General features: G+C 71.7%; 52 protein-coding genes and 1 tRNA gene (1 of these 53 running past the window's edge). 30 read left to right on the top strand and 23 right to left on the bottom strand.

Annotation, left to right across the window (positions count from 1 at the left end):
• Positions 1 to 172: 172 nt before the first annotated feature.
• The 3 genes from AC1DZA_RS09450 to AC1DZA_RS09440 form a co-directional block, all read right to left on the bottom strand.
• Positions 173 to 1,570: an MFS transporter gene (locus AC1DZA_RS09450; protein WP_476772539.1), complete on the bottom strand. Its 1,398-nt coding sequence runs from the start codon at positions 1,568 to 1,570 to the stop codon at positions 173 to 175.
• A 205-nt stretch (positions 1,571 to 1,775) separates the two neighbouring features.
• Positions 1,776 to 2,699: an EamA family transporter gene (locus AC1DZA_RS09445; RefSeq protein ID WP_476772538.1), complete on the bottom strand. Its 924-nt coding sequence runs from the start codon at positions 2,697 to 2,699 to the stop codon at positions 1,776 to 1,778.
• 19 nt (positions 2,700 to 2,718) lie between these two features.
• Positions 2,719 to 4,275 carry an FAD-dependent monooxygenase gene (locus AC1DZA_RS09440; RefSeq protein WP_476772537.1) on the bottom strand — a complete coding sequence of 519 codons (1,557 nt, stop codon included), beginning with the start codon at positions 4,273 to 4,275 and terminating at the stop codon, positions 2,719 to 2,721.
• 46 nt (positions 4,276 to 4,321) lie between these two features.
• On the opposite strand from AC1DZA_RS09440, the gene AC1DZA_RS09435 reads away from it, so the two are divergent.
• Both AC1DZA_RS09435 and AC1DZA_RS09430 read left to right on the top strand, forming a co-directional pair.
• Complete coding sequence (locus AC1DZA_RS09435) at positions 4,322 to 5,293, top strand: cation diffusion facilitator family transporter (RefSeq protein ID WP_476772536.1); 972 nt, start codon at positions 4,322 to 4,324, stop codon at positions 5,291 to 5,293.
• Positions 5,294 to 5,335: 42 nt separating this feature from the next.
• Positions 5,336 to 6,628, top strand: coding sequence for an AI-2E family transporter (locus AC1DZA_RS09430; protein ID WP_476772535.1), 1,293 nt, complete (start codon positions 5,336 to 5,338; stop codon positions 6,626 to 6,628).
• 40 nt (positions 6,629 to 6,668) lie between these two features.
• Here the strand turns inward: AC1DZA_RS09430 and AC1DZA_RS09425 are convergent, their stop codons facing one another.
• Positions 6,669 to 7,496: a DNA/RNA non-specific endonuclease gene (locus AC1DZA_RS09425; RefSeq protein ID WP_476772534.1), complete on the bottom strand. Its 828-nt coding sequence runs from the start codon at positions 7,494 to 7,496 to the stop codon at positions 6,669 to 6,671.
• 127 nt (positions 7,497 to 7,623) lie between these two features.
• On the opposite strand from AC1DZA_RS09425, the gene AC1DZA_RS09420 reads away from it, so the two are divergent.
• Positions 7,624 to 9,495: an alkyl/aryl-sulfatase gene (locus AC1DZA_RS09420; RefSeq protein ID WP_476772533.1), complete on the top strand. Its 1,872-nt coding sequence runs from the start codon at positions 7,624 to 7,626 to the stop codon at positions 9,493 to 9,495.
• Between the two features lie 86 nt (positions 9,496 to 9,581).
• On the opposite strand, the gene AC1DZA_RS09415 is transcribed toward AC1DZA_RS09420, so the two are convergent.
• Entirely contained in the window at positions 9,582 to 10,424 is an 843-nt protein-coding gene (locus tag AC1DZA_RS09415) for a DNA/RNA non-specific endonuclease (RefSeq protein WP_476772532.1), read from the bottom strand.
• A gap of 265 nt (positions 10,425 to 10,689) precedes the next feature.
• On the opposite strand from AC1DZA_RS09415, the gene AC1DZA_RS09410 reads away from it, so the two are divergent.
• The 5 genes from AC1DZA_RS09410 (at position 10,690) to AC1DZA_RS09390 (ending at position 15,600) form a co-directional block, all read left to right on the top strand.
• Positions 10,690 to 12,075, top strand: coding sequence for a pyridoxal phosphate-dependent decarboxylase family protein (locus AC1DZA_RS09410; protein ID WP_476772531.1), 1,386 nt, complete (start codon positions 10,690 to 10,692; stop codon positions 12,073 to 12,075).
• Between the two features lie 133 nt (positions 12,076 to 12,208).
• Positions 12,209 to 13,072, top strand: a complete 864-nt coding sequence (locus tag AC1DZA_RS09405) for an SDR family oxidoreductase (RefSeq protein ID WP_476772530.1) — start codon at positions 12,209 to 12,211, stop codon at positions 13,070 to 13,072.
• A gap of 177 nt (positions 13,073 to 13,249) precedes the next feature.
• On the top strand, positions 13,250 to 14,656 hold the full coding sequence (locus AC1DZA_RS09400) for a ricin-type beta-trefoil lectin domain protein (protein WP_476772529.1): 1,407 nt from the start codon (positions 13,250 to 13,252) through the stop codon (positions 14,654 to 14,656).
• 126 nt (positions 14,657 to 14,782) lie between these two features.
• Positions 14,783 to 15,139 carry an ArsR/SmtB family transcription factor gene (locus tag AC1DZA_RS09395; RefSeq protein ID WP_476772528.1) on the top strand — a complete coding sequence of 119 codons (357 nt, stop codon included), beginning with the start codon at positions 14,783 to 14,785 and terminating at the stop codon, positions 15,137 to 15,139.
• The gene (locus AC1DZA_RS09390; protein WP_476772527.1) at positions 15,136 to 15,600 is read left to right on the top strand and encodes an SRPBCC family protein; all 465 of its coding nucleotides are present in this window, start codon (positions 15,136 to 15,138) and stop codon (positions 15,598 to 15,600) included. The genes AC1DZA_RS09395 and AC1DZA_RS09390 overlap by 4 nt, the downstream gene beginning before the upstream one ends.
• Before the next feature lie 136 nt (positions 15,601 to 15,736).
• On the opposite strand, the gene AC1DZA_RS09385 is transcribed toward AC1DZA_RS09390, so the two are convergent.
• The 3 genes from AC1DZA_RS09385 to AC1DZA_RS09375 form a co-directional block, all read right to left on the bottom strand.
• The gene (locus AC1DZA_RS09385; RefSeq protein WP_476772526.1) at positions 15,737 to 16,660 is read right to left on the bottom strand and encodes an N-acetylglucosamine kinase; all 924 of its coding nucleotides are present in this window, start codon (positions 16,658 to 16,660) and stop codon (positions 15,737 to 15,739) included.
• Positions 16,661 to 16,665: 5 nt separating this feature from the next.
• Positions 16,666 to 17,646: an acetylxylan esterase gene (locus AC1DZA_RS09380; RefSeq protein WP_476772525.1), complete on the bottom strand. Its 981-nt coding sequence runs from the start codon at positions 17,644 to 17,646 to the stop codon at positions 16,666 to 16,668.
• A gap of 222 nt (positions 17,647 to 17,868) precedes the next feature.
• Complete coding sequence (locus tag AC1DZA_RS09375; protein WP_476772524.1) at positions 17,869 to 18,951, bottom strand: ThuA domain-containing protein; 1,083 nt, start codon at positions 18,949 to 18,951, stop codon at positions 17,869 to 17,871.
• Between the two features lie 261 nt (positions 18,952 to 19,212).
• Between AC1DZA_RS09375 and AC1DZA_RS09370 the strand changes: the two genes are divergently transcribed.
• The 3 genes from AC1DZA_RS09370 to AC1DZA_RS09360 are packed head-to-tail and all read left to right on the top strand — an operon-like array spanning position 19,213 to position 21,273.
• Positions 19,213 to 19,557: a cupin domain-containing protein gene (locus tag AC1DZA_RS09370; RefSeq protein ID WP_476772523.1), complete on the top strand. Its 345-nt coding sequence runs from the start codon at positions 19,213 to 19,215 to the stop codon at positions 19,555 to 19,557.
• 55 nt (positions 19,558 to 19,612) lie between these two features.
• On the top strand, positions 19,613 to 20,476 hold the full coding sequence (locus AC1DZA_RS09365; protein ID WP_476772522.1) for a carbohydrate kinase family protein: 864 nt from the start codon (positions 19,613 to 19,615) through the stop codon (positions 20,474 to 20,476).
• Complete coding sequence (locus tag AC1DZA_RS09360) at positions 20,473 to 21,273, top strand: hypothetical protein (protein WP_476772521.1); 801 nt, start codon at positions 20,473 to 20,475, stop codon at positions 21,271 to 21,273. The genes AC1DZA_RS09365 and AC1DZA_RS09360 overlap by 4 nt, the downstream gene beginning before the upstream one ends.
• Before the next feature lie 30 nt (positions 21,274 to 21,303).
• On the opposite strand, the gene AC1DZA_RS09355 is transcribed toward AC1DZA_RS09360, so the two are convergent.
• On the bottom strand, positions 21,304 to 23,601 hold the full coding sequence (locus AC1DZA_RS09355) for an LLM class flavin-dependent oxidoreductase (protein WP_476772520.1): 2,298 nt from the start codon (positions 23,599 to 23,601) through the stop codon (positions 21,304 to 21,306).
• Between the two features lie 107 nt (positions 23,602 to 23,708).
• Here AC1DZA_RS09355 and AC1DZA_RS09350 point away from each other — a divergent pair, with 107 nt between their 5' ends.
• Positions 23,709 to 24,107: a winged helix-turn-helix transcriptional regulator gene (locus tag AC1DZA_RS09350; RefSeq protein WP_476772519.1), complete on the top strand. Its 399-nt coding sequence runs from the start codon at positions 23,709 to 23,711 to the stop codon at positions 24,105 to 24,107.
• An 80-nt stretch (positions 24,108 to 24,187) separates the two neighbouring features.
• Here AC1DZA_RS09350 and AC1DZA_RS09345 read toward each other — a convergent pair whose 3' ends face one another.
• Positions 24,188 to 25,105, bottom strand: coding sequence for a DNA-3-methyladenine glycosylase family protein (locus AC1DZA_RS09345; protein WP_476772518.1), 918 nt, complete (start codon positions 25,103 to 25,105; stop codon positions 24,188 to 24,190).
• Between the two features lie 58 nt (positions 25,106 to 25,163).
• Complete coding sequence (locus AC1DZA_RS09340) at positions 25,164 to 25,694, bottom strand: flavodoxin family protein (protein WP_476772517.1); 531 nt, start codon at positions 25,692 to 25,694, stop codon at positions 25,164 to 25,166.
• A 193-nt stretch (positions 25,695 to 25,887) separates the two neighbouring features.
• On the opposite strand from AC1DZA_RS09340, the gene AC1DZA_RS09335 reads away from it, so the two are divergent.
• The 7 genes from AC1DZA_RS09335 to AC1DZA_RS09305 all read left to right on the top strand — a co-directional run bounded on the left by AC1DZA_RS09335 (position 25,888) and on the right by AC1DZA_RS09305 (position 31,580).
• On the top strand, positions 25,888 to 26,619 hold the full coding sequence (locus AC1DZA_RS09335) for a histidine phosphatase family protein (RefSeq protein ID WP_476772516.1): 732 nt from the start codon (positions 25,888 to 25,890) through the stop codon (positions 26,617 to 26,619).
• Positions 26,603 to 27,514: an ADP-dependent NAD(P)H-hydrate dehydratase gene (locus tag AC1DZA_RS09330; RefSeq protein ID WP_476772515.1), complete on the top strand. Its 912-nt coding sequence runs from the start codon at positions 26,603 to 26,605 to the stop codon at positions 27,512 to 27,514. Before AC1DZA_RS09335 ends, AC1DZA_RS09330 begins: the two co-directional genes overlap by 17 nt.
• Before the next feature lie 102 nt (positions 27,515 to 27,616).
• Positions 27,617 to 28,819, top strand: a complete 1,203-nt coding sequence (locus AC1DZA_RS09325) for a low temperature requirement protein A (protein WP_476772514.1) — start codon at positions 27,617 to 27,619, stop codon at positions 28,817 to 28,819.
• Between the two features lie 149 nt (positions 28,820 to 28,968).
• Entirely contained in the window at positions 28,969 to 29,922 is a 954-nt protein-coding gene (locus tag AC1DZA_RS09320; protein ID WP_476772513.1) for a manganese catalase family protein, read from the top strand.
• Positions 29,923 to 30,026: 104 nt separating this feature from the next.
• Complete coding sequence (locus AC1DZA_RS09315) at positions 30,027 to 31,097, top strand: diacylglycerol/lipid kinase family protein (RefSeq protein ID WP_476772512.1); 1,071 nt, start codon at positions 30,027 to 30,029, stop codon at positions 31,095 to 31,097.
• A 113-nt stretch (positions 31,098 to 31,210) separates the two neighbouring features.
• Positions 31,211 to 31,399 (top strand): hypothetical protein, encoded by a 189-nt coding sequence (locus AC1DZA_RS09310; RefSeq protein WP_476772511.1) that lies wholly within the window; start codon positions 31,211 to 31,213, stop codon positions 31,397 to 31,399.
• Positions 31,392 to 31,580 carry a hypothetical protein gene (locus tag AC1DZA_RS09305; RefSeq protein ID WP_476772510.1) on the top strand — a complete coding sequence of 63 codons (189 nt, stop codon included), beginning with the start codon at positions 31,392 to 31,394 and terminating at the stop codon, positions 31,578 to 31,580. The genes AC1DZA_RS09310 and AC1DZA_RS09305 overlap by 8 nt, the downstream gene beginning before the upstream one ends.
• 24 nt (positions 31,581 to 31,604) lie before the next feature.
• Here the strand turns inward: AC1DZA_RS09305 and AC1DZA_RS09300 are convergent, their stop codons facing one another.
• Together AC1DZA_RS09300 and AC1DZA_RS09295 are read right to left on the bottom strand one after the other, a co-directional pair.
• Complete coding sequence (locus AC1DZA_RS09300; protein ID WP_476761224.1) at positions 31,605 to 32,009, bottom strand: pyridoxamine 5'-phosphate oxidase family protein; 405 nt, start codon at positions 32,007 to 32,009, stop codon at positions 31,605 to 31,607.
• A 92-nt stretch (positions 32,010 to 32,101) separates the two neighbouring features.
• The gene (locus AC1DZA_RS09295) at positions 32,102 to 32,680 is read right to left on the bottom strand and encodes a TetR/AcrR family transcriptional regulator (protein ID WP_476772509.1); all 579 of its coding nucleotides are present in this window, start codon (positions 32,678 to 32,680) and stop codon (positions 32,102 to 32,104) included.
• 63 nt (positions 32,681 to 32,743) lie between these two features.
• Between AC1DZA_RS09295 and AC1DZA_RS09290 the strand changes: the two genes are divergently transcribed.
• Together AC1DZA_RS09290 and AC1DZA_RS09285 are read left to right on the top strand one after the other, a co-directional pair.
• Positions 32,744 to 33,820, top strand: coding sequence for an SDR family NAD(P)-dependent oxidoreductase (locus AC1DZA_RS09290; protein WP_476772508.1), 1,077 nt, complete (start codon positions 32,744 to 32,746; stop codon positions 33,818 to 33,820).
• Between the two features lie 524 nt (positions 33,821 to 34,344).
• Positions 34,345 to 34,917, top strand: coding sequence for a YbaK/EbsC family protein (locus AC1DZA_RS09285; protein ID WP_476772507.1), 573 nt, complete (start codon positions 34,345 to 34,347; stop codon positions 34,915 to 34,917).
• 125 nt (positions 34,918 to 35,042) lie between these two features.
• Here the strand turns inward: AC1DZA_RS09285 and AC1DZA_RS09280 are convergent, their stop codons facing one another.
• Complete coding sequence (locus AC1DZA_RS09280; RefSeq protein WP_476772506.1) at positions 35,043 to 36,788, bottom strand: flotillin family protein; 1,746 nt, start codon at positions 36,786 to 36,788, stop codon at positions 35,043 to 35,045.
• On the opposite strand from AC1DZA_RS09280, the gene AC1DZA_RS09275 reads away from it, so the two are divergent.
• A complete protein-coding gene (locus AC1DZA_RS09275) occupies positions 36,688 to 37,401 on the top strand; it encodes an SOS response-associated peptidase (protein ID WP_476772505.1) in 714 nt (237 codons plus the stop codon). The two genes, AC1DZA_RS09280 and AC1DZA_RS09275, sit on opposite strands and share 101 nt — an antisense overlap.
• A gap of 22 nt (positions 37,402 to 37,423) precedes the next feature.
• On the opposite strand, the gene AC1DZA_RS09270 is transcribed toward AC1DZA_RS09275, so the two are convergent.
• Positions 37,424 to 38,224: an alpha/beta hydrolase fold domain-containing protein gene (locus tag AC1DZA_RS09270; protein ID WP_476772504.1), complete on the bottom strand. Its 801-nt coding sequence runs from the start codon at positions 38,222 to 38,224 to the stop codon at positions 37,424 to 37,426.
• Between the two features lie 2 nt (positions 38,225 to 38,226).
• Positions 38,227 to 38,628 (bottom strand): (R)-mandelonitrile lyase, encoded by a 402-nt coding sequence (locus AC1DZA_RS09265; RefSeq protein WP_476772503.1) that lies wholly within the window; start codon positions 38,626 to 38,628, stop codon positions 38,227 to 38,229.
• A gap of 139 nt (positions 38,629 to 38,767) precedes the next feature.
• Here AC1DZA_RS09265 and AC1DZA_RS09260 point away from each other — a divergent pair, with 139 nt between their 5' ends.
• Positions 38,768 to 39,145 carry a DUF2255 family protein gene (locus tag AC1DZA_RS09260; protein WP_476772502.1) on the top strand — a complete coding sequence of 126 codons (378 nt, stop codon included), beginning with the start codon at positions 38,768 to 38,770 and terminating at the stop codon, positions 39,143 to 39,145.
• A 19-nt stretch (positions 39,146 to 39,164) separates the two neighbouring features.
• Here the strand turns inward: AC1DZA_RS09260 and AC1DZA_RS09255 are convergent, their stop codons facing one another.
• The gene (locus tag AC1DZA_RS09255) at positions 39,165 to 39,515 is read right to left on the bottom strand and encodes a three-helix bundle dimerization domain-containing protein (protein WP_476772501.1); all 351 of its coding nucleotides are present in this window, start codon (positions 39,513 to 39,515) and stop codon (positions 39,165 to 39,167) included.
• Positions 39,516 to 39,572: 57 nt separating this feature from the next.
• Positions 39,573 to 42,143: an MMPL family transporter gene (locus AC1DZA_RS09250; protein ID WP_476772500.1), complete on the bottom strand. Its 2,571-nt coding sequence runs from the start codon at positions 42,141 to 42,143 to the stop codon at positions 39,573 to 39,575.
• Between the two features lie 134 nt (positions 42,144 to 42,277).
• Between AC1DZA_RS09250 and AC1DZA_RS09245 the strand changes: the two genes are divergently transcribed.
• Positions 42,278 to 42,835, top strand: a complete 558-nt coding sequence (locus AC1DZA_RS09245) for a TetR/AcrR family transcriptional regulator (RefSeq protein ID WP_476762351.1) — start codon at positions 42,278 to 42,280, stop codon at positions 42,833 to 42,835.
• Between the two features lie 56 nt (positions 42,836 to 42,891).
• On the top strand, positions 42,892 to 43,104 hold the full coding sequence (locus AC1DZA_RS09240; RefSeq protein ID WP_476762352.1) for an SCO4848 family membrane protein: 213 nt from the start codon (positions 42,892 to 42,894) through the stop codon (positions 43,102 to 43,104).
• Positions 43,105 to 43,122: 18 nt separating this feature from the next.
• Here the strand turns inward: AC1DZA_RS09240 and AC1DZA_RS09235 are convergent, their stop codons facing one another.
• Positions 43,123 to 43,365, bottom strand: a complete 243-nt coding sequence (locus AC1DZA_RS09235; RefSeq protein ID WP_476762353.1) for a DUF1653 domain-containing protein — start codon at positions 43,363 to 43,365, stop codon at positions 43,123 to 43,125.
• A gap of 174 nt (positions 43,366 to 43,539) precedes the next feature.
• Between AC1DZA_RS09235 and AC1DZA_RS09230 the strand changes: the two genes are divergently transcribed.
• The gene (locus AC1DZA_RS09230) at positions 43,540 to 45,891 is read left to right on the top strand and encodes a cellulase family glycosylhydrolase (RefSeq protein ID WP_476772499.1); all 2,352 of its coding nucleotides are present in this window, start codon (positions 43,540 to 43,542) and stop codon (positions 45,889 to 45,891) included.
• A gap of 38 nt (positions 45,892 to 45,929) precedes the next feature.
• Here AC1DZA_RS09230 and AC1DZA_RS09225 read toward each other — a convergent pair whose 3' ends face one another.
• Together AC1DZA_RS09225 and AC1DZA_RS09220 are read right to left on the bottom strand one after the other, a co-directional pair.
• Entirely contained in the window at positions 45,930 to 47,072 is a 1,143-nt protein-coding gene (locus AC1DZA_RS09225) for an MFS transporter (protein ID WP_476772498.1), read from the bottom strand.
• 35 nt (positions 47,073 to 47,107) lie between these two features.
• The gene (locus tag AC1DZA_RS09220; protein ID WP_476772497.1) at positions 47,108 to 47,479 is read right to left on the bottom strand and encodes a metalloregulator ArsR/SmtB family transcription factor; all 372 of its coding nucleotides are present in this window, start codon (positions 47,477 to 47,479) and stop codon (positions 47,108 to 47,110) included.
• Between the two features lie 88 nt (positions 47,480 to 47,567).
• Here AC1DZA_RS09220 and AC1DZA_RS09215 point away from each other — a divergent pair, with 88 nt between their 5' ends.
• Positions 47,568 to 48,914: an NAD(P)-binding domain-containing protein gene (locus AC1DZA_RS09215; protein ID WP_476772496.1), complete on the top strand. Its 1,347-nt coding sequence runs from the start codon at positions 47,568 to 47,570 to the stop codon at positions 48,912 to 48,914.
• A 60-nt stretch (positions 48,915 to 48,974) separates the two neighbouring features.
• Positions 48,975 to 49,397: an arsenate reductase ArsC gene (locus tag AC1DZA_RS09210; protein WP_476772495.1), complete on the top strand. Its 423-nt coding sequence runs from the start codon at positions 48,975 to 48,977 to the stop codon at positions 49,395 to 49,397.
• Between the two features lie 5 nt (positions 49,398 to 49,402).
• On the opposite strand, the gene AC1DZA_RS09205 is transcribed toward AC1DZA_RS09210, so the two are convergent.
• A complete protein-coding gene (locus AC1DZA_RS09205) occupies positions 49,403 to 51,916 on the bottom strand; it encodes a glycoside hydrolase family 2 protein (RefSeq protein WP_476772494.1) in 2,514 nt (837 codons plus the stop codon).
• 169 nt (positions 51,917 to 52,085) lie between these two features.
• Positions 52,086 to 52,172: transfer RNA gene (locus tag AC1DZA_RS09200), tRNA-Leu, on the bottom strand.
• Positions 52,173 to 52,457: 285 nt separating this feature from the next.
• Here AC1DZA_RS09200 and AC1DZA_RS09195 point away from each other — a divergent pair.
• Together AC1DZA_RS09195 and AC1DZA_RS09190 are read left to right on the top strand one after the other, a co-directional pair.
• Complete coding sequence (locus tag AC1DZA_RS09195) at positions 52,458 to 53,267, top strand: HAD family hydrolase (protein ID WP_476760917.1); 810 nt, start codon at positions 52,458 to 52,460, stop codon at positions 53,265 to 53,267.
• On the top strand, positions 53,264 to 55,317 hold the 5' portion of the coding sequence (locus AC1DZA_RS09190) for a glycoside hydrolase family 65 protein (RefSeq protein WP_476772493.1). Its footprint extends 460 nt past the window's final position; only the first 2,054 of its 2,514 coding nucleotides appear in the window; its start codon is at positions 53,264 to 53,266; its stop codon lies beyond the right edge, outside the window. Before AC1DZA_RS09195 ends, AC1DZA_RS09190 begins: the two co-directional genes overlap by 4 nt.

Genomic DNA, 55,317 nt, shown 5'->3' with positions numbered 1-55,317 from the left:
GGTGCGGGTGCGTGTCGCGCTGCCCGCGCTGCCCGCGGTGGTGCCGCTCACGGTGCCTTCGGTCACGATTCCTCCCGATCTCGTGCCTCGAGTGGGCGATGTTGGCGGCTCGGCCGCGAGCCGGCCGCCAAGATCGCCCACTCGCGTGGATCGATGGTGCGGATGCCGCGATCTACCCGACCCGCGCGGCCTCTTCGGCCAGGCGCTCCCGGTCGGCGTCGTCGATCGAACGCAGCGAGATGCCGACCGTCTCCCGAAGGGCGATCACGGCGACGAGCGTCACCGCGGCCGAGATCGCGAGGTAGATCGCCACCGGCACCCAGCTCTCGTAGGTCGACAGCAGCATGGTCGCGATGATCGGCGCGAGCGACCCGGCGATGATCGACGTGACCTGGTAGCCGAGCGAGACGCCCGAGTAGCGCATGCGGGTCGGGAACATCTCGGCCATGATCGCCGGCTGGCTTGCGTACATGAGGGCGTGGATGATCAGGCCGACGATGAGCACGCCGACGATCAGCCAGTCGTTCTTCGTATCGAACAGCGGGAACGCCACGAAGCCCCAGACTGCGGCGAGCACGGCACCGGTCGCGTAGACGGGCTTGCGGCCGAGCCGGTCGCTCATGCGCCCGATCACCGGGATCACGGCGAAGTGCACGACGTGCGCGAACAGGATGAGCGTGAGGATCGTCGACGTGATCATGCCGAGGTGCGCCGACATGTAGGTGATCGAGAAGGTCACCACGAGGTAGTACATGATGTTCTCGCCGAAGCGCAGGCCCATCGCGGTGAAGACGCCACGGGGGTAGCGCTTCAGCACCTCGATCACGCCGTAGTTCGTCTTCTTCGCGGCCTCCGCCTCCTTCTGCGCCTCGAGGAAGATGGGCGCATCGGTGACCTTCGTGCGGATGTAGTAACCGACGGCGACGATCACGACCGAGAGCCAGAAGCCCACGCGCCAGCCCCATGCGAGGAACTGCTCCTCGGTGAGCGTGCGCGAGAGGGTGAGCAGCACGACGGTGGCGAGCAGGTTGCCGGCGGGCACGGCGGCCTGCGGCCAGCTCGCCCAGAAGCCGCGCTCGCGGTCGGGCGAGTGCTCGGCCACGAGGAGCACCGCGCCGCCCCACTCGCCGCCGACCGCGAAGCCCTGGAAGAAGCGCAGGACGATGAGCAGGATCGGCGCGAGGTAGCCGATCTGGTCGAAGGTCGGCAGGCAGCCCATGAGGAAGGTGGTCACGCCGACGAGGATGATCGCCAGCTGCAGGAGCCGCTTGCGGCCGTACTTGTCGCCGAAGTGCCCGAACACGATGCCGCCGAGCGGACGGGCGATGAAGCCGACCGCATAGGTGAGGAACGCCTTGATGATGTTGTCGAGCGGGTTGTCGCTCGGCGGGAAGAAGATGACGTTGAACACCAGCGTCGCGGCGGTGGCGTAGAGGAAGAACTCGTACCACTCGACGATCGTGCCGGCCATCGAGGCGGCGACGACCTTGCGCAGGCCGGTGCGGACGGGCGACCCCTGCGGGTCGGCGGATGTTGGGGATGGGCCCTGCGTCGTACGGTCGACGGCCATTGGCGACTACCTCCTTGTAGTGGCGACGCGAGGAAGGGGTGTCACGTCGCAGGCGATTCTGGCCCGGCACCTCCGCGTGCGGCAATCGCGTATCCCGCACAGCGGGTGTGCATTCCTGCAGATCGGCGGTGGCGAGCGGATGCCGCGAGCGCCAGTGAGCGGATGCCGCGAGCCGACGCCGAGCGGATGCCGCGAGCCGACGCCGCTACGCCATGCCCTCCGCGGTCTGCTCGAGGTCGGACTTCGGCCGGTCGCGCTGGGTGGCGATCGCCGTGCCCGCCGCCCCGCAGACGATCGCGATGGCGAGCACCTCGAGCGGCGTGAACGTCTCCGACAGCACGAGCCATCCGAAGATCGCGGCGATCACGGGCCCGAAGCTCGTGATGATCGCGTAGAGGCGGGGCGTGATGCGGCGCAGGATGAACGTGTCGAGGCTGTAGGGCAGCGCCGACGACAGCACCCCGACGCCGACGAGCAGCGCGGCCACGCGCCAGTCGATCACCGACGCGTCGAACGTCGCGATCGCGAACGGCAGCAACAGCGCCAGGCTCACGATGCTCGCGACGGTGAGTCCCTCCAAGCCGGGCAGTCCGACGGCGACCCGCCGGGTCAGCACGATGTAGCCGGCCCACGCGGCCGCGGCGGTGAGGGCGAGGGCGACGCCCCACGGGTCGATGGCCGCGGCATCCGCTGACCCCGGACCGATGAGCAGCACCACGCCGGCGCCCGCGGCGAGCGCACAGGCCACGTCGAGGATGCGGCGCGAGGAGAGGAGCGCGATCGCGAGGGGGCCGAGGAACTCGATCGTCGCCGCGATGCCCAACCCGAGCAGGTGCACCGACTCGTAGAACGCGAGGTTCATGACCGCCAGCACCACGCCGAGCGCGAGCGCGGGCCAGAGGCGGCGCCACGTGAGCTCGGCGCGCTTGGGCCGGTAGAACGGAACGACGGCGACGACCATCACGATCTGGCGCGCCGCCACGACCACGAACGATCCGACGATGGGGATGAGCAGGCCGGCGAGCGACGAGCCGAAGTTGATCGAGACCTCGGTGCCGAGCTGCGTCGCAGCTCCGGCGAATCGGCGGCGGCGCAGCGCGGCATCCTGCTCGTCGAGTTCTGCGGTCACCCGTCGACGATACGCCGACTCAGCCCGCGAGCTGTTCACGGAAGGCGGCCGGGCCGCCGGGAACGGCGCGAGCGGATGCCGCGGCCGCGACGAACCCGTCGGGCCGCACGAGGTAGACGAGCGACGGGTCGAGGCGCCCGTGCGGATCGGGCGGGAACGCGTGCCACTCGAGTCCGAGCGTCTCCGCGATCGCGCGAACCTCGGGCTCGTAGACGCCGTACCCGTGCACCTGCCAGGTGAACGCCCGCAGCGGGGCGAAGTTGCCGACGTCGCCGCCCAACCATGGCAGCCGCCGCCCGACGACGCGGTCACGGCCCGACGACGCGCGCGGCGACATCCGGTAGTGGATGCGGGTCTGCGACAGGTAGCCGAAGACGCGGCGGCCGCCGATCAGGCGCGGCAGCAGCCGCACGGCGACGGGCCCGATCACGGGCACGACCCGGCCTCGCACGAACCGCGCGAGCCGGCCGCCCGCCGTCACGACCCCGAACATGCGGTCCGTCGTGTCGACGAGGACGCGTCCGACCGGGCGGCGCTCGGCCTCGTAGCGGTCGAGGCGCGCATCGGGCATGCCGCGCAGGAGCACGTCGGCGAACGCGCATGCCAGATTGTGGGCCTCCTGCAGTCCGGTGTTCATGCCCTGCGCTCCGACCGGCGAGTGGATGTGCGCCGCATCGCCGACGAGGAAGCACGGTCCGACCCGGAACCGCTTCGCGAGCCGGTGATGCAGCCGGTACTGCGAGAACCAGGCCGAGTCCGTGTAGGCGACGCCGAACTCCCGGCGCACCAGCCCCTTCACGGTGTCCTCGGCGAGTTCGCCGGCCGCGTCAAGGTCGCGGTCGCGCACGACGCCGAGCAGGCGCATCCGGCCCACACCCATCGGGAACCCGAGCAGGAAGTGCTCGGCCGTGATGCGGATGTTGATGGCCCCCTCGACGAGACCCGTCACGCCCGCGGCATCCGTCACGTAGAAGCTGTGCTCATTGGTCACGCCCTCGAACGGCACGCCGAGCGTCTCGCGCACCGGCGAGTGCGCGCCGTCGGCCCCCACGCAGTAGCGGGCGCGCACCGTGACCGGCCCGTCGGGGCCGTCGAGGGTCGCGACGACGGATGCCGCACCGGCGCGTTGGCCGTCACCCCCGTCGCCGCCGGCCACGACGTCGAGCCGCGTGAGCCGGTGGCCCCAGCGCACCTCGCGGCCGAGGCCGGTGAGCGCGTCGACGAGCATCCGTTCGTTGCGGCTCTGCTCGAAGACCGTGACCTCCAGGTAGGGGCTCACGCCCTCGCCGATCCCGCGCAGCTCGACCCGCCCGAACGGGCGGCTGCCCGCACCAGGCACGACCGCGGTGGCCGGCGACCGCTCGGCGAGCACCCGGTCGACGAGGCCGAGTTGGTCGTAGAGCTCCATGGTGCGCGCCTGCACCGCGAGCGCCCGCGACTCGCGCGTCGGACCCGACTTGCCGTCGACGATGATCGCGTCGACCCCGAGCCGTGCGAGCACCACCGCGAGCATGAGGCCGCTCGGCCCGGCGCCCACGATGAGCACGTCGGCCTGGAGTTCCGCACTCGCAGCCATGCCTCCACTGTGGCACCGGCGCGGCATCCGATGCCAGACTCGGACGATGACGGCGGATCGATCCGAGCAGCCCGCGAAGCCCGGTGCCGCGCCGCCCGCCGAGCAACCCGCCGAGAGCCTCGTCACCGTGATCGTGGCCCTCGTCGTGAACGCGCTCATCGCGGCCGCGAAGTCGTTCGCGGCCGTCATCACGGGGTCGGCGTCGATGGTCGCCGAGGCCGCGCACTCGTGGGCCGACACCGGCAACGAAGTGCTCCTCGTCATCGCCCAGCGCCGATCGCGTCGACCGGCCGACGCGCGGCATCCGCTCGGCTTCGGCAAGGACGCCTACATCTGGTCGATGTTCGCGGCCTTCGGGCTGTTCACCGCGGGGGCCGTCGTCTCGATCCAGCACGGCATCTCCGAGCTCGTCGACCCCGAGCCGGCGAGCGACTACGGCGTCGCCTACACGGTGCTCGGCATCTCGTTCGTGCTCGAGGGCATCTCGTTCATCCGCGCCTTCCGGCAGGCGCGCACCGACGCCCGGCGACGCGACGTCGCCACCCTCGAGCACGTCGCACGCAGCTCGAACCCGACCCTGCGCGCCGTCTTCGCCGAGGACGCGGCGGCCCTCATCGGCCTGGTCATCGCGTTCTTCGGCGTCGGCCTGCACCAACTCACGGGCTCACCGGTCTACGACGCGATCGGCTCGCTCCTCGTGGGCGTGCTGCTCGGCATCGTCGCCGTGGTGCTCATCGCCCGCAACCGGGCCTTCCTCCTCGGCGAGGCGGTCGACGACGCGCTGCGCGACGCCGTGCGCGACGAGATCCTCGAGTCGCCCGAGATCGAACGGGTCGGGTTCCTGCACATGGAGTTCATCGGCCCCGGAACGGTGCTGCTGGTCGCGTCGGTCGACCTCGTCGACGATCGCAGCGAGGCGGATGCCGCACGCGAGCTGCGCCGGCTCGAATCGGAGCTCGTCCGGCGGCCGCACGTGGGCCGCGCCTTCCTGACGCTCGCCGCCCCCGAGGACGCATGACTCACGCGAACTGGATGATGCCGCCCGTGGCATCCGCTCGCTATGGTGGGCACGAGCGCGGGTCGGGGCGACCTGCTGATCGGAGTCCTCATGTGGTGGACCAAGAAGAAGACGCCGTCGCCTGAGGAGGCCGATGCGGCGGCCGACGCGGCGGAGGTCGCAGCCGCACAGGCTGCGGCCGAGTCGCTCGCGGCGACCTCGAAGCACCGCAACGCGTTCATCCTCATGGGCATCGGGGGCGCCGCCCTCGCGACCTTCGGCATCGCCGCGATCTCGGGCATCTTCGGCCCGGTCTTCTTCGCCCTCGTGCTCACGATCTGCGTACACCCGCTGCGGGTCTGGCTCGAGAAGCGCGGCGTGCCGCGCGGCATCGCCACCGGATCGGTGATCACCGCCGTGACCTTGCTGCTGCTCGCCTTCGGGTACCTCGTCCTCGTCGCGTTCGGTCAGTTCGCCGAGTTGCTGCCGCAGTTCAAGCCGCAGATCGTTGCCTTCGGTCAGGAAGTCGGGAAGTGGCTGTCGTCCATCGGGATCAGCTCCGGCGAGATCAGCGACATCGCCAAGGGCTTCGATCCGGGGCAGTTGGTCGGATTCGTCGGCGGGCTGGTCGGCGGGCTCACGGGCTGGATCACCCTCCTCGTCATCCTCTTCACGATGCTGCTGCTCATGGCCATGGACGCCGGGTTCGTGCCGACCGTGCTGCGGGAGCTCTACACCGTGCGGCCGCTCGTGGCGGTCTCACTGGTGAGCTACGGCAGCAACGTGCGGCGGTACATGGTCGTCACGACGGTGCTCGGCATCGCGCAGGGCATCGTCAACTGGATCGCGCTGCTCATCCTGCAGGTGCCTGGCGCGTTCATCTGGGGACTCCTCGCGTTCGTCTGCTCGTTCATCCCGAACATCGGCTACTTCATCGCGATCGTTCCGCCGATCATCTTCGGCGCGCTCGTGGGCGGCTGGCCGACCGTCATCGCCGTGATCGTGGTCTACGGCGTCATCAACGCCGTCATCCAGTCGGTCATCCAGCCGCGCGTGGTCGGCAAGGCCGTGAACCTCAGCCAGACCATCACGTTCTTCTCGGTGCTGTTCTGGGCGGTGGTCATCGGGCCGATCGGGGCGATCCTCGCGATTCCGCTCACCCTGATCGTGCGCCTGGTCCTGGTCGACACGAACCCCGCGATGAACTGGATCCGCCCGATGCTCGGTGAGCTCGACCAGACGCGGGAGATCATGGCCAAGTTCGACGCCGACGCGAAGGCCGCGCGCAAGGCGCGGAGGGCAGCCAAGCGCACGGCCGGCGGCGCCGATTCCGCGACGACGGGCGCACCCGCCTAGCCGAGTCGGAGCATTTCGGGCGTCGGTGCCGCCCGAGCGACTACAGCAGGATGTCGGCCGGCTGCTCGATGCGCCGCCACTCGAGCGCGGAGACCGCCTTCGGCATGCGGTCGGCCGCGACGAGGTCGGGCATGACGAGCCCCGTGGCGGCGGCGATGTCGGCGATCGGCACCTGGAAGGTGCGGAACGGGCCGAGCGGGGGCGCCTCCGCCAGAGCGGGCTCGCGCACCGCGCCGGTGTCCACGAGCGACGCCTGATCGACGACGAACCCGACGGCGGCGAGGCTGCCGCCGTCGCTCGTGCCGCCCGCGTCGCCGTTGCTGTTCCACGCGGCGATCTTCCAGAACCGCAGGGGTACGCGGATGCCGCGGTACGACGGGTCGCCGTCGCCCAGCACCGGCGCGGTGAAGACGCTGAGCCGCTGTCGGTACGCCCGCGCGTGCTCGAGCACGTGGTCCTCGAGGCCGAGCCACAGCTCCTTCGACTGGTTGAAGCCCGACGCCTGCGGCGCCGCGTTCGTGTAGCGGAACGTGTCGGAGTTGGCGCGCGCGGCCACCTCGGGCGGCCCCCACACCGGGTCGCGGCGGCGCACGAGGTGGCCGCGGTCGAGATCGTTGTCGGCATAGACGAGCGGCCCGGCCTGCCAGTCGGTGGGAATGCGGTCGTCGAACTGCCACCGGTCGCCCCGCTCCAGCTCGACGAGCGCGGCGCCGTCGACGTTGACCCCGGTGACCCGCGCGAGCCGCCGCACGGTGTCGAGCACCACCGTGAAGTGCACCGAGTCGAGTTCGACGGATGCCGCGGCATCAGCTTCGGACACTCGCGGCAACGGAGCCGCCACCCCCAGGAATTGCGCGTCGAAGCCCATGCGACCACTCGACCATGGGCCGCTGACAATCCGGCGGGAGTTCACGCGCCGGCTGTGGACTCCGCCCGCACGGCGACACGAGAATGGGCGAGCGGGCGATGGCCGCCCGCGAAGAGGGGATGCGCAGATGTCGGAATCGACGCCGAACAGCCACGACCAGGGGAACTCGAGCGGCGGGGGCTTCCCGTTCGAGGACCGACGCGACTTCGAGGATGCGGAGCGCGGGTTCATCGCCACGATCGAGCCCGGCGTGATCCGCGGCGCGGCCGGCAACGTGGTCTACGACATCGACGAGTTCGGGTTCCTCGACGCCGAAGGATCGCCGACGGTGCATCCGAGCCTCTGGCGACAGTCGCAGCTGGTGCAGAAGCACGGTCTGTTCGAGGTGGTCGAGGGCATCTACCAGGTGCGCAACTTCGACCTGTCGAACATCACGTTCGTCGAGGGCGACACGGGCGTCATCGTGATCGACCCGCTCATCTCCGCCGAGACGGCCGCGGCGGCGCTCGCCCTGTATCGCGAGCACCGCGGCGAGAAGCCCGTGGTCGCCGTGATCTACACGCACTCGCACATCGATCACTTCGGCGGCGTCAAGGGCGTCGTCTCGCAGGAGGAGGTCGACGCGGGCGTGCCGGTGATCGCACCCGCCGGATTCCTCGAGCACGCCATCTCCGAGAACGTCTACGCCGGCACGGCCATGGGCCGCCGCGCCGCGTACATGTACGGCGCGGCCCTCCCGCGCGGCGAGCGCGGCAGCGTGGGCGCCGGCCTCGGGCAGTCGACGTCGAACGGCACGGTCACGCTCATCGCGCCCACCGTGTACGTGACGCGAACCGGCGAGGAGCACACCATCGACGGCGTTCGCATCGTCTTCCAGATGGCGCCGGGCACCGAGGCGCCCTCCGAGATGCACTTCTACTTCCCCGATCGCAGGGCGCTCTGCATGGCCGAGAACGCCACGCACACGCTGCACAACCTGCTCACGCTCCGAGGCGCCGTGGTGCGCGACCCGCACGCGTGGGCCGGCTACCTCACCGAGGCGATCGAGACCTTCGCGGGCGAGGCCGAGGTCGCGTTCGCGTCGCACCACTGGCCGACCTGGGGCACCGAGCACATCGCCGAGTTCCTCTCCACCCAGCGGGACCTCTACGCCTACCTGCACGACCAGACGCTGCGGCTCCTCAACCAGGGCTACACCGGCACCGAGATCGCCGAGATGATCGAGCTGCCGCCGGCCATCGAGGCAGCCTGGAACACCCACGGCTACTACGGCTCGGTGAGCCACAACGTGAAGGCGATCTACCAGCGGTACATGGGCTGGTACGACGGCAACCCGTCGCACCTCTGGCAGCACACGCCGGTCGAGGCGGGCACACGGTACGTCGAGTTCATGGGCGGCGCGGACGCGGTCGTCGAGAAGGCGCGGGGCTCCTTCGAGTCCGGCGACCTTCGGTGGGCGGCCCAGGTGCTCGACCACGTCGTGTTCGCGCAGCCCGATCATGAGGGCGCGAAGGCGCTGCTCTCGGAGGTGCTCGAGCAACTCGGCTTCGGCAGCGAGAACGGCACGTGGCGAGCGGCATTCCTGTCGGGTTCGTTGGAGCTGCGGGGGGCGGCGTTCGGCACGCCCACGAACCCCGCGGCCGCCGACCTCCTCGCCCAGCTCACCCCGCAGCTCTTCTTCGATGCGATCGCGGTGCAGGTCGACGGGCCGAAGGCGTGGGACCTCGACCTCGCGACGAGGTGGACCTTCCCCGACCACGACGGCGAGACCTACCGGGTGACACTGCGGAACGGCGTGCTCACCGCCGCCCGCGACGGCAAGGGCGACGTCTCGCTCACGGTGACCGTGCCGAAGTCGGCCCTCGGCGGCCTCGCGACGGGAGACGTGCAGGCGGCGATGGCCGGCGGCCTCGTGCTCGACGGCGACGCGAGCGTGCTGCAGTCGGTGCTGGGCGTGCTCGACCCGGGCGACCCGGGCTTCAACATCGTCACCCCCTGACGGGCTCGGCCCGGGCCTGACGGACTCGGGCCCGAGCATGACCGAACGGATGCCGCGGCCGCGCGCCGCGGCATCCGTTCGCCTGCTCAGAGCAGGATGTCAGCGGCGGTCGTGAGTTCGCGCATGGCCGGCACGCCGCGGGGCAGGCTCTCGGCGGCGACGAGCTCGGGCATGGTCAGTCCGGTGAGCTCGGCGATGGCCGCGACGCGCACCTGGAACGTGCGGAACGGCCCGAGCGGCGGCGGAGCGCCGAGCTCCCGCGGCAGGAGGTCGACGTCGACGAGGGGCGACTGGTCGACGAGGAAGCCGGTCGTCGCGAGCGCATCGCCCGTGCTCCACGCGGCGACCTTCCAGAAGCGGAGGGGGATCCGGATGCCGCGATACGGCGGATCGTCGTCGGCGAGCACCGGGCCCGTGAACACGCTGAGCTTCAGCTGGTGCGCTCGCGCGTGCTCGAGGACGTGGTCTTCGAGTCCGACCCACAGCTCGTGCCCCTGGTTGAAGTCCGACGCCTGCGGGGCGGCGTTGGTGAAGTGGAACGTGGCGTCGTTCGCGCGGGCGGCCACCTCGGGATCGCCCCAGACGGGGTCGTTGCGCCGCACGAGGTGGCCCCGGTCGAGGTCGTTGTCGGCGTAGACCTCGGGGCCCGCCTGCAGCTCCTCGGGGATCCGCTCGTCGAACACCCAGCGGTCGCCGCGCGGCACCTTCGCGAGGCGCGCGCCGTCGATGTTCACCGCGGTCACGGCCGCGAGCCGCCGGGTCGTGTCGAGCACCACGGTGAAGTGCTCGTAGGCGAGTTCGACGGATGCCGCGGCCTGCACGTCGCCGAGACGCGGCATGTCGGCCGGCACGCCCAGGAACGCCGCGTCGAAGCCGGTCGCCGTCGCCGCCGCGACCGGGGCGTTCGGGATCACGGGATCGGGGTTCATGGCGTCCTCCTCGTTCACCCTCCGTTCGTGAGGGTTGCTCGCTCCCGGTATACGCTCCCCGAGGGCGCGCGGCATCAGGGACCGCCCCGAGCGGCAGGACAGCCCTGAACGGTCAATCGATGGCTTCCTGCGTCACGGGTCGCTTCGGCGCACCAGTTGTGCGCTCGTGGTCGGTTTCGTTGCGCGATTTTGCGAAACGGCCTCGTCGTGTGCAACGCTTTTCAGCGGCCTCGTCGTGCCCATTCTCCGAGAGGAACCCCTCACCATGACCGTAGACCTGCCCGAGGCGCGCATGCACGCGACCTCCGAGGAGACCACTCGCCTCGTCGACCTCGTGCTCGACTACTCCCGCCGGCGCATGCTCGCCACCGACACCCCGCTCGACAAGCCGATCTCCGCCTTCGAGCTCAACCGGCTCGCCGGCCGCACCATCGACGAGCACGGCATCGGCGCGGCCCGGGCCCTGTCGCTGTTCGAGCACGTGCTGGCGCCGGCCTGCATCACCACCGATCACCCCGGCTACCTGTCGTTCATCCCGACCGCCCCGACGAAGGCGGCCATCGCGTTCGACCTCGTCGTGTCGGCCAGCGCCCTCTACGGCGGTTCCTGGCTCGAGGGCGCCGGGGCCGTGCACGCCGAGAACGAGGTCCTCGCCTGGCTCGCGAACGAGTTCGGGCTCCCGGCCACCGCCGGCGGCGTCTTCGTGCAGGGCGGCACCCTCGGCAACCTCTCGGCGCTCGTCGCCGCGCGCGAGCACGCGCGGCTCGCCGTGCACGACGCCGGCGCGGAGATGCCCTCGCGGTGGAAGGTCGTGTGCAGCGCCGAGGCGCACTCCTCCATCGCCTCGGCCGCCCGGGTCATGGACGTCGACGTCGTGCCGGTGCGCCCGGGCGACGACGGGATGCTGCGGGGCGACGCCGTGCGTGCCGCACTCGAGGAGCACGGGGCATCCGTCTTCGCCGTGGTCGCCACCGCCGGCTCGACGAACTTCGGCATCGTCGACGACGTGGCGTCGATCGCAGCGCTCAAGCGGGACTTCGACTTCTGGCTGCACGTCGACGGCGCCTACGGCCTCGCCGCCATGCTGTCGCCGCTCGCGCGGCACCGGTTCGCGGGCGTCGAGCACGCGGACTCGGTCATCGTCGATCCGCACAAGTGGCTCTTCGCCCCGTTCGACGCGTGCGCCCTCATCTACCGCGATCCCGAGACCGGCCGCCGCGCGCACACGCAGCATGCCGAGTACCTCGACACCCTCACCGAGACCAGCGAGTGGAGCCCGTCCGACTACGCCGCGCACCTCACCCGCCGCGCCCGCGGCCTGCCGCTGTGGTTCTCGCTCGCCACGCACGGCGGCAGCGCCTACCGCGAGGCGATCTCGAGCTCGATCCAGCTGGCCCAGGACATCGCCCGCGAGATCGAGTCGCGCGATGAGCTTCGCCTCGTGCGCGACCCGCAGCTGTCCGTCGTGGTCTTCGAGCGCGAGGGCTGGTCGAAGGCTGACTACGACGCGTGGTCGGCCCGCCTCCTCGACGAGCAGCGCGCCTTCGTCACGCCGAGCTCGCACGGCGGCCGGCCGAACACGCGATTCGCGATCGTGAACCCGACGACGACGTTCGAGCGGCTCGTGGAGATCCTCGACTCGATGGCCTGAACCGGCGACGCTCCGGGGGGCGCCGCCGGGCGTTCCCCGGCGCTTGCCGCCGGCGCCGTCGAAGACGAGACTGGCGGCGAGCCAGGTCGGCAGCGGCCCCGGCTGACGGTCGCTGCCGCGGGGCGGAGGACCGATGAACGCGTCACAGCCCATGTCGGGTCGGATCGTCGTCGTCACCGGCGCGACCGGCGGGATCGGGAAGGCCACCGCGGCGGGCCTCGCGGCCCTCGGAGCTCGTGTCGGCATCGTCGGCAGGAGTCCCGACCGGCTTACGGCGACCGCCGCCGAACTGGGCGGCCTGGCCGGCCCCGGCCCGATCGACGTGTTCGCGGCCGACCTGTCGTCGCAGGAGCAGGTGCGCCGACTGGCCGCCGAACTCGAGGAGCGCTACCCGCGCATCGACGCGCTGGTCAACAACGTCGGCGGGTTCTGGGCCCACCGCCACGTCACGGCCGACGGCCTCGAGCTGACCTTCGCCCTCAACCACCTCGCGCCGTTCCTGCTCACGGGCCTCCTCATCGACCGGATGCGGGCGCACGGCGATGCCCGCATCGTCGCCGTGGCGTCGAGCGCGGAGTCGCTCGGCCGGATCGACTTCGACGACCTCCAGGGCACGCAGCGCTACTCCGGCCAGCGGGCGTACAACCAGGCCAAGCTCGCCGACCTGCTGTTCACCTTCGAGCTGGCGCGTCGGCTTCGCGGGACCACCGTCACCGCGAACGCCGTGCACCCGGGCGTGACCCGCACGGCCTTCGGCGCCGAGGACCAGGCACGGCTCTACGCCTCGATGGGCGGCCTCGCGCGCCCGTTCATGCGCTCCCCCGAGCGCGGCGCCGACACGGTCGTCTGGGCGGCGTCGTCGCCGGAGCTTGACGGGACGAGTGGGCAGTACTTCCATGACCGCCGCGCGAAGCGCCCGTCGCCGCGCGCGATCGACGAGACCACCGCGAAGCGGCTCTGGCGGGTCAGCGAGGAGCTCGTCGGCCTCACCTGGTGAACCGGGACGACCCCCGACGGATGCCGCGAGCCGGCGTGCTTCGCGAGCCCGCGGCATCCGGCCACCTGTTCGGAACCCCTTGCGGTCGACCGTCATCGTGTGAGAGTTTCGAGGCGATGTTGACGTCAACATCGTGAGCCCGCGGCGCATCGACGCGACGCGGATGATTGGAGACCGATGAGAAACGCACTCGGGATCGCCCTCGGGGCGGCCCTGCTGCTGGCAGGAGCGACGCCGCTCCCGGCCCTCGCCGCTCCCTCGACCGGCCCTACCGGTACGAGTGAGTTCCGCGGGGTCAACTGGGCCGATCCACGCGACAACTACGCCGACGACGAGGTCGTGCCCTCGGGGCTGAGCACCGACGACGACTACCGCACCACGTACCGCAAGGCGTCCGACCTCGTGCTCGAGTTCCGGCACGAGGTGGGCGCCAACACGGTGCGCCTGCCGATCAACCCGTCGAGCGTCGGCACCGACTGGTGGGAGTCCTACCAGGGCGCCATCGATGCGGCGACGCGGCACGGCTTCAAGGTGATCCTCAGCTACTGGGAGGGCGACGACGCGAAGGACGGGCGCGTCGACGACCAGGCCGCGTTCGACGCCATGTGGGACACCGTGGTCGACGAGTACGGCAAGAACCCGCAGGTCTACTACGAGCCCATGAACGAGCCGTTCGGTTACACGCTCGACGAGTGGGTGTCGCTCACCTCGGGCTGGCTCGACGACCACTCCGACGTGCCGCGAAAGCGCGTCATCATCTCGGGCACGGGCTACAACGACGACGTCACGGGCGTCGGTGCGGCCGAGGAGCTCGACGGCACGCTGCTGTCGCTGCACTTCTACGGGTTCTGGGCCGACCACACCACCGAGGAGGAGTGGAAGGCGAACCTGCTGCCGCGCATCGGCGAGTACGGCTGGCGCACGGTCGTCTCCGAGGCGGGATCGCCCATGACCACGGGCCTCAACTACGGCAACCACGAGGGCGACGTCTACACGTCGTACCTCGGCGCACTCACCGAGGTGGCCAGAGACCAGGGCATCGGCATCGTCTACTGGCCCGGCCTGCGCACGAACGACGCCTACTCGCTCACCGAGCTCGTCGGCGACGGCGACCTCGAGGTGACGAACGAGTCGGGGCTCGCCCAACTGCAGTGGGGCTGGGGACTCCTCAAGCAGGAGCAGCTCAACGACCGGCCGCCGGCCCCTCCCGGCGAGCCGCTCGTGAGCGTGCGCCACGGCGTCTGCGTCGACGTGCCCGGCTTCTCGACCACGGCGGGCACGACGCTGGGCCTCTGGTACTGCAACGGCGGCGGCAACCAGTCGTTCGACTGGACGGCCGAGCAGGAGCTCGCGATCTACGGCGACATGTGCGTCGAGCCGGTGGGCGGCGCCGTCGCCGGCAGCGCCGTGATGATCGCCGACTGCACCGGAGCCGTGGAGCAGCAGTGGCAGCTCAACGCCGACCAGACGATCAGCAGCGTCGCGGATGCCTCGCTGTGCCTGGCCACTCCCGAGAGCGAGTGGGGCGTGGCGCTCGCATCGTGCGACGCGTCGTCGACCACCCAGCAGTGGGCGCGCGGGTAGCGCTCGAGGCTGCGGACAAGTCAGGGCGCGCCCGTCTCCACCCGGGGGCGGGCGCGTTCGCGTGCGGCGGGGCCCACGCCATACCCGACATTGAACTTTCCGGTTCAGTGACGTACACTGAACCACATGGTTCAGCAACAGGCACTCGACCGGGCGTTCGGCGCCTTGGCCGACGAGACACGCCGCGGCATCCTGACCCGGCTCGGCGATGGGCCGGCCACCATCACCGAGCTCGCCACGCCGGCGGACATGACGCTCACCGGCATCCGGAAGCATGTCGACGTGCTCGAGGCCGCTGGGCTCGTCACCACCGAGAAGGTCGGCCGCGTGCGGCAGGTCCGTCTCGGCACCGAACGGTTGGACGACGCGATGGCATGGATCAGCTTCTACCAGCGGCTCTGGGAGCGGCGGCTCGACGGGCTCGAGGCCTACTTCACGTTGCGCAATGGCGCATCCGACGGAACGAAGGGAACGGAATCATGACGGAATTGGACACGAGCGAGACCATCGGCCTGCGGATGACGCGGCAGCTGCCCGCGACGCCCGAGGAGGTGTTCGACGCCTACACCGACGCCGAGCAGCAGAAGATCTGGTTCTCGATCCTCGACGAGGAGCCGGGCATCGTGGAGATCGAGGTCGACCTGCGGGTCGGCGGCACGCAGAAGGCCGTCTGGGGCCCCGATCGCGACACGCTCTTCACCGAGGTGCAGACCTTCCTCGAGATCGACCGGCCGCATCGGCTCGTCACCGAGTCGACGGGCAACGACCCGAGCGGCCAGACCATGACCACGCACATCGTCGTCACGTTCGAGCCGCACGACGGCGGCACGCTGGTGACGGTCGAGCAGACCGGCTTCCCCACACCCGAGATGCGCGACTTCTTCGAGACCATGGCCTGGGTCGGCGCGTTCGACCGCATCGAGGCGTACCTCACGCGGCGGTAGCGCGCGGCGCGTGCGCCGAGATGACGCGAATCGACCTTTCCGAGCGTGCGGAAGGTCGATTTGCGTCACCTCGCTGGCGAACGGGTGCAGGCGGCGGCGGCGCGTGCGGCGCGGCAGGGCCGGCGGGGCGCTGGGCCTAGTCGGTCGTCGCGGTCGTGATGTGGGCGGCGAGCGCGCTCGTGGGGGCGACGGCGGCGAGCGCGGCAGCGCCGTCGAGCGGATGCGCCTCCGCCACCCGCACGTCGGCCCCGGGCAGTGCCTCGTGCACGGCCGCCGAGAACGCCTCGGCGAGCACGGCTCCCCCGAACACGCCGCCGACCGCGCGGATGCGGGGCGCCGGGGCATCCGCTTCGCCCACTCGTCGAAGACCGGCGATGACGGATGCCGCGAGCTCACGAGCCCCGGCCGTCACGATCTCCATCGCGACCACGTCGCCATCCGCCGCCGCCTCGGCCACGGGGCGGGCGTAGGCGGCGATGCGCCCGACGCGCTCGGGGTCGGACTGCAGCTCGATGTACGCACGCTCGAGGTCGGGGAAGTCCGCCACCACGACCTCGGTCAACGCGGTGGGCCCGCCGCGGCCGTCGTGCGCGCGCATGACCGCGTCGAGCGCAGCCCGCCCGAGCCAGTAGCCGCTGCCCGCGTCGCCCATCAGGTAGCCCCAGCCGTCGACGCGCGCGATGTCGCTGCGTCCGACGGCGAGGGTGACGACGCCGGTGCCGGATGCCACGACCGCGCCCCGCTCGTCGCCGAGTGCGCCGAGGTACGCGGTGATCGAGTCGTGGGCGAGGCGCACGGCACGCACCCCGTGCTGCGATGCGGACGCGAGGAGGTAGCCGGCGTCGGACTCCTCCGACGTGAGTCCCGAGACCCCGAACCCGACCTCGTCGAACGCGTGGCCCGCCTCGGCGGCCTGGTCGACGACCTGCACGAGTTGCGGCAGCAGCGGCAGGTCGGTGCGGATGCCTGGCCCGGCCCACTCGCTGACGCCCGCAGCATCCGCGTGCCGCACCTTGATGCCCGACTGCCCGGCGTCGATCGCAAGCGTCCCCTGGCTCATGGCGCTCACGCCAGCCGCTCGGCGAGCCACGCGACCTGTCGGGGCCAGTGCGCGGCCGCGCCGCCCTCGTGCTCGTTGAACGGGTACTCGACGATGTCGGCCTCGACGGCCTCGCCCGCGCCCCAGTGGTTTCGCGCGGCGTACACCGTCGACGGCGGGCACACGGGGTCGAGCAGGCCCACCGAGAACAGGGCGGGGGCCGTCGCCCGCTTGGCGAAGTTGACACCGTCGAAGTACGACAGTGTCTCGAACGCCATGGGCCAGGCCTCGCGGTGCACCGAGAGGTAGCGCACGATCTCGTGGTACGGGTCGCGGTCGGTGAGGCCGACGGCGCGCTCGAAGTGGCAGAGGAACGGCACCTCGGGCATGGCGCCCACGAGTCCCTGCGACAGGCCGGCCACGGCGATCGCGATGCCGCCGCCCTGGCTGGCGCCCGCGACGGCGACGCGCTCGGCGTCGACGACGTCGAGCGACCGCACCGCGTCGAGGGCGAGCACCGCGTCGGTGAAGACCCGGCGGTAGAAGTAGGTGGCCGGGCTCTCGATGCCGCGCGTCATGAACCCGGGTGCCGAGGGGCCGGTGCCGTGCGGGTCGGGCGTGCCCCCACCCGTGCCCCAGCCGCTGCCCTGGCCGCGGGTGTCCATGAAGAAGTGCGCGTATCCGGATGCCGCCCACGCGAGTCGCTCGTGCGGGAGGCCGCGCCCGCCGTTGTAGCCGTTGTACTCGACCACCGTGGGCAGTGGACCCGTCGCACCGGCGGGAACCGTGAACCACGCCCGCACGGGGTCGCCGCCGAATCCGCTGAACGAGACGTCGAACACGTCGACGGCGGTGAGCGGAGACTCGACGCGCGTGAGCCGGGGCGCCTCCGCGAATGCGCGGGACTCGGCGAGGGTCGACGTCCAGAACGCGTCGAAGTCGTCGGGCTCGGCCACGATCGGGCGGTAGGCGCGCAGCTCGTCAACGGGCATGTCGAAACGGGGCACGGCTCATCCTTCAGGTCGACGTCGTCGCAGGTCCTCGCGCCGGCCTCCCGCTGGCGCGATGCCGCTCAGCGTAGCGAATCGCGGACGACGCGCCGCACGGCGGCGGCGCGTCGTCCGCGTCGGTTCAGGCGATCGTCGGCCCGTCAGGCTGCCCCGGCCCATCGCGGCCTGAATCCCGGTCATGCGCCTGAATCCTGGCCGGGACCGGTGGTCGTGACGACGTCAGCGGAGGGCCTCCTGCCACTCGATCAGGTCGGCGATCTTGGCGACGAGGACGTCGTCCTGGATGCCGTGCGCCTTCGCCCAGGCCTGCCGCAGCGTGGCGATCGCGGCGGCGTGGTCACCGGAATCCGCAGTCTCCTCCGCGTCGGCGAGCGAGCGGGCGACGTCGGCGCCGAGCTTCGCGTTCTTCACGGAGGCGGGAATGCCGCCGAGGAGCTCGTTCACCTCGCTGAAGGTCACGCAGTCGCCGCCGCCGGTCACGACGCCCGCGGTCCATTCGATGCCCGCGAGGATGTGCTCGAGGAAGAGCGGGTCAGCCCACGAGGCATCCGTGTGCCCGGCGCCCTCGTACCAGGAACGACCGCCCTCGAAGTTCTGGCACCAGGCGATCGGGTGGTCGGCGCCCATGGCGCCGCTGCCCGGGCTGTAGGTCGACTCGTCGAGCGTGATCAGCACGTGCACGTCGTCTCGCGGGTTCGTCGTGAAGTTGTACCACTCGTCGAACCGCACCCATTCGGCCGGCAGCATCGCCGTCGACGGATGGCCCGGGCTCTCGACGCGCATCGTGGCCGTCTGCTGCGCGGGGTGGTTGCGGAACCGCGCTCCGCCGCCGGTGAGTTCGCTGTACCAGGGAACCGTGTGCATCGAGTCGGTCGCGGCGTGCAGGCCGACGTAGCCGCCGCCGTCGTGGATGTAGCCCTGGAGGGCCGCGAGCTCGGTGTCGTTCAGCAGCCGGGGGCGAGTGGGGTCGAGGTTGTTCGTGGCGTCGACGGGCGACGCGAAGATGATCGACGCGTACTGCGAGAGGTCGGCGGCGGACGTGAACGGGGTCGTCGGGAGCGTGAGATCGGGCTGGCGCGAGTCCCAGACGTCGACGTCGAACCCGTGCTCCTCGCCCAGTCGGATCACGGCGAGGGTCGTGTCGTCGATGTGCGAGTGGCGGAAGCCGAGCGTCTGCCCGACGACGAGCACCTTGTACTCTTCAGGGCTCTCGGCGAAGGCGGGGGCTGCGGCGATGCCGACGGTTGCGGTGATTCCGATGGCGCATGCCCCGGTCATCACGTTTCGGACGAGTTGCTTCATCTGGTCGTTCTCCCCTTCGAGTTGGACCGTGCGGAAGGCCGCCTGCCACGCCGTGGCGATATATGTTGCCGCAGACGACATATGGTGTGGTGCCGACACTAACGCTGGCCGAATCCGTATGTCAATGGTCGCCTGTTCCTTAGCCGCGCATTCACTGAACGTCTTTTGCATGATGGCCGTCGGAACCCGCCTGCCCGGTGGCGGCATCCGGTGCCTCGCGTTATCGTGGCGCGCGTTCGACTCGACGGAGAGGAGAGGCCGGTGGTGCTCATCTATCAGCGGGCGGATGCCGCGACCGACGACGTGGGCTGGAACGACAACATCGAGGGGGCGTCCATCGGCTCGCAGGTGTCGCTGATCCTCGAGTACGAGTCGCGCGACGGAGCGGGGCCGCGGCTGCACCGGCATCCGTACACCGAGACGTTCGTGGTGCGCCACGGGCGGGCGCTGTTCACCGTGGGCGACGAGCGGCTCGAGGCATCCGGCGGCCAGGTGCTCGTCGTGCCGGCGTTCATGCCGCACAAGTTCGCGGTGATCGGCGGTGAGCCGTTCGTGTCGACGAACATCCACGCGAGCCCGACGTTCGAGACGGAGTGGCTCGAGTAGCGCGAGCGGCCGGGCGACCGCCGACGACCGCCGCGGGATCCGCCAGAATGAGCGGATGACCGATCACGTCTTCATCGCCGGGCCCGCCTCGTGGAACCGCATCGTCATGCTCGACCGCCTGCCCGAGCCGGTGCCGCACATGCAGTTCGCGCTCGACGAGTACGAGACGCTCGGCGCGACGTCGGCGGGCAAGGCGCTCGGATTCGTCGGGCTCGGCCGGCGCACGGTGCTGCACACCCTGCTCGGCGGCGATGTCGAGGGCGAGCGCGTTCGACGGCCGCTCACCGAGGCCGGCGTGGAGCTCGTCGAAGGCGACGGCGGCACGACCGAGCGCCACCTCAACCTCATGACGCCGGCGGGTGCTCGGGTGTCGCTCTACCTCGCGACGCCCCAGCTGCAGGACGACGAGCCGTCGCCCGAGGCGACCGCCGCGATGTCGGATGCCGCGGCGATCGTGCTCGACCTCGCCCCGGTCTCCCTCGGGCTCATCGACGCGGCGCGCGCCACCGGGCGCCCGATCTGGACCGACATCCACGACTACGACGGCGAGGCGGACTTCCACCGCCCGTTCATCGAGGCCGCCGACGTGATCTTCATGAACGCCGACCGCATCGGCGACGACCCGTTCCCGTTCATGGAGCAGTGCATCGAGGGCGGCGCGAAGCTCGTCGTGTGCACGCTCGGCGCGGAGGGCGCGGTGGCGGTCGACGAGCGGATGACGCGGCACGCCGTCGCCGCGGTCCCGGTCGAGGTGGTCGACACGAACGGCGCGGGCGATGCGTTCATGTCGGGCGTGCTCGACGCGACGCTCGCCGGGTCGCCGCTGCCCGACGCGCTGCGGGCGGGCGCACAGCACGCGGCATCCGTGCTCGCGACCCGGCACCTGCACCCGGTGCTCGACACGCTGCTCGGCGCGTGACCGCCACCCAGCCCCCGAGGGAGGTCTTCGCGGCGTTCGGCGCGACCGGGACGCCAGAGCGTCTGAGCGGCGGCCGCGGCCTGACGTGGCGCGCGGGCGGCGTCGTGATCCGACCGGCGGGCGATCCTGAGGAAGCCGTCTGGAAGTCCGGGATTCTCGCGGACCTCGAACGGACCGACGAGTTCACGGTTCCCCGGCCGATCCCCGACCGCTCGGGTGCGTGGGTGCACGACGGGTGGGAGGCATGGGAGTGGATGCCGGGCACGGCGGATGAGTCACGCGTCATCGACGTCATCCGGGCCGGTGCCGCGTTCCACCGCGCCATCGCATCCCTGCCGCAGCCCGGGTTCATCGCTCGATCCGATGACGCGTGGAGCCGGGCCGAGCGGATGGCGTGGGGCGAGGATCCGCTGCCGGCCGACGAGATGCTCGAGAAGCTCGCCGCCGAGTTCCGCCCAGTGGAGTCGGCGTCGCAAGTCATCCACGGCGACCTTCTCGGCAACGTGATGTTCGCGACGGGGCATCCGCCGGCGGTGATCGACTGGGCTCCGTACTGGCGGCCCGCCGGCACCGGCGCAGCGATCGCCGCGGTCGACGGCGCGTGCTGGCACGGGTATCCGCCCGCGCGTCTCGCAGACGATCACGGCATCCCCGAGTGGTCGCAGTTGCTCGTTCGCGCCCTGACCTTCCGCATCGCGACCTGGCACCTGCTCGGCTCCTGGAACGACGAGATGGCCGGTCGCCACGGTGCGACCGCGGATGCGGTGATCCTGCTCGCAGCGGCAACGGCCAGGTGAGCCCGAGCCGGAGCCGGAGCCGTGGTCGCCCTACGCCGGCCGGACGTTCGCGTTGTCGCGGAACAGGTTCCCGGGGTCGACCTGCGCCTTGATCGCGCGAAGCCGCGCGAGCGTCGCCGGCGGGTAGGCGGCCGCCACCGCGGCGTCGCCCTGCTCGGTCTCGAAGCTCACGTAGGCACCGTCGAGGTGCGGCCCGATGAGCTCGTTCCACTGCGCCGACGTCCCCTGCCGGCTCGATCCGAACGCCACCACCGAGAACTCCGCCGAGCGGTGGGCGAAGGCCGTGGCATCCGCCGGCACATCGTGCACGGCCCCGCCGACGGCGCGCAGCTGGAAGAAGTACGTCGCGCCGCTGTCGAGGAACCGGGCGGCATCACGGGCGAACTCGGGCGTGATGCGGCCGATGAGGCCGGTGCGCGCGGTGGGCTCGCCCTCGGCGGCGTGCGTCTCGTCCGACGCGTTCGAGATGACGGCGCGGTAGCTCGTGATGCGCACGTCCTGCCCCACGAGCGGCGCGGCTTCGGCGAGGGGCTGCAGCCGCGCCAGCACGAGGTCGGGGTCGTCGGAGTCGATCATCGCCATGACCTGGGCGACCCGCGGCTCCCCCGGTCGCGCGCCGCCGAGGATGAGGAAGCTCGTGAGGTCGCGCGGCGCGTCGACGACCCAGTCGCCCCACGCCTGCAGGAATCCGGCGGTGTCGCTCGCGTCGAACGCGAGCTGCGCGAAGCCGACGTCGCCGACCTCGTCGACCTCGAAGTCGAAGGCCGTGACGATGCCCACGTTCGCGCCGGCGCCGCGAACGGCCCAGAAGAGCTCCGGATGCCGCGTGGCATCCGCTCGCACGACCGAGCCGTCGGCCAGCACCACCTCGACGGCCCGCACGCGGTCGATGGTGAGGCCGTGCTCGCGCACGAGCCAGCCGATGCCGCCCGCGGTGGCGAGCCCGCCCACGCCGACGCCGCCGTAGTCGCCCGAGCTCAACGCCCACCCGCGCGACCCGAGGAAGGCGGCGACGTCCTTCCAGCGGGCGCCGGCGCCGATGCGCACGAGCCGGGCCGACTCGTCGAGCACCTCCATGGCATCGAGCCGGCCGAGGTCGATCACGATGCCGCCGTCGTTCGTGGAGCGTCCGCTGATGCCGTGGCCGCCGCTGCGCACGCCGAGCGGCACATCGCGGTTGTCCCGGGCGAAGGCGACGGCCTCCGCCACCTCGGCGGCGTCGCCCGGCCGGAGCACGAGGCCGGGGGCTCCACCGCGCATGTACGTGGACTTGACGCGCGCATACCCTGCGTCGCCCGGCTCGACGGCGTGGGCGGCGAGCGAGGCCGGCAGCGCGTCGTAGTCGATGCCGGGGCGACGCTTCGCGCGCACGGCAGTGCTGCGACCGACCCAGGTGGCTTCGGCGACGGTCGCGGCATCCGCTGATCGCAGCTCGCGTGCGACCGCCTCGCGCAACGCGGGCGCGACCTCCTCGGCGAAATGCTGCATCGTGGCCGGGTCGTCGCTCGCCAGGATGAACGTGCCGATGCCGTCGTCGACGACGAGCGGAAGCAGCTGCTCCACCCACTGCGCGGCGGGCCCGTCGAGGAATCCGCCGCCGCCCGCGCCTGCCGCCGCTCCCGCCGAGAACCGCCCGCCGATGTTCACGAGCCGGCGGATCTCGCGGGGGTCGCGCCCGGCGGCGAGCGCCGCCTCGTCGATCGTCGCGTTGCCCCGCGCGAGGTCGCCGGGTTGCAGGTAGGCGAGCGACGGCAGCCAGCCGTCGCCCTTCCGACCGATGAGGCGCAGCATCCGCGGCTTCAGGGCGCCGATCCAGATGGGGATGTTGTGCGCCGGCGCCGGCCCGCGCTTGGCGCCGTCGACACGGTGGTACCTGCCGTCGACCTCGAACCGGGCGCGCTCGCCCTGGTCCCAGATGCCGCGGATGATGTCGATGGCCTCCGAGAGCGCATCGACGGCCTGACCCGGCGTGAGCCTGCGGCCACCCATGGCGTCGATCGCGTCCCAGAAGCCGCCGGCCCCGAGGCCGAGCTCGAAGCGGCCCCCGCTCAGCAGGTCGAGGCTCGCGGCCGCGCGGGCCAGCACTGCCGGTGGCCGGAGCGGCACGTTGGTGACGTTCGCCGCCACGTGCACGCGTTCGGTGCGGGCAGCGACCCACGTGAGCAGCGTCGACGTGTCGTGGAATCGCGGCTGGTAGGGGTGGTCCTGGAACGTGACGAGGTCGTAGCCGGATGCCTCGGCGAGCTGCGCGAGGCGCACGGCCGCCTGCGGCGGGTCGTTCGCGGGGGTGATGAAGGTGCCGAACTGCAGCTCGTGGCCGTAGTGCATCGTGCTCCGATCCTTCGGTGCGGGCGGATGCCTCCATGCTGGCCCAGCCCGATCGGGAATGCACGGGGCGGGTAAGTCGCTTACTCCAAGTGAGTGATGGAGGTCCCATGCGCATGACCCTGGACGAGCGGATCCAGTCGCCCGACAGTACAGAGCGGCTGGCACGCACCGAGCGACTCGAGGAGCTCGGGCACATCGACGAGGCGGCGTGCCGCCGGTTCCAGTCGACCGTCGAGTTCGCAGGCCGAAAGTGGAACGCGGCAATCCTGCTCGCCGGCGTGCGGGGTGCCCGGCGGTTCTCCGAGTACCGGTCCGCGGTCACCGGCATCTCCGATCGCCTGCTCGCGACCCGCCTGCGTGAGCTCGAGGCCGAGGGCCTCATCGAGCGGCACGTGCGCGCGACCACTCCCGTGACGATCAGCTACACTCCGAGCACCGACGGCCTGCGGCTCATCGAGTTGCTGCAGCCGCTCACCGAGTGGGGGCTCGAACGAGCGGCGCGCTGACGCCGGTCACGGTCGCCGCGCGCTGACGCCGTAGCCGATGCATCGGGCGGATGCCGCGAGCCGACCCCGCGTCGACGAGCTCAGATCGCGCGGTGGTCGACGAACGACATGCGCGGCCCGCGCCGTGGACGCCCGCGCACGCCCTCGGCGCCGAGGAGCCGCACCACCCGGTAGCGGTGCCCCGCCCACGGCGCCATGGCCACGAGCATCTCGTCGTCGTCCATGTCGCGGCCCCACAGCGCGTGGCCGAGGTAGTTCGACAGGTGGTAGTCGCCCACCGAGAGCGCGTCGGCGTCGCCGAGGGCTCGTTGCGCCACCTCGGCGGCGGTCCACGCGCCGACGCCCGGCATGAGGGTCAGCCGCGCCGCGGCATCCGCCGGGCTCATCTCGACGGCCTGCTCGAGGCGCGCCGCGTAGCGGGCGGCATTCGCGATGGTGCGGGCGCGGCGCGGATCGACCCCGGCCTTGTGCCACTCCCAGGTGGGGATGGACATCCAGCCCTCGGGCGACGGCGCGACCCGCATCGTACGGGGGGTCGGACCGGGGGCGTCGTCGCCGAACCGCCACACGAGGCGTCGCCACGAGTCGTGCGCCTGCAGCGTGATCACCTTCTGCTCGAGGATGGCCGGCGCGAGCGCCTCGAACACGGCGCCCGTGCGCGGGATGCGCAGGCCGGGATTGCGCCGGTGGGCGTCGTCGAGCAGGCGGATGCCGGGCACGAACCCCGAGGGGTCGTCGCGGTCGCCGAGCAGGTCGGGTGCCGCCGCGACCCCGGTTGCCGCGCCCGGGCCCCAGCCTTCGCAGCGCAACGTGTCGGAGGCCGGCTGCGTGTAGCGCAGCGTCGCGACCCCGTCGGCGGTGCGGGTCGTGCGCCAGACCCCGCCGCTCGCGTCGCGCTGGTAGGTCGGGTCGGCCGGCCCACGGCGCAGTGCGGAGATGGTCTGGAGCAGGTCGGTCGGATGCCGCGGGCTCCAGGTCAGCTCGTGCTCGGCGATCACGGGTCCAGTGTGCACCACCCACCTGACAGCGGGACCGTCAGGGTGGGGCGGCGTTCGCTCATGGCTGCGACGCTCCAACGAGGCGGGCGAGGGAGCGACCCCACTCGCGCGCGCGTTCGAGCTCTCCCTCGACGAGCACGTTGTCGAGGTCGACCAGGAAGCACTCGGAGGGTGCGACGGGGCGGGAGGAACCGCTTCGGCGCATCCGCTTCTCGATCGCTGCCGACGCATCGCCGGCGAAGATGCGCGGGATGTCGGCACGGGTCGCGAAGGCCGCCCATGCCGTGGGCGGCGTCTCCAGCGCCTCGAGCCATTCCCGCACGCCGGGGGCGGACGCATCGGGCTCGAGCGCGAGGTGCTTCTCAGGGTCCTGAGCCCAGGTGGCGGCCTCCTCTCGCGACGACGCGCGCGGGAGCGAGTGGGCGTGCGTCGGTGCGCCGATGACGACGAGGTCGGCGTCGGCATTCACGACCGCGGAGACGAGGTCGACGCGGACGTCGAGATCGGCGGTGGCGAGGCCGTCGCCGATCGCCTCGGCGATGCGACGGGTGTTCCCGAACATCGACTCGTAGAGCACGAGCGTGGTCATGGCATCCTCCTCGACCGGGGTCCGCGACGTGCGAGAGGGCGTACGAGCCCCGGCGACGGTCGCGCATGACGAATCCTCGTCGTCGCTCCTGCCGACCGCAACGCCGAGCACGCGGCATCCGCTGCCGGTAGTCGCCGCCGCGCCGCCTGTCAACGTGTTCCCGCGGGGCACCGTCCGGTGATTGGCTGAGGGCATGCGCGAACTGTGGCTGGCGAGGCACGCCGAGAGCATCGGCAACGTCGCCGCGACCCGGGCGGAGGTCGAACGCCTCGAGGTGATCCCCCTCGACGTGCGCGACGCCGACGTCGACCTCTCGCCGACTGGCGTCGAACAGGCTCGCGCCCTCGGCGACTGGCTGCAGCCGCGCGTCGCCGGGTTCGACTCCCTCTGGAGCTCGCCGTACGCCCGCGCGCGACGCACGCTGGCCATCGCGCTGGGTGAAGAACTCGGCGAAGAGCATGGCGAGCGGGTGGTCCTCGCCGACGAACGCCTGCGCGATCGCGAGCTCGGCGTGCTCGATCTCCTCACGCACACCGGCGTCGCGGCGCGGTTCCCTGGCGAGGTCGCCCGGCGGCGGCACCTCGGCAAGTTCTACCACCGGCCGCCGGGCGGCGAGTCGTGGGCCGACATCGCGCTGCGACTGCGCTCGTTCTTCGGCGACTTCGAGGCGGCCGCCGGCGAGCGCGCCTTCGTCATGGCGCACGATGCGATCGTCATGGTCTCGCTCTACGTGCTGCTCGGCCTCAGCGAGACCGAGCTGCTCGAGTTCGCCCGCGCGAACGTGGTCGGCAACGCGTCGGTCACGCACCTCGAGCGCGTCGACGGCCGGTGGCGCCTCGTCGAGTTCGGCGACGTCGGGCACCTCCGCGTCGAGGGAGCCCCGGTCACCGCCCACCCGGGAGCGGACGATGTCACGCCCCGCTGAGCCGATCCCGGTCGACGAGCGGATGCTGCGAGCGTGGCCGCTGCCCGCACCGGGGGGCTCGAAGCACGCTCGCGGACGGGTCGTCGTCATCGGCGGCTCGGAGCACTCGCCGGGCGGGGCACTGCTCGCGGGCGTCGCCGCGTTGCGCGTCGGTGCCGGACGGCTGACGCTCGTCACGCCGGCATCGATCGCCCTGCCCGTGGCGATCGCGGTGCCCGAGGCCGGCGTGCTGAGCCTTCCCGAGCGTGGGGCGGATGCCGCGGGCGACCCGCTCGGCGACGAGGTGCGTTCGGAGCTGGACGGCGCCGACGCCGTGCTCGTGGGCCCGGGACTCGACGACCTCGACCTCACGAGACGGCTCGTCGAAGCGGTCTGCGGCGCCGACGGAGCGCCCACCGCACTCGCGCTCGACGCCTTCGCGCTCGGCGTGCTGCCCGGGCTCGAGGTGGCGCTGCCCGCGCGGACGGTGCTGAGCCCCAACGCCGAGGAGGCTGCCCTGCTGCTCGGCGACGGCGACGGCGAGCCCGCGCAGGGCGACGCCGACGTGGACGGGGCCTTGGAGGGCGACCCCGGCCGGCTCGCCGCGGTGGTGGCGCGCGTCGCCGACCGGTACCGCGCCGCGGTGACCTGTTACGGCGAGGTCGCCGATCCCGAAGGCGCCTGGCGGGTGCGCGCGGGCGGACCCGGCCTCGGCACTTCCGGCAGCGGCGACGTGCTCGCCGGCGCGATCGCGGGCCTCCTGGCTCGAGGGGCGGATGCCGCGCAGGCGGCGGTCTGGGCGACGCACCTGCACGCCCTCGCCGGCGACCGGCTCGCCGACCGGGTCGGCGAGGTGGGGTTCCTCGCCCGCGAGCTGTGCGAGGAGCTGCCCCGAGCGCTGGGCTCGACGGCCTGAACGCCGGCCCGCGGCATCCGTCAGCATCGCTGACCTCGGCCGCCCGCGGCATCCGTCACCCATCGCTGGATCGCGGACGCCGCCCAGGAGTACTCTCGCGACGTGGCCGGCGACGGGGCGAACCCACGGGCAGCGGGCCGTGCACCCGACCGGCGCCCGGCCATCGATCGCGACCCCTCACGGGCGCACTGGATGGAGCTCTTCTTCGACCTCATCTTCGTGGCGCTCGTCGGCCAGCTCGCGCACGGGCTCCACGAGGAGCCGACGGTCGCGAACCTGCTGCTCTTCGTCGCGCTGTTCGCATCGGTGTGGTGGTCGTGGGTGAACCTGACGTTCGCGGTGAACATCATGCCGTGGCTCACCCGGCGCCAGCTCGCGTTCGTCATGCTCGCCGCCATGTTCGCGCTCGGCGCGATCGCGGTCGCGGCACCCGAGGCGACCACCGAGCGCGCGTGGCTGTTCGCCGCTGGCAACGCCGCGCTGCGCATCGTGCTGCTCGCGCTGTGGATCTCGCAGTCGTGGTCGACCGGCGGCACCGCGTCGCGGATCCGCGTGCTCGCCTACAACGGCGTGACCGCGGCGATCTGGCTCGCGTCGATCTGGGTGCCGCAGCCGTGGAACTTCGTGCTGTGGGGCGTGGCGATCGTCATCGAGGTGGTGCTCCTCGTGACGAGCAGTGCGAGCTGGGCCGATCGGGTGATCGCCAACCTCAACGTGGAGCACCTCGCCGAGCGCTTCGGACTGCTCGTCGTGATCGTGCTCGGCGAGTCGGTGCTCTCCATCGTGGCCGCGCTCGACGCGGCCTGGACGATCGAGGCCGGGCTGACGGCGGCGCTGGGCCTCGCCGCCATCGCCCTGCTCGCCTGGTCGTTCTTCATGTACGGCACCGAGGCGATGCGCGACGGGCTCGAGGCACTGCGAGCGGCCGGGGACTACCCGGCCATCCGCGACACCGTGGGGTTCCTGCCGTTCCTCGTGGTGGTCGGGGTGACCGCCGTGTCGGGAGCGCTCGGCAACGCGATCCACGATCCCGGCGAGCCGCTCCCGCTCGCGTCGGGCATCGCGCTCTGCGGCGGCATCGCGGTGTTCTACCTCACGAACGCCATCATCTCGTTGCGGTTCGGTCGGCCGATCGGCGCCGTGCTGCGCTGGGCCGTGCCCGCCCTGGTGCTCACCGCAGCCCTCGGCGTCGCGGCCGCACTGCTGCCGGCAGGGGCGGTCATCCTCTGCGCGGTCGTGGTGCTCGCGGTCATCGTCGGCTCGGCCGAGCTGTCGGAACGACGCCGGGTGGCCGGACTCCGCTGAGGACGGCATGATCCGGTCCGATCCGGCCTGAGTGCGGCATGATCCGGTCGCCCGGTGCCCGCGTCAAGCCCGCTCACAGGTCGGATGCCGCCACGTAGCCTGATCCGACGCGCGTGGTCGTTGCGAATGAACACAGGGGGTACGTCCGAATGTTCTTCCACGTCCAGCGCCTGATCAACGAGATCGTCCCAGACGAGCCCGATCCCGCCGCGGCCAATGCCCTGCAGGAGGGGCTCGGCGGCCAGTTCGGCGAGATGCGCACCATGATGCAGTACCTGTTCCAGGCCATGAACTTCCGCGGCCCGGCGGGCAAGCCCTACCGCGACCTGCTGCAGGGCATCGGCACCGAGGAGATCAGCCATGTCGAGCTCATCGGCACCACGATCTTCCGGCTGCTCGACGGCTCGCCCCGCTACCAGGGCACGCAGACGGATCCCCTCGACGAACCGGGGGCGAAGGGAGCGACGCCCCTCAGCATCGCGCTCGACGAGGGCAACATCCACCACTACCTCGTCGGCGCGCAGGGGGCCCTTCCCGTCGATGCCGCCGGCAACGCGTGGAGCGGGAGCTACGTCTACAACTCGGGCAACCTGCCGCTCGACCTGCTCTACAACCTCATGCTGGAGTCGACCGGCCGGCTGCAGAAGTGCCGCATCTACGAGATGACCGCGAACGCCACGGCGCGCGCGACCATCGCCTACCTCATCGTGCGCGACCAGGCGCACGAGAACGCCTACGCCAAGGCGCTCGAGACGCTGGGGGTGAACTGGAAGGCACTGCTGCCGATTCCCAAGACGGATGCCTCGAAGTTCCCCGAGGTGAAGAAGCTGCTCGACGAGGGCATGCAGAGCAAGCAGTACACCTTCGACCTGACGGGCCAGTCGGAGGCCGGCCGCATCTTCCAGGGCCTGTCGCCATCGGGTGACGGCACGAACCTCGACGCGCGCGAGCAGGCACCCGACGGGTTCCCGTCGACCATCGCGCCCGAGCGCTACGAGGAGTTCTCGCCGGGACTCGACCCCGAGCTGCTCAAGCTCGTGCAGGCGACGGCCGAGATGGAGCTCGCCGACGTGCAGGCGCTGTTCGGCCCGATCCCCCGCTGAGCGCCCGAGCGGAGGCTCCGGCGACCCGGCGGCGGCGGCGCTGCACGCCGCCCCCGGGTCGTCAAGGGGCTGCGAAGGCGGCCCGCCGACCCTAGGCTCGCTGCATGCCCACGGCCCCCAGCACGTCCGAGCCCGCCTCCGCGTCCGATTCCAGCCCCTCGAAGCAGCGCCTCGCGGCCGTCATCTACAACCCGGTGAAGGTCGAGATCGACGACCTGCGGGCGGCCATCGCCGCCGAGCCGGCCGCCGCCGACTGGGCCGAGACCCTCTGGTTCGAGACCACCGAGGAGGACCCCGGCACCGGCCAGGCGAAGCAGGCACTCGAGGCCGGCGCCGACATGGTGATCGCGGCCGGCGGCGACGGCACCATCCGATCGGTCGCCCAGGAACTCGGCGGCACGTCGACGTCGCTCGCCCTGCTGCCGTCGGGCACGGGCAACCTGCTCGCCCGAAACCTGGAGCTGACGCTCGACGACCTCGAGAACTCCATCCGCGTCGCGTACGACGGCGTCGACCGGCAGATCGATCTCGCGTGGGCCTCCATCCGCCGCGAGGGCGGCACCGTGGAACGGGCCGCCTACCTGGTGATGGCCGGGTTCGGGCTCGACGCGAAGATGCTCTCGAACACCGATGAGGAGCTGAAGGCGAAGGTCGGCTGGCTCGCCTATGTCGACGCCATGCGCAAGGCCCTGCGCGACAAGAACCACATGCGCATGCGCTACCGTCTCGACGGCCACGGCGCGCGCGCCGTGTCGGCGCACACCCTGATCATCGGCAACTGCGGCTCGCTGCCGGCCAACATCCTGCTGCTCCCCCAGGCGGCGATCGACGACGGGCGCTTCGAGGCGGTGTTCCTCCGCCCCGAGAGCGCGTGGGGCTGGGTGCAGATCTTCGTGAAGGTGATCTGGGAGAACGGCGTCCTGCGCCGCACGAAGTGGGGCCGCAAGCTCCCCTCGCGCGACATCGACGCGGTGCGCTACGTGCGCGGCAGGCGGCTCGACGTCGTGCTCAGCCATCCCGAGGAGGTCGAGCTCGACGGCGACACCTTCGGACGCGCCGAGGCGTTCCGCACGTGGATCGACGCCGGCAGCCTGACCGTGCGCGTCCCGGTGACCGAGGGCGAGTCCGAGTCCAAGCCCGCCTCGGAGTCCGAGTCGGAGCCCGCGGCCGCGTGATTCCCGGCAGCGGATGCCGCGGCATCCGTTTGTCAAGGCGTTTCCCGCGCCGGCCCCACCGGTGTTTCCTGCTGGAAGCAGTCCGACCCCCGCACGAACGATGAGGAGCACTGATGGCCGACCCCGAGATCACCCCGTCCGAGCAGGGCGACGAGCAGACGCCACCGCCGGCTCGCGCCACGAAGGACGGCGGCGACGGCGCACGCCTGCCCGAGGAGTTCGAGAAGGGCGACGAGACCGTCGCGGAGGACACCGCGTCGGGCGGGGCGCCCGAGCGCGCGGGCGAGTCGTCGGATGGGTGACGCCTCGGAGGACCGGGTGGGCGAGGTCACGAGCCCCGAGGACCTGCCTACGCAGGTCGAGGTCAGCGAGCACGACGGCGTCACCCGCATCGACATCGCGGACGACGCCGACACGCGGCCCGGCGAGGTCGACGAAGCCAACTCGCGCGAGGCCGGCTCGCGCGAGGCCGGCTCGCGCTAGGCCGCCCTCGGCCCGCTCTCGCGGTCAGGGGCGCCGGAACGTACGGCCGTGCACCGCGGTGGGCGTGATCCGCACCCACCGGTCCTTCTCCTCAGGCGCCCAGGGGATGACGCCGAGCCGCTCCGCGGCCTCGACCTCGCTCTGGCGGTCGAACTCCTCGGCGGAGCCCTTGACGACCACGCTGAACGCGTCGGTCTCGGTGAAGCCGTCGATCTCGAAGGCCACGCCGTGATGGATCGTCAGCTCGAGCAGTTTCGTGCCGGGCGAAGTGCGGAAGACGATCGTCGAGCCGTCCACGACGTGGTTGACGGGGAAGATGTCGACCTCGCCGGCGGCCGCCGCGGCGACGCGCCCGTACGGAGCATCGCGCAGCCGCTGCCAGCATTCGTCCTCGGACAGCTCCCGGGTCGGCGTGCGCTCCTCGTCCATGCTCCGAGTCTCGCGCGGATGGCGAGCCCGTACAAGGGCGGACCCGGCCGACGATCGGCCCCAGCAGGCGGCGGGCTCAGTAGGCGGCGGGCTCAGCGCGGCGCGAAGGCGGCGTGGAAGATCGCCCACGCACGGCGCGAGACGGCGCGGCGATCCTCGGCGTCGGTGCGCGCCACCACATCCGTCAGCATGGTGACGGCGAGCAGCACGTCCTCGGTGTCGACGTGGTCGCCGATGCGGCCGGCGGCGCGTTCACGCGCGATCACGGTCTCGGCGACCGCCGCCAGCCGGTCCCCGAGATGCGCCACCTGGTGGTCGTGCCGGTTGCTCCAGATGAGGTCGATGAGCGCCGTCGAGGCGACGGCCTGCTCGATGATCGTGTCGAGCAGGTCGTCGAGCGTGGCCTCTGGCGGTGCGACGGATGCCTCGAGGGCGTCGAGGTTCTCGTCGAAGACGGCGATCGCGAGGGCGAGCTTGTCGGGGAAGTGCCGGTAGAGGCTGCCCTGCCCGACTCCGGCGCGCTTGGCGACGGCGCTGAACGGCGCCTGCAGCCCGTCGACGGCGAAGACCTCGCGGGCAGCGGCGATGAGCGCCCGCCGATTCTCGGGCCCGGCGGCCGGTCCGCGGTTGGCCTTCGGCGGCCGCGGAACTCCCGACTTTCCTTCAGGCACGGGTGCTACCTTACATACCGGACAACGATGTCCGGTAACCCGAAGCAGAGTAAGGAACACCGCATGAGCACCCCCACCACCCTCACCGGCGACGACTCCATCAAGACCTGGCTCGCCCACCCCGTCGGCGGCCCCATCCTCCGCGACCTGCTCGCGCAGTCCGGGCAGGACGCCGACGTGCTGAAGCCCGTGAGCCGGCTCGCGATCAAGCGCCTCATCAAGCTCAGCAAGGGCCAGTTCAGCCAGCAGATGGTCGACGAGCTGGTCGCCGGGGCCGCCGCCGGCGACGTGCCCGCCGGCACCGCGTCCGAGACGCCGGGCGGTACGGATGCCACGAGCGCCGCCGCCGAGGCATCCGCCCCCGTCGTGGAGCGCCCCGAGTGGGTCGAGCGACTCGACCAGGGCCGCTTCGCCGGCAAGACCGTGATCGTGACCGGCGCCGGATCGGGCATCGGCCGTGCCACGGCATCCCGCATCGCCCGCGAGGGCGGCCGCGTCGTGGCCGTCGACGTGTCGCAGGAGCGCCTCGACGAGTTCGCGGCCGAGCACGACGGCGCCGACATCGTGACCCTCGTCGCCGACATCACCGACGACGCGAAGATCGCCGAGATCGTCGGCGCAGCCGGTGAGCGCATCGACGGCCTCGCGAACATCGCCGGGATCATGGACGACATGACGCCCATCGGCGAGCTCACCGACGCCGTGTGGCAGCGCGTGTTCTCGGTCAACGTCGACGGCACCATGAAGCTCATGCGCGCGGTCGCGCCGCTCATGGTCGCCCAGGGCTCGGGCTCGATCGTGAACACCGCCTCCGAGGCCGCGCTGCGCGGTTCGGCCGCGGGCGTGGCCTACACCGCATCGAAGCACGCCGTCGTCGGCCTCACGAAGTCGACCGCGTTCATGTACGGACCGAGCGGCCTGCGCGTGAACGCCGTCGCCCCGGGCCCGACCATCACGAACATCGAGGCGAAGTTCGCGTCGCCGCTCGGCGCCGAGCGCGTGCAGCTGGCGATGACGATCCTGCCGGATGCCGCTGAGGCCGAGGCCCTCGCGGCGTCGATCACATTCCTCCTGAGCGACGACGGCGTGAACATCAACGGCGTCGTGCTGGCATCCGACGGTGGCTGGTCGGCGGCCTGATCGGCTCGCCCGGCTGAAGCGACGAGGGCGCCGACCGCGATGCGGACGGCGCCCTTCGTCGTGCCCCGCCGTGGCTTCGCTCGGCGGGCTCCCGCCGCACCCGCACGCCCGCCGCACCCCGCACCCCGCACCCCGCACCGCACACCCCCGCACCCCCGCACCCCCGCACCCCCGCACCCCGCAGTCCCGCACCCCGCAGTCCCGCACCCCGCACCCCCGCACCCCCGCACCCCCGCACCCCCGCACCCCCGCACCCCCGCACCCCCGCGAGTATGCAGGATGAGCCGCCCGCTGACCCGGCCTGGGAGGCCGAAGAACGCATGATCCTGCGTATTCGGCGCGAGGCGGCGAATACGCGCTGGGCGCGGCCGGCTTCCATGGTCGACACCGCGCGCGCCTGCCGGAACGCAGGAGAATCCGCGAGATGGCCCGCCCTGGGCGCCCATGGAGCGGATTCTCATGCGTTTCGCGCGCCGCGTCCGGGCCCGACGCGGCGCCGCGGCATCCGTCGTACGCTGCTCGTCATGCACTTCGGAACGCTCGACTTCACGCCGGCCCTCCACTCCCCCGGGCTGCTCGCGCCGCCGACGGCCGCGGCCCTGCAGCGAGCGGATGCCGCGAGCGCAACAGATGCCGCGAGCCCGGCCCCGCCCGACGGTGAGGTGCTGGTCGCCGCGATCGACCCGGGCCTCGCCGACACGGCCGCCTTCTGCGCCCACTACGAGATCTCGATGGAGGACGGCGCGAACTGCGTGATCGTCCAGGCCCGCCGCGGCGAGCGCACCTGGTATGCGGCGTGTCTCGTGCGCGGCTCCGATCGGGCCGACGTGAACGGCGTCGTGCGTCGCTACCTCGACGCGCGCAAGCTGTCGTTCGCGCCGATGGACGACGCCGTCGCGCTGAGCGGCATGGAGTACGGCGGGATCACGCCCGTGGGCTTGCCCGCCGACTGGGCGATCCTCGTTGACGAGTCGGTGGCCGGCCATGATCGGCTCATCGTGGGCAGCGGCATCCGTGGCTCGAAGCTGCTCGTGACGGGGGCGTTCCTCGCGGGCCTGCCGAACGCCGAGGTGCTGCCGATCGCGCAGGCCGCCTGACCCGAGCCGCGAGTCGCGCCGCCCCCGCCGGAGGCGACGAGTGGATGCCGAACCCGCAGATTCCCGCTCGATGGCGCGGGTTCGGCATCTCCTCGTATGAATGGGTGACTGGGCGGAACGCCCGGCTACTCGGCCAGGGCCGGCGCGCTCGCCTCGTGCGCGGCGACCGCGGCGTGCGCGTCGCCGTTCCGGGCGATGGCGCTCCCGGCCGCCGCGACGGCAGCGGTGCCGCCGATCAGTCCGCCGATGAGCTCGCGCAGCCCGACGCCCATCGTGGAGCTCAGCATCGCGTCGACCTCGGTGATGCCCGAGACCGCGTTCTTCGCGAGCTGCGAGGCGCCGTCGGTCGAGACGACGGTGAGCTGGTCGATGTTCGACATGGGGGCGGCGAGCTCGCGGGCGATGAGGGGCAGCGCGTCGATGACCCGCATCTGCAGCAGCGCCTCGGACTGCTGGGCGACGGCCTCGGCGGCGGCCTTCGTCGCGGCGGCCTCGGCCGCACCACGGGCCTGGATGGCGTCGGCCTCGGCGAGGCCCTCGGCGCGCAGCGCCTCCGCCGAGGCGGTGCGGGCGATGCGGTCGGCCTCGGCGGCGATGCGCACGGACTCGGCGGCGGCCTCGGCCTCCACCTTGACCTTGTAGGCCTGGGCGTCCGCGACGGCCTTGACCTCGGAGTCGAGCTCGGCGGCGCGCAGCGCGGCGCGCTTCTGGGCGGTGATCTCCTGCTGCGCCACGACCTCCTGCTGCGACAGTGCCTCGGCGAGCGGTCGGGCCGCGGCGGCCTCGGCGGTGGCCTTGTCGGTCTCGCGCTGGAGCGCGGCCTTGCGCTGGGCCAGGCCGGCCTCGCGCTCGGCGACGGTCTGCTCGGCCGCGATCACGGCCTCGCGGGCCTCGCGCTGCGCCTCGGCCTCGGCGATCTCGGCCTGCTTGCGCACCTTGGCCTGCTCGGCGCGGCCGAGGTCGTCGATGTAGCCGTTGTTGTCGGAGATGCCCTTGATCTCGAACGAGTCGACATCGAGGCCCTGGTTGGCGAGCGACTCGCGCGCGACGCCCAGCACCGACGCCGAGAGCTCGTCGCGACGGTTGATGATGGTGGTGACGTCGGTGGCGCCGATGGACGCGCGGAGCGAGCCCGACAGCACCTCCTGGGCGAAGATGTCGATGTTCTTGTCCTGCCCGAGGAATCGCTGCGCGGCCGCGCGGATGGCGGACGCGCTGTCGCCGACCTTCACGATCGCCACGGCGTCGACGTGCACGGTGATGCCGTTGTTCGTCTGCGCCTCGGCGCGGATCTCGATCGCCCGCGAGCGCAGCGAGATCTTGTGCGCCTTCTGGAAGAAGGGCATGATCCAGACGCCCTGCCCGTGCACGACGCGCTGGCCGGACTCCTCGGTGTCGAGCCGTCGACGACCTTGCGCTTCGAGCGCTTGCCGGTGACGACGATCGCCTCGTCGGGTGACACGTTGCGGTAGAGCACCTTCGCCCAGATCCACAGGATGACGACGGCGACGATGACGAGGGCGATGATCCCGATGACGGGGGTGAGGGCGAAGTCGAACACGGGGTCCTTCCGAGGGGGTGTGCGGGGGTTCCGGACAAGACTGTCGGGAGGCGACCGGGAGCGCAATGGGTCGGCCTCCCCTCGTCGGCGGATGCCGCGAGTCGCCGTCGACGGATGCCGCGTGACCGCGCGCGGGATGCCGGGAAACCCAGACCGTGCCGGGCGAAACCCCCGTGCGCGGTGTCGGCGGACGGGTGCAGACTGGCGGTATGTGCGGACGATTCGCGAACGACGCCAAGGTCGACGAGATGATCCAGGAGTTCGTCGCCGAGGGCGGCGACTTCCGCGACTGGGTGCCCCAGTACTCCATCGCGCCCACCCAGGTCGTGCCCATCGTGCGCGAGCGCAAGAACAGCGACACGGGTGAGGTCGCTCGGTCGGTGGACGCCGCCGTGTGGAACTTCCATCCGTCGTTCATGAAGGACTCGAAGCGCCCGCAGTTCAACACGCGCATCGAGACGGTCGCGACGAACGGCCTGTGGAAGGGGGCCTTCGCGTCGTCGCGCTGCCTCGTGCCGATGCGCGGCTACTACGAGTGGACGGGCGAGCCCGGCAGCAAGCAGGCGTGGTTCCTGCACGGCGAGCAGCCGCTGCTCGCCGCCGCCGGCATCTACACGGCGCGCAAGGTCGGCGACGAGTGGGAGGTGTCGACGTCGATCATCACGCGTGAGGCTCGGGATGCCTCGGGCGAGATCCACGACCGCATGCCGGTGTTCCTCGAGCGCGAGGTGTGGGACGAGTACCTCGCCCCCGTCAAGCTCGACGACGAGGGCAAGCAGGAGATGGTGGCGCTGCTCACGGCCGAGTCCGAGAAGGTCGCCGCCACGATCTCGAACTACGAGGTCGACCGCCGGGTCAACAACTCGCGCACGGTCGATCCCGGTGACCCGGCCCTCATCGAGCCCCTCGACGCCGCCGGCTGATCGAGCCGCTCGACGCATCGGCTCACGCGACTGCCCGACGCGCGAAGGCGATGGCGTCGTCGAACAGCGCGTCGCGATCGACGTCGCCCTCCCAGCGGTGCCCGGCGCCCTCGACGAGCACGAGCGTCGCCTCGGCGCCGGCCCCGGCGAGCGCGTCGGCGAGCAGCACCGCCTGCGACGCGGGCACCGACGTGTCGGCGGTGCCGTTCACGATGAGGAAGGGCGGCGCGTCCACGTGCGCCTGTCGCGCGGGGCTCGCGGCCGCGGCGGTGGCGGGGTCCGCTGCGACGGTGGCGCCGAACCACTTCGCCTCGCTGCAGTCGGGGTCGTGCTCGCGACCGAGGGCGCGGGCGTGCTCGATGAAGTCGGTCGGCCCGTACCAGTCGATGACGGCGCGCGCCGCGGCATCCGCTCGCAGGCCGACGAGCATGGCGAGCGTCGCACCCGCCGACTCGCCCCACAGCACGAGTCGTGCGGGGTCGATCCCGAGGCTCGGGCCGTTCGCCCGCAGCCAGGCGATGGCCGCGAGCACGTCGTCGACCTGGGCCGGGAAGACCGCCTCGCCGCTCAGCCGGTAGTCGACGGATGCCACGGCGAACCCGGCCTCCACGATCCGCTCGAACGCGTCGGCGATGTCGGGCCCGAACTCGCGGCGGCTTCCGCCCTGCCACCCGCCGCCGTGCAGGAACAGCACGACGGGCAGGGCCGAGTCCGCGGGCGGGCGCGCCGCCGAGGCATCCGACACCGACGGCGGCGCGGGCAGGTGCAGGTCGAGCGCGAGCGGACGGAAGCCGTCGCGCTCCGCGTACACGACGTCGCGCATGGTCAGTCGCGCCGGTCGATCGCCGGAGCGCCGTACTCCTCGTCGGTGACGTGCTCGCCCCAAGTCGCGTCGTCGTCCTCCCACATGGCGAGGTGGCACATGAACGAGTCGGCGGATGCCCCGTGCCAGTGCCATTCGCCGGGCGGCGTGTGCACGGTGTCGCCGGGTCGCATCACCCGCACCTCGCCGCCGCGCGCCTGCACGAGGCCGATCCCGTCGGTGACGTGCAGCGTCTGCCCGAGGGAGTGGCGGTGCCAGGCCGTGCGGGCGCCGGGCGCGAATCGCACGAGGTTGACGCGCAGCCGCGACGGCTCCTCGCCGCGGGCGATGACATCGAAGTGCACGTCGCCGGTGAAGAGCTCGGCGGGCCCCTTCGTGGTGGGCTGCTTGGGCTGGAACTGCATCGGATTCCTTCCGTGCCCGGGCGCGATCGCCCGCACATGCCATCGAAGGTACGCCGCGGGCGCCCGACGAGGAAGGCACTGGCGGTACACGTCCCGCTAGGGCCTCCCACCGCCGACGGCCATGGTGTTGCATGGAACGATGAGCTGGACCGATGACGAACTCGCCCGTGTGGGCGCGGCCGACGAACTGCAGGTGGCGTCCTACCGGGCCGTCGGGTCGCTGCGCCCGTTCGTGACCATCTGGGTGGTGCGCTCGGGCGACGACCTGTACGTGCGCTCGGCGTACGGACCCGACAACGGCTGGTTCCGCCGCGCGAAGGCGAGCCGGCGCGGTCGCATCAGGGCCGGCGGGGTGGAGCGCGACGTCGCCTTCGCGGATGCCGCGCCCGATGTGCACGCGGCGATCGACGACGCCTACCACGCGAAGTACGACCGCTACGGTGCCCGCATCGTGAACACCGTCGTCGGCGACCAGGTGATCCCGACGACGTTCCGGCTGGATCCCGCGGCGGACTGAGCAGCCCGGCGGCGCCGCGTCAGTTCGGACCGCCGCCGAGGTCGCCGAGCAGCAGGCCCGACTCGCGCGAACGACGCTCGAGCTCCATCGGGTCGAGCTCGAGCGGCTCGTCGACGGGTTCGGTCGCGCTCACGGATGCCGCGGCGGCATCCGTCGGCTCGTCGACCGCCGCGCCCTCCGCCTTCAGCCGCTGCTTGGCCGCGCGCTCGACGAGCACCGGCACGAAGTCGCGCACGCGACCGCCGTCGAACTTGTGCAGCTCCTCGTCGACGACGGCCTCGATGTGCTCGGGGCCCAGGGCCGGGAACCTCTCCGAGAGTCGCGAGACGACCTCGTCGATGGCGCGGTCTTCATCGGGCTTCTGGCTCATGTGAGCATTCTCCATGGCCGCCGTCGAGTGGGCAACCAGCTCGGGACGGCCTCGGCGTCAGCGTGCCGCGGCGGGCTCGACGGGCTCCGTGGGTCCCGCTTCGTGGGCGCCGGATGCCGCGTCCGCCGGCGCGTCCGCGCCGTGCACGGGGTGGCTCCGCTCGAGCGCCGCACCTTCCACGTCGACATTCGGCAGGATGCGGTCGAGCCACTTCGGCAGCCACCACGCGGACTCGCCGAGCAGGTGCATCACGGCCGGGATCAGGAGCATCCGCACGATGAAGGCGTCGATCAGCACGCCGATCGCGAGACCGAAGCCGAGGGGGCGCACCATCGTGAGGTGCGAGAACACGAACCCGCCGAACACGGCCGCCATGATGATCGCGGCGGCGGTGACCACGGCCCGGCCGTTGCGCAGGCCGGCGACGACCGCGGTGCGGGCGGGCACGCCGTGCACGTAGGCCTCGCGCATGCCCGACACGAGGAACAGCTGGTAGTCCATCGCGAGCCCGAACAGCACGCCCATGATGATGATCGGCGCGAAGTTCAGCACCGGGCCTGGGTCGTGCACGCCGAACACCCCGCCGAGCCAGCCCCATTGGAAGATCGCGACGACCGCACCGAAGGCGGCGAAGAGGGTGAGCACGAACCCGGCGGTCGCGATGAGCGGCACGAGGATCGAGCGGAACACCAGGATCAGGATGATCAACGAGAGGCCGACGACGACGCTGAGGTAGAGCGGCAGCACGCCGGCCAGCTTGTCGGAGATGTCGATGTTGCCGCTCGCCTGCCCGGCGACGCCGAGGGTGATGTCGCCCTCGAGCGGTGAGAGGTCGCGCAGGTCGTGCACGAGCTGCTCGGTCGACTCGCTCGACGGGCCGTCGGCGGGCACCACCTGGAAGGCGAAGTAGTCGTTCTCATCCGAGACGCCGACGGGCGCGACCGCTACGACGTCGTTCTGCGCCATCAACGTGTCGGCGAGGTCGGCCTGCGTGGCCACCACCTCGTCCTCCTCGACGCCGTCGGGCAGTTCGGCCACGACCAGGAGCGGGCCGTTCTGGCCGGCACCGAATGCGTCGGCGACGGCGGTGTAGGCCCGGTACTGCGTCGACTCCTCCGCCTCGGATGACCCGTCGGGCAGGCCGAGCCGCATCGAGAGCGCGGGGATGGCGATCACGAGCAGCACGACGATCGACAGCACGGCCTGCAGGATCGCCCGCGACGTCTTCATGGGACGCAGCTCGGGCCTGGCGTGGACTTCGTGGCCGATCTCGCCGCGGGCGCGGCGCGAGAGCACGCGCTGGCCGATGAGCCCGAGGAGGGCGGGGGTCAGGGTCACGGCGATGAGCACCGCGATGAAGACGCAGACGGCGCCGACCGTGCCCATGACGCCGAGGAACGGGATGCCCGTGACGTTGAGCGCGAGCAGCGCGATGAGCACGGTCGAGCCGGCGAACACGACGGCGTTGCCCGACGTGCCGTTGGCCAGTCCGATGGACTCGTGCAGCTCCATGCCCGAGAGCACCTGCCGCCGGTGCCGGTTGATGATGAAGAGGGCGTAGTCGATGCCGACGGCGAGGCCGAGCATCACGCCGAGCACGGGGGTGACGGATGTCATCTCGACGACCCCCGAGAACGCGAGCGAGCCGGCGACGCCGACGCCCACGCCGATGAGCGAGGTGATGAGCGGCAGCACCGCGGGCAGCAGCGCCCGGAACACGATGATGAGCACGAGCATCGCGACGATCACGCCCACGATCTCGCCGGCGCCGATGAGCCCGTCGATCGACGCGGCGATGGTCGACGAGTAGTCGACCGACACGCCGTCGATGCCGGCGCCGTCGAGCGCCTCGGCGACCGACGCCTTGACCTCCGACGACAGCGAGAAGAGGTCGTCGTCGAACATGACGACGCCGATGGCGGTGCTCTCGTCGCTCGAGACCGTGCGGATCTCCGCCGCGGCCGTCATGAGGCGGGTGGCGTCGTCGAGCTGGGCCTGCTGCGTCGCCAGCTCCGCCGCGCCGTCGTCGAGCTGCGCCTGCTGGGCGGCGAGCTGCTCGGCTCCACCGTCGAGCTGCGCCTGCTGCGCCGCGAACTGCTCGGCGGCCTGGTCGTACGCCCCGGCCGCCTGCGCCTGCGCGATCGCGGCGTCGAGCTGGGCCTGGCCGGCGTCGAGCTGCGCCTGGCCCGCGTCGAGCTGCGCCTGTCCGTCGTCGAGCTGCTGGGAGGCGGTGTCGAGCTGCGCCTGGCCGTCGACGAGCTGCTGCTCCTGGTCGGCGCGGTCGGATGCCGCGGCGAACGGGTCGACCGTGTCGGAGACTCCGTCGAGCTCGCCGACGTCGGAGAGGAGGGCGCTGATCTCCTCCTGCTGCTCGGTGGTGAAGGCCGACCCGTCCTCGGTCTGGAAGACGACCGTGCCGGTGGCGCCGCCGAGACCCGAGAGCCGGTCGTTGAGCTGTGCGTTGACGCGTTCGGTCTCGGTACCGGGGATGCTCATGCTCGAGGTGACGGTACCGCCGAAGGCCAGGAACCCGCCCACGGCGAGCGCGAGCGCGGCGAGCCAGGCGACGAGCACGGTCCAGGGTCGGCGCGCGGAGAAGCGACCGAGACGGTACAGGAGTTCAGCCATTGCCGGGTGCCTTTCGGGAGCATGGGTTCGGGGCACGCCATCGAGCCACCGACAAGAATACCGACATGTGTCGGATATCCGACATCTGTGGATGAACTCCACAGGAAGCATCCGCCCGCTGGCAGAATCGCCGTATGGACGTCCGAGTCGAGCGCACGCGCCGTGCCCTGCAGGAGGCGCTGTTCGAGCTCGCCCGCGAACGTTCGCTCGACGAGCTCACCATCGCGGACATCGCGGCTCGTGCGGGCGTGAACCGCAGCACTTTCTACCAGCACTACTCCGACAAGGAGACGCTGCTCGCCGACGCGCTCGACGCCACGGCCGAGGCGACCGGGGCTGCGCTGCCCGAGTTGGTCGAGCCCCCCTTGGAGCCGCCGCAGGCGCTGTTCTCGTTCCTCGAGCACATCGAGGCCAACGCCGGACTCTACAAGCGGGTGTTCGGCTCTCCCGGTTCGGCTGTGGTCACCGCACGTCTGCGCGGTCGCATCGAGCTCATCGTCGGCGACGCCGTCGTGCGGTCGGGCACACGCGCCTTCGAGGGGCTGCCGCTCGACGTCGTGGCGGCGGGCATCGCCGGCTCCGCGCTCGGCGTCATCGAGGCATGGCTCGCCCGCGAGGAGCGACCCCCGGCGGCGACCGCCGCGGACTGGGTGTGGCGGGTGCTGATCGGGCCGGGCGGCGCCTGGGACTGAGCCCGAGCGACGACGCGGGCACGAGCAGGTGCAGCCGACGCGTCTACGATCGGACGGTGCTCGTTCTCGCCGTCGTCCTGCTGCTCGCCAACGCCCTCTTCAACGTCATCGTGTGGCCTCGGTTCTACCCGCGCATCGCCGCCGACCCGCGGGCCCGCGATGCCGACGGCCGTCGCACCACGTTCTACACCGTGCACGTCGTGCTCATCGCCCTCGCACTGGTGCTCGCCGCGGCATCCGCCGTCACCGCGCTCGTCATCCTGCTCTGACGCCCGTCCCCGGGTCCGTCACACCGGGTCGACGTCGACGCGCGCGAAGCGCGGCACGCTGCGACCGTCACGCTCGACGATCTCGGTGAACATCGCGAGCGGCCGCACCCAGTGGGCGTGGTCGCCGTAGAGCTGGCGGTAGACCACGAACTCCTCCTCGGTCTCGCTGTGCCGCGCGACGAAGAGCACCTCGTACCTGGCGCCCTTGAAGTGCTCGTAGATGCCCGGCTCGATGCCCGCGGGCTCGCTCGCTTCGCTCACCGGTCCAATGCTACGGATGCCGCGGAACGCGTGACCCTCCTCCGGGGGCCGAGCGTCGTTCGGGTTTGACTTGCCGCTGCCGATGTCGGATGCTGTGCAGGCTCGTCCCCCGCGGGCTCGTCACGATGGAGTGTCATGAAGTCGGTTCGCCGTCCGGCCGTTGCCCTGTGCGCCATGCTCGCGTTGGTCGTCATCCAGGCGATCGCCGATCCCACCGGGCTGCTCGCGCTTGTCGGCTGGTCCGGGGCGCAGCCGCGGTTCGACGTCGGCGCCTGGCCGCTCGCTCCGTACGCGATGTTCGTGCCCGTGGTGCTGGGCGTGACCTGGTGGGTCGCCGCCCGGGCGGGCGATCGGTTCTGGACGCTGGTCGCCGGCGTGGTGCTGGCCGTCATGCTCGCGCAGGCCGCGACCTGCCTGGTGATGACCTGGGATGTCGCGGCCGCCGCATGGGCGGCGGGCTACGTGACGGCCAAGGCGGTGCCCGCGGCGCTCGTCGTGGCGGCGCTCGCGCGGTGGTTCGGCGGTCCGACGAGCCGCACTACGGTCGAGCGGAGCGCGCTCTGGCCGCCCGCCATGCCGGTCTGGCTGCCCGCGGTGCTCCTCGCGGCCGTGGCCCCGCTGCTGTCGGGCCTCTGGTGGACGGGCGCGGCGTACGGTCCCGGCATCCCGGCCGCCCGCCCCGACCGCGGCCCGGTGTCGATGCTCGTCGCGATCGCGCTCATCGCCGTCGCGACCGCGGTGTGCCTGCGGTGGATGCGCGCCCGGGTTCCCGGCGTGCTCGGCGGATGGCTGGCGGCGCTCGTCGCCGGCGGCATGGTCGGGCTGGTGCAGGCGGTGGTCGCGTTCGCGGTCGACGGCGGGCTCGCCGGTGACCTGTGGCCGTTGATGACGGCCTACCTCACGCTCGCCGACGGCCTCTCGTTCGGCGCGTGCGTCGGCTGGATCGTCGGCGTGGTCGCCGTGGTCGCCGAGCGGGTGCACGCGGGGCGGCCTGCCCGCGTGCTGCAGCTCGCCGCGGCATCCGTCGCCCTGATCGCCGTGACCGCGGCGCTGGTGCTGCCCGCGACGGGCGCGGGGGCGCCGGCCTCGGCGGCGGAGTCGAACGGTGGGTCGACGGATGCCTCGCGCACCGTGGCATCCGTGCCTGACGGGTTCCTGCGGGCGGAGGGTCCCATCATCACCGACGGCGACGGCAACCAGGTGCTGCTGCGCGGGGTGAACGTGAACCAGCTCGTCGACTTCTACCAGCCGCAGGCCGACGTCGCGGCGACGAGGCCGCTCACCGAGGACGACTTCGCGGGCATCGCCGCGCAGGGGTTCAACGTGGTGCGGCTGAACCTCTCCTGGTCGGCGCTCGAGCCCGAGCGCGGCGAGTTCGACGACGCCTACCTGGCGCAGGTGGCCGACGCGGTCGGGTGGGCGAAGCAGCACGACGTGCGCATCGTGCTCGACATGCACCAGGACTCGTGGTTCAACGGCGCGACCGAGGAGGGCACCGCGTGCCGACCAGGCACCGACCCGATGTGGGGCTACGACGGGGCGCCCGCGTGGGCGACCATCACCGACGAGGCGCCGCGCTGCCAGTTCCAGGGCCGGGACATCTCGCCGGCCGGCAACCGCGCGTTCCAGCACTTCTACTTCGACACCGACGGCGTGCAGGGCGCCCTCGTCGACACCTGGGGGCGGCTCGCAGCCGAATTCGCCGACGAGCCGACCGTGGCGGGCTACGACCTGCTCAACGAGCCCGGCTTCGGCGAGACCGCGCCGGTCACCACATCGCTCCTACTGGGCCGCTACTACGACCGCGCGATCGACGCGATTCGCGACGCGGGCGCACCGCAGATCGTGTTCGTGGAGCCGAGCATCTTCTGGTCGGGCCTCGGTTTCGACAGCGGGCCGACTCCGGGCTTCACGGACGACGCGAACATCGTGTTCTCGCCGCACCTCTACGCCGAGTCGTTGACGATGGACCGTTCCCTGGGCATCCCGCCGATCGTCGGGATGGACCGGCAGTTCGTGCTCGCGCAGCGCGTCGCCGACGAGTACGGCGCCCCGCTGTGGTCGGGTGAGTACGGGTACTGGGGCGAGGATGCCGACGTGGTCGACCGGCTCAGCCGCTACGCCGACGCCGAGGACGCCAACCGACTGGGCAGCGCCTACTGGGTGTGGAAGCAGGCCTGCGGCGACCCGCAGAACGGCATCGGCCCGACCGGCAACGGCCTCATGGTGCAGGACTGCGAGACCGGCGACGACGCACCGCCGCGCGACGACCTGCTCGCGATCTTGAGCCGGGCGTACCCGAAGTCGGCACCCGGGGTGCTCACCGCGCTCGAGGCGGATGGAGCGCATGTGTCGCTCGCAGGCACCGTCGGCGAGCGCGGCTGCGGCCTCGAGGTCTGGGTTCCCGGCGACGCCGAGCCCGAGGTCACCAGCACCGGCATCACGGATGCCGCGACGGCCGCGGTGCCCGGCGGCTGGCGCATCACCGGCTGCGCCGAGGGCGACTACGCCCTGTCGACCGACTGAGCCAGACCTCCGGGGCTTCCCTCACCCGGCACGGCCGGTCAGGAGAACCGGGCCGCGACCAGTGCGACGATCGCGACGCCCGACATGGCGAGCGCCATCGCGCCGTATCCGCCGATCGCGCCGGCCAGGATCGGGCCGAGCGCCGGTCCGAGTGCGGCGACGACGGTGATGGGGGCGGCGAACGCGCCGTTGATCGAGCCGTAGTTCCGCGTGCCCCAGCGGTCGGCCACGGCCGAGCCCTGCACCAGCGTCTGCGCGCCCCGGACGGCGCCGGCGGCCATCCCGATCACGATGAGCAGCCACGGCGGCCCGGGCACGACCGCCATGAGGGCGAGCAGCAGGATCGCCGAGGCCGAGGTCACGGCGAGCGGGAGCCATGGTGCCGTCGCGTGCGGGATGACGACGTAGAGGAGCCGCCCGATGACCTGTCCGGCGCCGAGGAGGCCGAGCGACCACGCGGCGAGCTCGTACGTGAAGCCCTTCTCCATATACAGCGGGATGACCGCGAGGGTGACGCTGAACAGCGCAGCGGTCAACGCCACCATGGACCCTTCGAGCATCCAGAACCGGCGCGTTCGGACGACCGTGCCGACGGTGTGGACCTGCTCGTCGCCCTTCGCGGGCGGATGCGGGGCCCAGGCCCGCTCGAGGAAGAACCAGTGCAGCGGCAGCGTGACGATGAGCAGGGTGGCCGCCAACACGAGGAAGACCGCCCGCCAGTCCAGCACGTGCAGCAGGCCGGCCACGATCGGCGCGAACACGGTCGACGCGAGCCCGCCGGCAAGCGTCAGGATCGTCATCGCACCACGGCGTCGCTCGCCGTGACGTCGCGTGATCACGGTGAAGGCGGCCTGGTAGAGCACGGCGGACTGCGCGACACCGCAGATCACCCAGCCCAGTGCGAAGACGAGGAGGTTCGGTGCCGCGCTGACCACGACGAGGCCCAGTGCACCGGTGAGCGCACCGGCCGTCATGACGAGTCGCGGGCCACGCTCGTCCAGCAGGCGCCCGGCGAGGATCCCGACCGCCGCCGACACGATGAGGCCGAGGGAGAACGCCAGCGTCACCTGGGCGACGGTCCAGCCGGTCTCGGACGCGATCGCGGGCGCGGCCACGATGAGGGCGTAGTACAGGATGCCCCAGCTGACGACCTGCCCCACCGAGAGGGCCGCCAGACGCACTCCGAGCCTGGACGGCGCGGAGACGTGCGGCGAGCTCACCGCGATGCAGTGACGTCGAGCAGTTGCGAGAGCTCGCCCAGCGCGCCGGGCACGAGCCGGTAGTAGGCCCAGGTGCCGCGCTTGCTGCGCGTGAGGAAGCCGGCGTCCATGAGCACCTTCAGGTGGTGCGACACGGTGGGCTGGCTGAGGCCGACGGGTTCGATGAGGTCGCAGACGCACGCCTCTTCGCCAGCGGATGCCGCGACGATCGAGACGAGCCGGAGTCGCGTCGGATCGGCGAGGGCCTTGAGCTTGCGGGCGAGCTCCTCTGCGCGGTCGGCGTCGATCGTCTCGCGGGTGAGCGGGGTGCAGCAGGCCGCGCCGGTGGTGTCGGAGACATCCGTGATCTGCAGCAGCGTCGTGCTCATGCCACGATGCTAGCCCAATATTGACAACCATCGATATAGTCGCCACACTCAATATCGAAGTTCATCGATGCCTTGGAGGGCCCGGATCATGACCCTGATCGACCTCACCGCCCCGAGCCTGCAGCAGCGCCGACTCGACACACTGCCCGTCGCCATCATCGGCGCCGGTCCGGTCGGCCTGGCCGCCGCGGCGAACCTCGTGGAGCGGGGCATCGACTTCGTGATCTACGAATCGGGTGACCAGATCGCGTCGAGCATCCGGCAGTGGGGGCACACGCGGCTCTTCTCCCCGTGGAAGCACGTCGTCGACCCCGCGTCGCGCCGCCTGCTCGAGGCGACCGGTTGGGCGTTGCCGTCGCCCGAGGCCCTCCCCACCGGCTCCGAGCTCGTCGAGCGGTACCTCGAGCCGCTCGCCGCCCTCGAGCCGATCGCCTCCCGCATCCGCACCGGCCTCACGGTGGAGGCCGTCACCCGGCAGGGCATGGACCGCACGCGCACGGCACGCCGCGAACAGACGCCGTTCGTGCTGCGCGTGCACACCGCCGACGGCGTGGAGGAGCTCACCGCTCGCGCCGTCGTCGACGCATCGGGCACCTACGACCACCCGAACAGCCTCGGCTCGTCGGGCCTCGAGCCGCTGGGGCTCCCCGACGTCGCCGATCGGGTCAGCCACGCGCTGCCCGACGTGCTCGGCCGCGACCGCGCACGGTTCGCCGGCCGGCACACGACCGTCGTCGGCGCCGGCCACTCCGCTGCCAACACGCTGCTCGCACTGGCGGAGCTCGCCGAGCACGAGCCGGACACCCGCATCACCTGGCTGATCCGAAACGCGAGCGCGGTGCGCGTCACCACCTCCGACGACGACGGTCTCGCCGCTCGCGCGAACATCGGCCGCCGCGTCGACGCGCTCGTGGCCTCCGGGCGAATCGCGGTCGTCGACCGCTTCGAGATCGTGCGGCTCGGGCGCACCGACGACGGCGTGCGACTCGTCGGCGCGCGCGGCGAGGAGCTCGTCGAGCACGTCACCGACCTCGTCGTGAACGCCACCGGCTTCCGGCCGAACCTCGACATGCTCCGCGAGATCCGCCTCGAGCTCGACGACATCGTCGAGGCGCCCAGGCGACTGGCGCCGCTCATCGACCCGAACGTGCACACGTGCGGCACCGTCGAGCCGCACGGCTTCGCCGAGCTGCAGCATCCCGAGCCGAACTTCTTCCTGGCCGGCATGAAGAGCTACGGCCGCGCGCCGACGTTCCTGCTCGCCACCGGGTACGAGCAGGTGCGCTCGATCACCGCCTGGCTCGCCGGCGACACGGCGGCGGCCTCCCAGGTCGAGCTCGAGCTGCCCGCCACGGGCGTGTGCTCGACGAGCCTCCCCGGCGACGGGGCGTCCTGCAGCACCGACGCGACAGCCGCGTTCACCTGCTGCTCGTAAGATGCCCGCGAACCCGCGCACCGCCTCCCCCGAACCCGCCTCCAGACATCACGAGGACTCATGACTCCGACCGACACCCCCACCGTCCTTTTCGTCTGCGTGCACAACGCCGGTCGATCGCAGATGGCCGCCGGCTACCTGAAGGCCCTCGGCGGCGACCGCGTCGAGGTGCTCTCGGCCGGCTCCGAGCCGAAGGACGAGATCAACCCGGTGGCCGTCGAGGCGATGGCCGAGGAGGGCATCGACATCGCCGGCAACACGCCCAAGATCCTCACCGTCGACGCGGTCAAGGAATCCGACGTCGTGATCACCATGGGCTGCGGCGACGCCTGCCCTATCTTCCCCGGCAAGCGCTACGAGGACTGGGAGCTCGACGACCCGGCGGGCCAGGGCATCGACGCGGTGCGGCCGATCCGGGACGAGATCAGGCAGCGCATCGAGGCGCTCCTGCGCGAGCTGTTCCCCGAGGCCGCATCGGCCTGACCCGCTCACGCGGGGATCAGCTGGTTGCCGCTGCGCAGCACCCTCGGGTCGCACACGGCCTCCGCGTCGAGCGCGTCGACGCCACGCACGTGGAACGTCCACGACTCCCCCGGCAGCAGCGTGACGAGCCCCGAGTCGACGGATGCCGCCGGTTCGACCTTGTCGATGAGCAGCGTCACGTCGCGCACGAGCACCGCGCCCGCGGTCACCGTGACGGCGAAGCCCTCCTCCTCGGCATCGACCTCCACCTCGAGCTGCGGATCGGCGAGGGCGCTGTCGCGCGGCTCGGCGAAATACCAGAGGCCGCGCACGCCGCTCAGCTCGGCGATGAGCAGCTCGCCCGCGGCATCCGTCGCCTCGGCGAGCCCATCGGGCACCTCCACCGTCTCGGACGACCGGGGTGCGACCGCGACGGCAGCGAACGCGCGTCGACGGACCGAGCCGTCGAAGCCGCGCAGCTCGAAGTCGAGCCGGCCCTGCCATTCGTCGTCCGTGTCGTTGCCGATCACCGCGGCCAGGCCGTCGCCCCGCGGCTGCACGGTGACGACGCGCGGCGCGAACGCGTTGCGCACGGCGTGGAACAGCGGCTTCTCACGGCCGTCGCCGTCGACCGCGGCCCACGACGTGACCGGCCAGCAGTCGTTCAGCTGCCACACGACGGCGCCTGCGGTGCGCGGCGCGTGCGAGCGGTAGTGCTCGAGCGCGCACGAGATCGCATTGGCCTGGTTCAGCTGCATCGCCCAGTGCCAGGTCTCCATGTCGGCGGGCACGCGGTAGTGCCGAACGAGCCCGTCGGTGAGCTTCACGTTGCCATCGATCGCCTTCTGGTGCACGATCACGCCGGGCGAATCGGGCGTGAGCGGGTCGTCGCTGATCGCACGGGTGAGCGTCGACCAGGCCGGCGGGCCCTGCCATCCGAACTCGGCGACGAAGCGCGGAGCGGTGTCGCGGTAGTGCGGCCAGTCCTTCTGGTTCCAGAGATCCCAGACGTGCATGGTGCCGTGGCGTTCGTCGTTCGGGTGCTCGCCGCCGGGGCTGAACGGGCTGCCGGGCGCGTACGGCACGTGCGGCGCGAGCTCCTCGATGAGGCTCGGGAACAGCTCGTGGTAGTAGTAGGCGCCCCACGTCTTCCCGTCGAGCCGGAGCTTCCAGCCCCAGTCCTCGTAGCCCCACAGGTTCTCGTTGTTGCCGGTGAGCAGGCACAGCGAGGCGTGATGCGCGAGGCGCACGATGTTCTCGCGGGCCTCCGCCGCGACCTCCGAGCGCAGCGGCTCCTCCTCGGCGTACGCCGAGCACGCGAAGAGGAAGTCCTGCCAGGTGAGCAGTCCGAGCTCGTCGCAGAGCTCGTAGAACGCGTCGGCCTCGTAGATGCCGCCGCCCCAGACCCGGACGAGGTTCAGCCCGGCGGTGCGCGCCTGCTCGAGCCGCTGGCGGTAGCGGGCACGGTCGACCCGCACCGGGAACGCGTCGTCGGGGATCCAGTTCGCGCCCTTCACGAACACCGGCCGGTCGTTCACGATCAACTGGAACGGGGTGCCGTCGGCATCGGGCTCCGTGTTCCAGCGCAGGTCCCGGAAGCCCACGGTGCGGTGGGTCGCGTCGATCACCTCCTCGGAATGGAGCCGCACATCCACGACGTACAGGGGCTGGTCGCCGTAGCCGGCGGGCCACCAGCGCTCGACGTTCCGAAGGTCGAGGCGCACACGCGCCCGGCCGCCCACGACCTCGACGACGGCCGAGGGAACCTCCTCGAGGCCCGGGCCGGCCACGGCGACGGACACGAGCAGCGGTGATGCCTCGACGATCCCTGGCGCGTTCGCAACCGCGACGTCGGCGACGACGTACCCGCCCGGTCCGTCGGCCTCGGCCCGCACCCGCACCTCACCGAGCCGGGCGACCGACCATGACTCGAGCCGCACCGGCCGCCAGATGCCGCTCGTCGACGTCGCGATGCCCCAGTCCCACCCGAAGCTGCACGCCGACTTGCGGATCGCGTCGAACGGCGTCGGGTACGGACGCGGGCGCGCGCCGAGCGCGAGGCTCTGGGCGTCGGCGTACTTCACCGGGCTGCGGAACGCCACGACCAGGCGGTTCTCGCCCTCGCGCAGCAGCCGGGTCACGTCGAAGCGGTAGCCGCGGTGCTGGTTCGCGACCTCGGCGATCACGGTGTCGTTCAGCGACACCGTCGCCACGGTGTCGAGGCCGTCGAAGACGAGGTCGTGCACGGATGCCGCGGCGAGCTCGTCGGCGCGAAGCGTGAACGTCGTCTCGTACGTCCAGTCGACGAGCCCGATCCAGTTGAGCGCCGACTCGTTGTCGTCGAGGTACGGATCGGGGATCAACCCCGCGCGCATGAGGTCGAGGTGCACGACCCCGGGCACGACCGCCGGAATCCCGTGGCCGGCGCCGCCGGCGGCATCCGTCGCCCCCGTCATGCCGGCCGCGACGGCGTCGGGTACGGGCCCGGACCCCGCCCGGACCCGCCACCCCGAGTGGAGGGGTCGCCGCACCGCGCTCATGATGTGCTCCATTGTGGTCGGTTCGATCGTCTGCGTCACGTGATGCCGCCCCCGACAGCTCGATCAGGGCGAACGAGGCGAGGTGCGGTCACGAGCGCAACCCGCCGGAATGGGGCGTCCGGGAACGACGACGGCCCGGCACCTCAGTGAGGTCCGGGCCGTTTCGGGATGGTGCGCGAGGGGGGACTTGAACCCCCACACCCTTGCGAGTACTGGCACCTGAAGCCAGCGCGTCTGCCAATTCCGCCACTCGCGCACGTGCGGATGCACCGAAGTGCGTCCAGCCACGAGAGCCTAACATCTCGCAGCCCACAGCACCATTCGAGGCCGCGCTTGGCGCGGGTACGTCGAGCGGATGCCGCGAGGACCCTCCGTGATTCCTCAGAGTCCGACTCCGGCCTCGCGCTCCCCCGCCGCCGGGAATAGCATCGATCTGCGGTACCGGTGCCCTGACCGATTCGACGAAAGGACGGCGGTGACCTCGCCAGACTCCTCCCCCATTCCCCCCTCGCCCGAAGGGCAGTCCGCCCGACGCGGCCCGATCCATCCGGCTGACGTCGACCTCAGCGGCATCCGCGGCTGGCTCTTCGACCTCGACGGCGTGCTCACGCCCACGGCGGTGGTGCACATGCACGCCTGGTCACGCCTGTTCACGCCGTTCCTGGAGGCGCACGACGCCGCCCCCTACTCCGACGACGACTACTTCGCCTACATCGACGGCAAGCCGCGCTACGACGGCGTGCGTTCGCTGCTCGAGAGCCGCGGCATCGTGGTCGACGAGGGCGACGTGACGGATGCCGCGACGCTCGACACCGTGCACGGGCTCGGCAATCGCAAGAACGACGCCTTCAACGCCACCCTCGCCGAGGAGGGCGTCGAGCCGTACGCCACGAGCGTCGCCCTGCTCGACGCCGTCATCGCGTCCGGAGCCGAGGTCGCCGTCGTCTCGAGCTCGAAGAACGCGCCCCTCGTGCTCGCGGCCGCCGGGCTCGCCGACCGCTTCCAGGTCGTCGTCGACGGCGCGGTCGCGGCCCGCGAGGGCCTGCCCGGCAAGCCCGAGCCCGACACGTTCGAGCGGGCCGCCGAGCTGCTCGGCCTGCCGACCGAGGCGTGCGCGGTCGTCGAAGACGCGGAATCGGGCGTGAAGGCCGGCGCGGCCGGAGAGTTCGGTATCGTCATCGGCGTCGATCGCGGCGTCGGCCGCGAGGCGCTCGAGGAGCTCGGCGCCGACGTGATCGTCGACGAGCTCGACGAGCTGGTCCCGGCGGTCGAGCGCGCCGCCGCGGCATCCGGAACCGACGACACCACCCCCACCCCTGCACCCGGCTCCACCCGAGAGGACCGTCCATGAGGTTCGCCGACCACGACCCGCTGAACCGGAACCGGTTCCCCATCGACGAGTGGGCGCTGACCGAGACCGAGTTCGGCGTCGCCGACATGGGTCGCACCGAGACCCTCTTCGCAGTGGGCAACGGGTACCTGGGCCTCCGCGGCAACGTGGAGGAGGGCCGCGACGGCCATATGCACGGCACGTTCGTGAACGGCTTCCACGAGACGTGGCCCATCCGTCACGCCGAGGAGGCGTTCGGGTTCGCGCGGGTCGGGCAGACCATCGTGAACGCGCCCGACGCGAAGGTCATCCGCCTCTACGTCGACGACGAGCCGCTCGTGCTGACGATCGCCGAGATCCTCGCGTACGAGCGCCGGCTCGACTTCCGCCTCGGCTCCCTGCAGCGCTCGATCGAATGGCGTACCCCGTCGGGCAAGCGGGTGCTCATCACCAGCCGGCGCATGGCGTCGTTCACCGACCGGCACCTCGCGGTCATCGACTACGAGGTCGAGATGCTCGACGCCGACGCGGCGATCACCATCTCGAGCCAGATCCTGAACCGCCAGGACGGGCGCGACGAGTACCGTTCGGGCGTGAGCGAGGCCCCGGCCGGCTTCGACCCCCGCAAGGCGGAGCAGTTCATCGACCGCGTGATGCAGCCCCGGGTGAAGCGTGCCGAGGGCTCCCGCTACATGCTCGGCTACCAGACCACCAACTCGGGCATGACGATCGCGGTCGGCGCCGAGCACTCGATCACGACCGAGAACGACTTCTCCGAATCCGGCTCCATCGGCGACGACCTCGCCAAGCACATCTATCGGGTGCACGCCAGGCAGGGCAAGCCGATCCGCATCACGAAGACGATCAGCTACCACACCGCCCGCACCGTGCCGGCGCGCGAGCTCGCGGACCGCAGCGACCGCACCCTCGACCGCGCGGCCGAGCTCGGTGTCGCCGAGATCTTCGCGCAGCAGCGTGCCTGGCTCGACGACTTCTGGGCGCGCTCCGACGTGCAGATCACCGACCAGCCCGAGCTGCAGCAGGCCACGAGGTGGAACCTCTTCCAGCTCGCGCAGGCCACCGCGCGCACCGACGGCGACGGCGTGGCGGCGAAGGGCGTGTCGGGTTCGGGCTACGGGGGCCACTACTTCTGGGACAGCGAGGTCTACGTCCTCCCGTTCCTCAGCTACACGGCCCCGATCGTCGCGCGCAACGTGCTGCGCTTCCGGCAGCGGATGCTCGACGCCGCCCGCGCCCGCGCGATGGAGCTGAACCAGCTCGGGGCCCTGTTCCCGTGGCGCACGATCAACGGCCAGGAGTCGTCGGCCTACTACGCGGCGGGCACCGCGCAGTACCACATCGATGCGGACATCTCCTATGCGCTGTGCCAGTACGTGGCGGCCACCGGTGACGTGGACTTCCTCGCCCGCGGCGCGATCGACATCCTCGTCGAGACCGCCCGCATGTGGGAGGACCTCGGCTTCTGGCGGTCCACCAACGCCGACGACGTGTTCCACATCCACGGCGTGACCGGGCCCGACGAGTACACCACCGTCGTGAACGACAACCTGTACACGAACGTGATGGCGCGGTTCAACCTCGCCTCCGCGGCATCCGCGGTCGACAACCTGCAGGTGAACGATGCGCTCGCCTATCACAAGATGGTCGCGCGGCTCGGCGTGACCCCCGCCGAGGTCGCGAGCTGGCGGCGTGCTGCGGCCCACATGCACATCCCGTACGACGAGCAGCTCGGCATCCACCCGCAGGACTCGGCGTTCCTGCAGAAGGAGCTGTGGGACCTCGAGAACACCCCCGAAGACCGCCGTCCGCTGCTGCTGCACTACCACCCGCTCGTCATCTACCGCTTCCAGGTGCTGAAGCAGGCCGACGTGGTGCTCGCGCTCTACCTCCAGGGCGACCGGTTCACGACCGAGATGAAGCGCGCCGACTTCGAGTACTACGACCCGCTGACCACGGGCGACTCCACGCTCTCGGCGGTCGTGCAGTCGATCATGGCCGCCGAGGTCGGCTACCACGAGCTCGCGATCCGGTACTTCCGCTCCGCGCTCTA

Source organism: Agromyces sp. P2_B3, from assembly GCF_056404815.1.
This window is presented reverse-complemented; position numbering and strand designations above follow the sequence as displayed.

What these genes read in the sequence shown, in the direction of transcription:
- AC1DZA_RS09300 (WP_476761224.1), bottom strand. Translation starts at nt 32,009, where the DNA reads ATGGACGAGGAGCGCACGCCGACCCGGGAGCTGTCCGAGGACGAATGC.
- AC1DZA_RS09250 (WP_476772500.1), bottom strand. Translation starts at nt 42,143, where the DNA reads ATGGCTGAACTCCTGTACCGTCTCGGTCGCTTCTCCGCGCGCCGACCC.
- AC1DZA_RS09405 (WP_476772530.1), top strand. Translation starts at nt 12,209, where the DNA reads ATGAACGCGTCACAGCCCATGTCGGGTCGGATCGTCGTCGTCACCGGC.
- AC1DZA_RS09280 (WP_476772506.1), bottom strand. Translation starts at nt 36,788, where the DNA reads ATGGAGTACTGGGGCACCCAGTCGCGGAAGTCGCCGCCCTCGGCGACG.
- AC1DZA_RS09365 (WP_476772522.1), top strand. Translation starts at nt 19,613, where the DNA reads ATGACCGATCACGTCTTCATCGCCGGGCCCGCCTCGTGGAACCGCATC.
- AC1DZA_RS09435 (WP_476772536.1), top strand. Translation starts at nt 4,322, where the DNA reads ATGACGGCGGATCGATCCGAGCAGCCCGCGAAGCCCGGTGCCGCGCCG.
- AC1DZA_RS09290 (WP_476772508.1), top strand. Translation starts at nt 32,744, where the DNA reads ATGAGCACCCCCACCACCCTCACCGGCGACGACTCCATCAAGACCTGG.
- AC1DZA_RS09410 (WP_476772531.1), top strand. Translation starts at nt 10,690, where the DNA reads ATGACCGTAGACCTGCCCGAGGCGCGCATGCACGCGACCTCCGAGGAG.
- AC1DZA_RS09375 (WP_476772524.1), bottom strand. Translation starts at nt 18,951, where the DNA reads ATGAAGCAACTCGTCCGAAACGTGATGACCGGGGCATGCGCCATCGGA.
- AC1DZA_RS09400 (WP_476772529.1), top strand. Translation starts at nt 13,250, where the DNA reads ATGAGAAACGCACTCGGGATCGCCCTCGGGGCGGCCCTGCTGCTGGCA.
- AC1DZA_RS09220 (WP_476772497.1), bottom strand. Translation starts at nt 47,479, where the DNA reads ATGAGCACGACGCTGCTGCAGATCACGGATGTCTCCGACACCACCGGC.
- AC1DZA_RS09310 (WP_476772511.1), top strand. Translation starts at nt 31,211, where the DNA reads ATGGCCGACCCCGAGATCACCCCGTCCGAGCAGGGCGACGAGCAGACG.
- AC1DZA_RS09210 (WP_476772495.1), top strand. Translation starts at nt 48,975, where the DNA reads ATGACTCCGACCGACACCCCCACCGTCCTTTTCGTCTGCGTGCACAAC.
- AC1DZA_RS09320 (WP_476772513.1), top strand. Translation starts at nt 28,969, where the DNA reads ATGTTCTTCCACGTCCAGCGCCTGATCAACGAGATCGTCCCAGACGAG.
- AC1DZA_RS09285 (WP_476772507.1), top strand. Translation starts at nt 34,345, where the DNA reads ATGCACTTCGGAACGCTCGACTTCACGCCGGCCCTCCACTCCCCCGGG.
- AC1DZA_RS09270 (WP_476772504.1), bottom strand. Translation starts at nt 38,224, where the DNA reads ATGCGCGACGTCGTGTACGCGGAGCGCGACGGCTTCCGTCCGCTCGCG.
- AC1DZA_RS09335 (WP_476772516.1), top strand. Translation starts at nt 25,888, where the DNA reads ATGCGCGAACTGTGGCTGGCGAGGCACGCCGAGAGCATCGGCAACGTC.
- AC1DZA_RS09215 (WP_476772496.1), top strand. Translation starts at nt 47,568, where the DNA reads ATGACCCTGATCGACCTCACCGCCCCGAGCCTGCAGCAGCGCCGACTC.
- AC1DZA_RS09395 (WP_476772528.1), top strand. Translation starts at nt 14,783, where the DNA reads ATGGTTCAGCAACAGGCACTCGACCGGGCGTTCGGCGCCTTGGCCGAC.
- AC1DZA_RS09425 (WP_476772534.1), bottom strand. Translation starts at nt 7,496, where the DNA reads ATGGGCTTCGACGCGCAATTCCTGGGGGTGGCGGCTCCGTTGCCGCGA.
- AC1DZA_RS09305 (WP_476772510.1), top strand. Translation starts at nt 31,392, where the DNA reads ATGGGTGACGCCTCGGAGGACCGGGTGGGCGAGGTCACGAGCCCCGAG.
- AC1DZA_RS09245 (WP_476762351.1), top strand. Translation starts at nt 42,278, where the DNA reads ATGGACGTCCGAGTCGAGCGCACGCGCCGTGCCCTGCAGGAGGCGCTG.
- AC1DZA_RS09440 (WP_476772537.1), bottom strand. Translation starts at nt 4,275, where the DNA reads ATGGCTGCGAGTGCGGAACTCCAGGCCGACGTGCTCATCGTGGGCGCC.
- AC1DZA_RS09350 (WP_476772519.1), top strand. Translation starts at nt 23,709, where the DNA reads ATGCGCATGACCCTGGACGAGCGGATCCAGTCGCCCGACAGTACAGAG.
- AC1DZA_RS09340 (WP_476772517.1), bottom strand. Translation starts at nt 25,694, where the DNA reads ATGACCACGCTCGTGCTCTACGAGTCGATGTTCGGGAACACCCGTCGC.
- AC1DZA_RS09275 (WP_476772505.1), top strand. Translation starts at nt 36,688, where the DNA reads ATGTGCGGACGATTCGCGAACGACGCCAAGGTCGACGAGATGATCCAG.
- AC1DZA_RS09430 (WP_476772535.1), top strand. Translation starts at nt 5,336, where the DNA reads ATGGTGGGCACGAGCGCGGGTCGGGGCGACCTGCTGATCGGAGTCCTC.
- AC1DZA_RS09255 (WP_476772501.1), bottom strand. Translation starts at nt 39,515, where the DNA reads ATGAGCCAGAAGCCCGATGAAGACCGCGCCATCGACGAGGTCGTCTCG.
- AC1DZA_RS09420 (WP_476772533.1), top strand. Translation starts at nt 7,624, where the DNA reads ATGTCGGAATCGACGCCGAACAGCCACGACCAGGGGAACTCGAGCGGC.
- AC1DZA_RS09390 (WP_476772527.1), top strand. Translation starts at nt 15,136, where the DNA reads ATGACGGAATTGGACACGAGCGAGACCATCGGCCTGCGGATGACGCGG.
- AC1DZA_RS09205 (WP_476772494.1), bottom strand. Translation starts at nt 51,916, where the DNA reads ATGAGCGCGGTGCGGCGACCCCTCCACTCGGGGTGGCGGGTCCGGGCG.
- AC1DZA_RS09315 (WP_476772512.1), top strand. Translation starts at nt 30,027, where the DNA reads ATGCCCACGGCCCCCAGCACGTCCGAGCCCGCCTCCGCGTCCGATTCC.
- AC1DZA_RS09260 (WP_476772502.1), top strand. Translation starts at nt 38,768, where the DNA reads ATGAGCTGGACCGATGACGAACTCGCCCGTGTGGGCGCGGCCGACGAA.
- AC1DZA_RS09450 (WP_476772539.1), bottom strand. Translation starts at nt 1,570, where the DNA reads ATGGCCGTCGACCGTACGACGCAGGGCCCATCCCCAACATCCGCCGAC.
- AC1DZA_RS09230 (WP_476772499.1), top strand. Translation starts at nt 43,540, where the DNA reads ATGCTCGCGTTGGTCGTCATCCAGGCGATCGCCGATCCCACCGGGCTG.
- AC1DZA_RS09355 (WP_476772520.1), bottom strand. Translation starts at nt 23,601, where the DNA reads ATGCACTACGGCCACGAGCTGCAGTTCGGCACCTTCATCACCCCCGCG.
- AC1DZA_RS09385 (WP_476772526.1), bottom strand. Translation starts at nt 16,660, where the DNA reads ATGAGCCAGGGGACGCTTGCGATCGACGCCGGGCAGTCGGGCATCAAG.
- AC1DZA_RS09265 (WP_476772503.1), bottom strand. Translation starts at nt 38,628, where the DNA reads ATGCAGTTCCAGCCCAAGCAGCCCACCACGAAGGGGCCCGCCGAGCTC.
- AC1DZA_RS09330 (WP_476772515.1), top strand. Translation starts at nt 26,603, where the DNA reads ATGTCACGCCCCGCTGAGCCGATCCCGGTCGACGAGCGGATGCTGCGA.
- AC1DZA_RS09415 (WP_476772532.1), bottom strand. Translation starts at nt 10,424, where the DNA reads ATGAACCCCGATCCCGTGATCCCGAACGCCCCGGTCGCGGCGGCGACG.